Consider the following 57,671-nt stretch of genomic DNA (forward strand, 5'->3'; position numbering starts at 1 on the left):
TTTTAGGATCTACGTAATCGTTAAGTTTTAATAATGCCTGAATTAAGGGAAATGCAGTTCCTTTTTCTAATAACTCATTTTCGTGTTCTAATTGATATTTTCGAAATCCTTCGATATTTTCTTTTTCAAAAATTTCGTTTTCTTTTTCCAGATTAAATAACGCTCTTGAAGAAACACCTACAACAAGTATTTCGGAAAAATCTAATGCCATAATTTTTAATTTGTGATGTTGGTTGGGTGCAATGACGCATAACGGGCCAAGTATTGGCGATAGTGGCGGATTAGAAAGACTAAACTTTCAATTTTGCACTAAGCAAAGCAAAAGCTTTTTTTATTTACTAAAATAAGAAAAAAGGAAATATAAAAAGCTGTTGCGGATAAAAATGCACAAACTTTCTATATTTCCCTTAACCCGCCATTTCGCCAATACGATGTTAGTGGTAGTTTTATTTCATTTTATATTTCTACGAAAATAAGTCGAAAACAACTCAAGTGGCTTATCTTTAATGATTTCATTCACAAAACTTAATCCATCATTAGTAAGCGTGTTAATTTTAGTAAACGGTCCCCATTCTTCTGGCTTCATGAATTTTCCTTTCACGATATATGTATTCTCATAACCAACTTTTTTTTGAAAAAAGGCGGAATCCATTTTCACATTACGAGTGGTATCGTCATAATGCGTCAACATAGCACCAACGAATTCAGAGTCTGAGTATCCACTTATATAGACAATCGGATGATGCCCTTTTCGTAATTCTCGGTGTCTCGCTCTTAAAATGTCGCCTGGTTTGAAATTATTAGAATTCATCTTTATTTTTCCGCTTATTGGGTTATTATTGATTTAATTGATTTTCCGACCGTAAACAGTAATCTTGATGTTAGGAATTACTTCAATAGCAATCCCCTTCCCCAAACTAAAACTAAAGCTTGCTTTCTTTACAATTTTTCCATTCGCATCATAAAATGTTCCTGATGAAGAATATGCAATCTTACCATTGTCATGACAAGCTGTTCCAGATGATGAATAAGCAATTTTCCCGTTGTCGTGATAGGCAGTTCCTGAGTCACTCCATTTTATTTTACCATTGTTATGATATGTTGTAGCCATAGTTATCTTATTATTTGTTTTATATAAATTAATTAATACTGTCCGCAAAAATTACCACTAACATTGTTTTTTCACGAAACCAAACATGGTGTAGCTTCGTAAAACAACACCTATATGCACATTTCGTTAAATTTGCTATCAATATAATTAGTTTTTTGTAAATTAGACACTTAGTAAGTTGTTTTTTGTGGATAGCGAAATAAAATAAGTTGAATTAATTTTATTTAAGTATGGATAGCGAAACAATACTAAAAACCTTACATAACTGATTGCAACTGCAACGATATGCCAATAATACCATTAAGTCATATTGTGGTTATGCCCAATTATTTTTAGAGCATATAAATAAATATCATATACTCCATGAAATACCTCTTGCAGAGATTGAGGCTTTTATTAATGAAAAAGTACTTCAAGACAACATTAGCGCATCTTATCAACGCTCTTTAGTAGGAGCAATCAAGAAAGTTTATGAGTTAGTTAATAATCAACAGATAGAGTTAAACTATTTATATCCTAAACGAAAATCAACTCCAAGTCCTTTAGATTTTTTGTAAAATAAAACACCCAACTTTAGATTTTGGGTGTAAAACTGGGCGCCTATGCTTTAACCGACTGCTATCAGTGTTTATTGCAAGTGTCGAGGAATTCAAACCCTTAAAATTAATCCAAACAGAGTTTCTACAAAAATAAATATTAACAAAAATCACTATATTTATCCAATAGCAATTGCAGCTAAAACGTACATCAAAGCAGTGCGTTATTCGATGATTTTGGAAAAACAAAACTTATAACCAACTGATAAAGAGACTAAAAAAACCAAAGGAGATATTCCCCTACGGGCTACAAAAAAAACAACTCCAATGCGTTGCTTTTTGCTTTATAGTGCCTTTTACGCTGAAATCAGGGACAGTTAACCCAACTCACTAAATAACAATTCAAGACTCAGATAGAGCGATGGCATCAGCTTTTAAATTATCTGCTCATCGTCGGATTGATTTCCATACTGAAGGAGTTTTAAACCAGATCTCTCCGTTCATTTTGAATAAGCACAAAAGATAAAAAACCATTTGAAGATATCGGGATACTTTATACAGCCGAGAGGGATGTAAATACTTTTTTATCCACAGCAGAAAACAGCAAATTACAGGAAATAACAATATCAAGGTAATCAGGCGAATACCTCGAGAATAATAAATTAACCAATCTAATTAAAATTCTGTAATTTAAGATTTTGGCGTTAGCAGTTTATAACAACTTAATTTAAAGATATTTTAAATTAAGAATTAAATGCTAAATTAGCATGCTATCCTACTCACTATTAAATATTTTTAAATTTATAAGAAGATAGACAGGCCAAACCGCAATTTTATTGAGTTTAATGCTAATTGATGAACAAAATATTACCAGTTTAATTTCATTTATTGACACCGAAATTGAACCAAACACAGGTAGAATACTTGATATAGGTGCAATTAAACAAAACGGCGGTCAATTCCATAAAGGATCTTTAGGCGATCTTGTCCAGTTCCTCAAAGGCGATTATTATGTGTGCGGGCATAACATATTAAATCACGATATAAAATATATAGGTAAGGCAATTTACGATGCTGGTATTAACCCATCAAACATAATTGATACCCTTTACTTATCTCCCCTACTATTTCCGACAAAACCTTACCATGCCTTATTGAAGGACGACAAACTTCAAACGGAAGACACAAACAACCCGTTAAACGATTCCATTAAGGCACGGGATTTATTCCATAGTGAGGTTACCGCTTTTTGGCAAATTGATGAAATACTTAAAGAAATCTTCTACCTTCTCTTAAATTTTACAAAGGAATTTGCTACATTCTTTAAGTTTATAAACTACAGAAGTATTAATACTGATACAGAAGCCCTGGTTAGATTAAAGTTCCGTAACGAAATTTGTGAGGGTGCAAATTTAACCAAAATAATAGCTGAACATCCTATTGAACTGGCGTATTGCCTGGCATTGATCAATTCATTTATAACCCATAAAACGGTTCACTCCATTACACCTCCCTGGGTTCTTAAAAACTATCCCGAGGTGGAACGTATCATGCGATTGTTACGGAGTAAACCCTGCATAACCGGTTGTCATTACTGTAATAACACCCTTGATATTTACAAAGGATTAAAAAAATTCTTTGGTTTCGATTCATACCGGACTTATGGTAACGAACCGCTTCAGGAAAAAGCCGTTAAGGCAGCCGTTAATAACAAGTCTTTACTGGCTGTTTTCCCAACAGGTGGAGGAAAATCAATTACATTTCAGGTTCCGGCGCTTATGAGTGCCGAAAATTCAAAAGGATTGACTATCGTAATTTCTCCACTTCAATCGTTAATGAAAGACCAGGTGGACAACCTCGAAAAGAATGGCATAACCGAAGCCGTTACCATCAACGGACTTTTAGACCCTATTGAAAGAGCCAAATCATTTGAAAGGATTGAAGATGGTTCTGCTTCTATTTTGTACATTTCTCCTGAATCACTACGGTCAAGAACGATTGAAAAGCTGATTTTAGGCCGGAAAGTTGCGCGTTTTGTGATTGATGAAGCGCACTGTTTTTCATCATGGGGACAGGACTTCAGGGTCGACTATCTCTATATTGGCGATTTTATAAAACTGATTCAGGAAAAGAAAAACCTTGAGGACGGTATCCCGGTGTCGTGCTTTACTGCAACGGCCAAACAGAAGGTAATTGAGGACATACGCAATTATTTTAACGAAAAGTTATCGCTCAATCTTGAAGTTTTCACCTCAAAAGCGTCAAGAACTAATCTTCAATACAAGGTATTTGAAAAGCAAAATGAAGAAGAAAAATATTTAGCCGTCCGGGATTTAATTGAAGAGAAAAACTGCCCTACTATTATTTATGTATCCCGAACCCGAAAAGCTTATCTGCTTGCTGAAAGATTAGCTAATGACGGCTTTAGCGTAAAACCCTATCACGGGAAAATGGATAAACAGGAAAAGACCGAAAACCAGGACACCTTTTTAAATGGTGAAACGCAAATTATGGTGGCGACTTCGGCCTTTGGTATGGGGGTAGACAAGAAAGATGTGGGCTTGGTCATTCATTACGAAATCTCAGATTCACTTGAAAACTACGTGCAGGAGGCAGGGCGTGCAGGCAGGGATGAAAATATTTCTGCTGATTGCTTTGTACTGTTTAATGAAGAAGATCTCAGTAAACACTTTATCTTGCTTAACCAGACTAAACTTTCGATAAAAGAAATCCAACAGGTATGGAAAGCTATAAAAGATATTACAAGATTCCGCGCTAAAGTATCTAATTCAGCATTGGAAATTGCCCGCAAAGCTGGTTGGGATGATAATGTGGTAGAAATAGAAACACGCGTTACTACTGCAATTGCTGCTCTTGAAGATGCCGGATATCTTAAACGTGGACAGAACATGCCGAGGGTATTTGCTAACAGTATTTTATCTAAAAATGCTCAGGAAGCGATTGATAAAATAAACACTTCCGAAAAATTTGAAGAAAAGCAAAAGGAGCAAGGCGTACGTATCATAAAGAAACTCTTTTCAACTAAAAGCCGCAAGCAGACCAATGACGAAACTGCCGAATCAAGGGTAGATTATATTAGTGATCACCTGGGTATTGTAAAAGAAGAGGTCATTAATGTGATAAACTTGCTGCGTGAGGAGAAGATTCTGGCAGACGCAAAGGATCTGACTGCATTTATAAAGAAAGTAGACCATAAAAATCGATCTCTTTCTATTGTAGAGACGTACAGTAAAATTGAGAATTTTTTACTTCCGGTTTTTAATGAAGAAGAAAGGATTTTTCATTTGAAAGAATTGAACGAGGAGGCTGAAAAAAATGGCTGTGATGGTGTGAATACCAATAAACTGAAAACAGTAATTAACTTTTGGTCTATTAAAAGCTGGATTAAGAGGAAAAACGTAGAACATTCTAAAAATCATATTGCTATACTCTGTCTTCAAAATAAAGAGCAATTAAAAGAGAAACTTGAAAAACGGCATGAACTTGCAAAATTTATCGTTCAATTTTTTTATGATAAAACCAGTATTGAAGCCACAAAAAATCAGCAAGATAAAGATGAGATTTTGGTGGAGTTTTCAGTACATGAGCTAAAAGCCGCTTATGATAATAGCTTCAGTCTTTTTAAAAAAGAAATAACTATTGATGATATTGAAGATACGCTGTTCTATCTTTCACGAATTGAGGCCATAAAGATAGAAGGCGGTTTTCTTGTCGTGTATAATCGCTTAACCATTGAGCGAACCGAACAAAATAATAAAAAGCAGTACACGAAAGATGATTATCAGAAGCTCAGCCAGTTTTACGAAAGTAAAATCCAGCAAATTCATATTGTGGGTGAATATGCGCAAAGAATGATTACCGATTACCGGAATGCACTTCAATTTGTGGAGGATTATTTCCAACTCAATTATAGTTCTTTCTTAAACAAGTATTTTAAAGGAAGCAGGCAAAATGAGATTAGGCGGAATATTACTCCTGCAAAATTTAGACAGCTATTCGGTGAGCTCTCTCCTACACAGCTAAAAATTATTAATGATAACGAAACACAGCATATTGTTGTTGCTGCAGGTCCGGGTAGTGGAAAAACTAAGGTATTGGTGCATAAACTGGCTTCGTTGCTGTTGATGGAAGATGTTAAACATGAACAGCTATTGATGCTGACATTTTCAAGGGCTGCTGCTACCGAATTTAAAAAGCGTTTAATAAAGCTGATTGGCAATGCCGCGAACTTTATTGAGATTAAAACGTTCCATTCGTATTGTTTTGATCTTTTGGGTAAGGTAGGCACCTTAGAAAAATCGACGGATATTTTGAAAACTACCGTCGAAAGAATTAAAAATGGCGATGTTGAGGCCAGCAAAATTACAAAGACCGTCTTAGTTATTGACGAAGCTCAGGATATGAATGCAGATGAGTTTGCTCTTATTAACGCATTAAGGGAGCAGAATGAAGATATGAGAATTATTGCTGTGGGAGATGATGACCAAAATATTTATGAATTTAGGGGCGCGAGTTCTAAATATCTTGAGCAGTTTATTTACGATAACAAGGCTGTAAAACACGAATTGGTTGTAAATTACCGTAGTAAAAGTAATTTGGTTGCATTCTCAAATCAATTTGTCCGACAAATTCCTCACAGGTTAAAAGAAACACCAATTATTGCTAATCAAACTGATAATGGAAAAATCAAGATTGTTAGATATCAAAGTAATAATCTGATTACACCGCTTGTAACTGATGTAACAAACACAGATCTTTTCGGAACTACGTGTGTACTCACTAAAACAAACGAGGAGGCTATCAAAGTTGCCGGCCTGCTTTTAAAGAATGGTATTAATGCAAAACTGATACAATCTAATGACGGTTTTAGTTTGTATAATCTTGTTGAAGTCCGGTTTCTACTGGATAAAGTAAATTTAGGGACTGATATTTACACCATCAGTGATGAGGTTTGGGACAATGCCAAAAGAGAACTAATCCGTGCTTACCGTAACAGTAATAAATTAGAGATATGCCTGAACATTATCAAAGATTTTGAAACCACGAATCCTTACAAAAAGTATAAATCTGATTTAGAAGTTTTGATCCGGGAATCTAAACTAGAGGATTTTTATAATGAAAATGGCGAAACAATTTTTGTGTCAACTATTCATAAAGCTAAGGGTAAAGAGTTTGATAATGTGTTCCTTTTACTTGAAAATTTTAATATAACATCAGATGAAGCTAAGCGTCAATTATATGTAGCAATGACAAGGGCAAAACAGAATCTAAATGTACACCTCAATGCAAGCTATCTCGACTATTTAGCAGCGGAAAATCTTAAACAAATCGACAATTTTGAAACTTACGCCACACCGGATAAAATTGCTGTACATACAACACTGAAGGATATCTGGTTAGACTATTTCATCAAAAAACAGTACCTCATCTCACAGTTGGTAAGTGGCGATAAGTTATTGGTGAAAGGAGATGAATGCTTAAATTCAAATGGACAATCTGTGTTGAAATTTTCAAAGCTACTCATTAAGAAAATTGAGGAAATGGAGTCAAAGCACTATACATTGAAAAGTGTAAATGTGAATTTCATTTTGTACTGGCTTAAGGAAGGAACTTCGCAGGAAATCAAAATAATCTTACCTGAGCTTTACTTTGAAAGTATGGAGTATAAGTAAATTAATAGCGTCCAGGATGAATAATACGCACTATTCCTATTAAAAGATTTAGTTTAACTATTCAAACTAATCAAATTAAAAGCGACGACCCTCAGAAATATCTAATGTTTTTTCCAAATCCTCCAAAAAGTGTTTTGAGACTTGTTCGGGTTGGGCTACAAAAAAAAACTCCAATGAATTTATATTTGCTTTGTTGTGGTTTCTACGCTCAAATAAGGGACAGTTAACCCAACACACTAAATAACAATTCAAGACTTAGCTAGAGCGATCGCAGCAGCTTTTAAATTATCTGCCCATAGTCGGATGTATTTCCATACTGATGGAGTTTTAAACCTCATGTCTCCGTACATATAACAAATAGAACAAAGGATTTTTTAACAGGTTTTTACTCTAATTTCGGCGTAGAACTGCTATCCACCGTCGACTGCCTTCGAGAAAATGAAAACCACGATACGCCGGCACCCGCAAATGCCGACTTCCCAATCTTACAAACGCTATAACCTACAAAAGGCTGAGAGTACTTAAATCCAGCCAACAACCTCAGATCAGCTTCTCCAAGTTTTATCCTCCCTTAGCGCCTGTCTGGCTTCAAGATTTCTATTATTCAAAAAAAATAATATATTTACCTAATATATAGCCGCTTAAGCCCTAGCCTACACCTAGACCTACAGCAATTTTAGCAGACCAACAAAATACTACCCACTTCGTGTAACGTTTCATCTACAAAACAATAAAACCATGGTTTTGCAGGGGTAGATAAACGGGGTTGTGCTATCCGTGGAGACGTTAGCATCTTTTTACAACACAATAAAATATTAATCTTAGCAATTCTATTAACCTAAAATAAATGAACAATGATGCAAATAGAGATAAAAGGGAATAAAATCAAAGCTCCACTAAAAGGCAACGACGTTTGGATAGCTAGAAGTCCGGAGGAGGAAATACGTCAAAATTATATATGCAGACTGGTCAATACGTATGGCTTTACAATTCAGCAAATGACGCAAGATTACGACTACTCGACTTTAACGGACAAAAAGATAAATTTTGATATCCTCGTATGGAAAAATGAAACTAGCCGAATGGATAATGAAAAACCTTTAATATGTATTGAATGTAAATCCGATAGCATCATCATTATACCAGAGGATTATTTCATAGGAATTGATATTTCCAAACAAATTGGAGCGGAGTTTTTTGTGGCTACAAACTCAAAGCAAACTAAAATATATGCTAAAGTTTTCAAAATATCGGAAAAAGGACAGCCCAATGAATTAATAAATATACCGACGAATGAACAAGCGCAGGACGCCAACAGTGTTGCCGTTTTACTGGGGCAAACAAATGAATTTGCTCGCGAGGATTTTAGTAGGACGCTTACCAAATGCCATAATATAATTAGGAACAATGATAAACTATCTCCAGAAGCTGCATTTGATGAAATAAGCAAAATTTTATTTGTTAAAACCTTGTATGAAAGGTCTAATATGGATGGCAATATTTTTAGCGAAAAGATCTATTTAGATTTAAAACAAAATTTTGTAACACTGCCTTTGCATAAGAATTTGCCTTTTTACCAGGAGCTTTTCGAAAAAGTAAAAAGGGAATGGGTAGACGATGACTTATTTGAGAAAAATGAATTAATACGTGTTAGAGAGAATAGCTTTGAAGCTATCGTAAAGGAATTGGAAATGTATAATCTTGCCACTACTTCGGATGATGTTAAGGGTATTGCCTTTGAGAAGTTTTTAGGGAAGACATTTCGTGGGGAATTAGGTCAATTTTTTACGCCTAGATCCATGGTCGATTTTATGGTGGAAGTGCTTGACCCACATGAGGGGGAAACGATTTGCGATCCTTGCTGTGGTTCAGGGGGCTTTTTAATTAAGGCTTTTGAATATGTCAGAGCAAAAATAGAAAACGACATTCACCTAACCAAAGCGGAAATAAAAGCAACCTATTACAATGCCAGGTATGCCGAGCTTTCAGAAAAAAGAAAAGCAGAGATTGATAAAAAAGTTACTAATTTCTTTACGAAGCTTAATACGGAGCTGGATATCAATAACCCCAAAAGTAGAATCCGAGCACTGAGCTTTGACTGTATTTTTGGTACGGATGCCAACCCGAGGATGAGCCGCACGGCAAAAATGAATATGATAATGCACGGGGATGGACATGGCGGTGTACACCATAACGATGGTTTGCTGAATGTAAATGGAATTTTTGAAAATCGATTCGATATCATTCTTACAAACCCTCCTTTTGGAAGTCGTGTCGAGAGATCGCTTAAGATTACCGAAGCGGATAAGTATAAGGACTTGGATCGAATAGCAAAATACCGGGAACGTTACGGTAAGGACTATGATAATGCCTTAAAACAAATCAATGATCATATTGGTAGACCGTTACTGGACTTATATGAAACTGGAAGTATGAGCACCCTAACGGAGGTTTTATTTATTGAGCGTTGTTTGAACTTGCTAAAACCTGGAGGAAGGATGGGGATTGTGCTGCCGGAGGGTGTTTTAAATAATATTAACTTGCAAAGAATCAGAGATTATGTTGAAAGTCGGGCTAAAATTTTACTGATTGTCTCTATTCCGAAGGATGTTTTTATGGCAAGTGGGGCAACGGTGAAACCTAATTTGCTGTTTTTTAAAAAATTTACCGTTGAGGAGTCTTTAGCGTATGAAAAAATAAAGGTAAGGCTGCACCAGGATGTTAACAGGAAGTATGCATCGGACTTACAGCCTATTCTTGATTCCTTGAAATGGAAAGGTAGGGAGGCTATGGATCGTAAGGAAAAAACTAAACTTCGTGCTCAGCTAAAACAGATTGAGGCTAGCATTGCTGCTGAGGTAAAAGCGGGCGTAAAAAAAGAATTTAATTACCAGGTTCCTATTGCTAAAATTGTTAAAGCGGGTATTAGTACAACGGGGGCAAAAATTGAAAATGAATTGCAACCGCTAGCCTTGGAATTTAAGGATTATAACGACCACAATCAGGTATGGAGAAAATCAGATAGATGTATTCAATATCAAATTAGGGCTGATGAGGTATATCGATTAGCGATGCAGAATGGAGTCCTTTCAGACCCAGAGATTTTTTATTCTAAGTCATCGTTATAATGCAGACACTAGCAAAAAAATATTTAACCTTTATCGATGCGTCCAAATTAGCACGTTGGAGTGTGCAAGGTTTATGCGATACGGTGGTCAGCTACTCGCATAGGCTCTCGTTGTGCCGAATCGGAGATTTTTTAATACGCAATAAATGTATGATCACGCTTGATAAGGCTACACTGTATAAACGGGTTACTGTTAGAATCAACAACAATGGGGTGTCTTTACGTGATACCCAAATGGGGATGAACATAGGCACAAAAAAGCAATATCTGGCAAAAACAGGGCAGTTTATTGTTTCTAAAATTGATGCACGTAAGGGTGCTTTTGGCATAATTCCAGAAGAGCTTAATCATGCCATTGTGACGAATGATTTCCCATTGTTTGATGTGGACACCTCCCTAATAAACCCTCGGTTCTTGCTCTTAATAACGACTACAGAACCGTTTATTGGCTTTGTGCAGAGCTGTAGCCGCGGAACAACAAATAGACAACGCATGGACATGGATTTGTTCTTAGCGCAAAAAATTCCCTTACCTTCAATTACGCAACAAGAAATAATTGTATCAAATTATTACAGTAAAATCGAAAAAGCACAATCCTTGAGCCTGCAAGCGGTAGTTTTAGAAAGAGATGTCCAGGAGTTTATACCTGCAATTTTAAGCTGTCGTTCTAACGACTTAACCGCTTATACGAGCACTGGATTATTAAAATTTGTCGATTTTAGTAGCCTTGATGTGTGGGGCGTTGAAAAAAATAGCAGTGCTAGGGTTGTGCTAAACACCGCGTATAAAACACTCCCCATACGTGATTTATGTGATGTGGGTAGTGGTGGAACGCCAAGTAGAAATAAAAAAGAGTTTTATAATGGACGTATTCCTTGGATAAAAACTGCAGAGGTGTTGAATGCTGTAATCTACGACACAGCAGAAAAAATAACGCCTGAGGCGATTGATAATAGTACGGCGAAAATTTTCCCTAAAGGGAGTTTAATTATTGCCATGTATGGCCAAGGCTTGACGAGAGGAAGGACTGCAAAATTAGGAATAGATGCTTCAACAAATCAAGCTTGTGCGGTGCTGTATAATATTAAAACGGATTTAATTTTAACCGATTTTCTTTGGATTTATTTAATAGGCGAATATCATAGACTTCGTGCATTGGCGAGTGGGAATAACCAGCCTAATCTTAATGCCCATATGATAAAAGAATACCGGGTTGTTATTCCTCCCTTTGCTTTGCAGAAGCAAATAATAGAAAACTATAAAAACTTGAAAGAAGAAATTAATCAATTGTTAATCCATGCTGAACAGCTGCGGGCTCAGGCTGTGGATGAGTTTGAAAAGAACATATTTCGATAAACAGCACCGTTGCCTAAGGGCATATTCATACCTTTCGGGATTATTGGATTCTGGCACACGCATAGCCCTTAGCGCTTTAGCTGGTACTTTGAATCCAACAATCCTTACTCCCGCAAAAGATATGCTGTAATTTTATCTTCCGGCACTCTTGCCTCCGCAATAGACTCCTTTTTAACGACTTACAACTTGGCGCCTCCCGCATGGCTTCTTATTTATTGAAAGTGCTAAAGCTGTTCTGCTGCTGCCTTCTTTACCCCTAACATGTTAATGCTAATTGCTATTAGAACCCTAACATAAACATGTTGTTCGGCAGCTAAAACCATTGTATTCACTAGAAAATGATTTTTATTTACAGAATAATCAGAAAAGATTACCCGGAAAGTGCGCGTCACTATTCTTTAACAACAAACTGATTAGCAGCAAACTAGCCGCCTGAAGATTAGGCCTTTTAAAATTACCATAAAATGAAAACAAAAATTTCAAGCTCAAAGAATTGCAGCGGACAACGCCTGTATGTTAAACCCCTTATTTCGGTGCAGGTGGTAGAACTTGAGCAAAGCATAGTAGCAGGGTCTCTGGTACAGTCTATAGACTCGGACGTTAAACATCATTGGGAAGAGGTGGAAGAGCAAACCCATGATGTACGGAATAATTACTGGAACTAAACCTGTTGTATCATCGCATCTATATCAGCATGAAAAATTCAAATTATAAAATCTTATATCTATTATTTTTGACACTCTCGGTCTGCTTGTCTTCGTGTCAGAAAGATAATGACCCGGCAAAACAGGGTAAAGGAAAGACTGTAGTAACGGCTAAAATGAACGGTATAGCCACAGGAAGTTCTACGAATACCTTGGCTCCTGGCTCGCCACAAACAAAAAACTCCGCATTGGCCATACAAAAGGTTACCGTACCTTTTGGTAAGGACTTACGTATTACGGCGACTTTAAGTGAGCGTACTGCGCTCTTGGAAGATGCAGTAGGTGGATCGGCTAAAAAAGCGCAAACAAAAGCCGTTACACCGGGTGTAATTAGCACATTTTATGGCAATTATACTATTTATGTCTATAAACAGGGGGATAGTAATTTATTAGCAACTATACCTTGTGTATTTGGTCAAAACAACAGCTTTGAACTTGACCCTGGCGCTTATAAATTTGTTATTTCTGCTTTTGGTAATCCCGCTGGTACAGGGCCTGATAGGGATCCTTTAGCCCAAGAGATTCATAAAACCATTACCGCAACCGATAATGTTTTAGATATTGTGCTTAAGCATTTGCTGACCGAAATAACGGTTGAATTTAATGCCGGCAATGGACGTACTATTTCTGCTATCGGTGGCGGCACTATTGAACCGAGTTATAATAACTATACGTTTAATGAGGCGACTGGCGTGGTGGCTTTCGCTGGCGTGCCAACAGCGAGAGCGCTGAACTTCTCGGCTATGCAACCGGGCCAAATTTGGCAGAGTGATCCGGTCATAATTGCGGTACCTCAAACCATTAATAATGGCAAGATTAAATTAGACCCTGTCACAATTAATGGTATTACCGGAAACGTGGAGTTGGAGGGCTTGACGTTAAGACAGGGTGTTCAATATCATTTGACCTTGAACCTCGGCGATAGGGAGGGCATTCCGTATGACGGGGAAACATGGTCGATTGGTAACTTAACGTATAATCCAGGGACGCAGCAGTATGGCTTCAGCGGAATCAACGGCATTGGAAACTATTGGTTCGCAGGACGTACGCTGCCAAAAGTTGTGAATGGCAATAATTATGGTGCAAACCATCTAAATGGTGATGTAGGTGACCCTTGTCGACTCGTAAAGCCGCTTAACACTTGGAGGCTGCCGACGGAGGCGGAAGTGAAAAGGTTGATCAGCAGTACAGAGGCTAGACCGCCAAAAAGATATACGGATTATTACGATGGAACTTCTGCCAGCCCTACTGGTGTGTTCTTCGGCACTCCTACAACATTCAATGGTCCGAATCATCCTGGAGCTACCAGGGATAATTATGTCTTTATCGTACTGGCAGGCTATTATTCGAATGACGATTCGAGTGTTACTGGCACAAAAGATAGGGAGGCTTCTTATATGGTAACGGGAAGTACAGAAAACATTTATAAAGAATGGTTCTTTACCGGTACTCGACGAGAAATTGCGTATTCAATTCCAGAGCCACGTTTTCCTAATGTCGGACGGGCTATGCAGATTCGTTGTATAAAAAGGTAAAGAGAAATATAGAATCAATCAAATCATACCTATGATGAAACCTGAATAAGGTTCTTTTAAGAAGAGGGCGTTCAAAAGACGCCTTCTTTTGTCTTTGGCATAAATCTGTGTTTAATAACTTTTCCTTTCGAATATTAAAAACCGACAGGCCTAACAGCTTTCTACTTACTGCAGCAATAGAAAGGTAAAATGCCTTTACACCGTTGTTTCTCCCTGGGTAGAAGTGCCTCCCTACCACTGCACTTCTCATCTAGGCACTTTTCCTTGGATTCTTTGGTGGAAAGATTATACCTATGCTATTCCCAATACTTTTTTTATAGATTGAACAGCAATAGTTTCGTCGTAGAAGTCTAAGCGTATGTTTATAGATATAGTATGTAATCATAGACTAGGCTACGTACCGAAAATACATAACATAAAACATACAAGATAAAATTAAAAAACTCTATGGGCATCATTCCCCAAAAAAGAGTAGCATCATTATATAACTACAGCGTACCAGATTATGAATTTTATGGAAGAAAAGCCTATGGTAAAATTATACATCACCTCAACTTTAAACCTATAAACTAAAAGTTTCTTTATATATGGAAAAGTATATTATAAGGATTAACATACTGAAAGTTCTAAATACTATACCGCTATATGCGTTGATATTTTCAACAGCCCTCCTTTGTTTTTTTACAAATCTGCTTTATGCTTACTTTTATCCCCCCTATTGCAATCTACATACTTTTCTTACCTTAAAAGAGCAATTTATGTTGCTTGTCGTGCTATCGCCACTGGCAGAAACAATTTGTTGCCAAGATATTGTTTATAGAATAACAAAAAACCGATGTCCAAAAAAATATAGTGTACTACTATCGGCACTACTTTTTGGATTTCTACATCTAGGAAGCTACATAAACGGATACGTTCCTGCATTTTTAACCGGTGCATTTTTAATGACCTTATATATTATTGCTTTTAAACGAACGAAGAAACTGTCCATTTTATCTGTTTACTCAGCGCATGCATTACATAATCTAACGAGCCTTATTTTCTACTACTTATGTCCGAATTTTTCACCCTAACATACTGCTGTACATACCTTGTAAACAGCAAAACACGAGAATAGACGGCTTTTAAGGGCTGCAAATTTTCCATATTCCAATGAGGTGTGTAGCCCTACGATGATTTAGCGATTAATTACGTAGACCAGCCTCTAAACTAAGCTTCGCCATTGCATGTAAAATAGTTTTTATTATGTTCCAATATGTATTGCAATTCCTTTTAGTACCTTTGCCGCGATTGGATTTTATATTGTTCGGATCCAAAAAATTAAAAAACCTTAAAAATCTGACAAGTAAAGATTTAACTAAAAAAATATTACATCTAACGCTATGAAGATCCGCGCATTTGCACCGCTACGCTATAACCCAAAGTACCTGTATTATTTTGGTTTATTGGTTACTTTAGTATTGACGTTCTTAGAGTTCTCGAAAGGCCGCCATCAAAATTTTATCGTCTTTGCCGATTCCTCGCGTGATTTTTGGAAGGGTATAAGCCCGTATACCGATGAGTGGGTTACGGCACATGGACGCTTCTTTTTATATACCCCCATATTTTCGGTGTTGTTTAGCCCCTTCGCTTTTCTTCCGGCATGGTTGGGGCCCTTTGCCTGGAATATCTTTAACTACAGTTTATTTTTCCTGGCCATTTTTAAACTCCCGCCAAACTTTAGTGATCGGCAGAAGTGCAATATGTTTTTGTTTACGCTCTTAATATTAGGCCAAAGTTTACTGTCTTTTCAATACAACGTTACCGTGGCTTATATTTTTTTATTTGCATATAGCCTGATGGAACGGAAGCAATTTTTTTGGGCCATAGTATTGATTATGATTTCGGGAACGACTAAGGTATATGGTATTTTTCAATTGGGCTTACTGCTGTGCTACCCGCAGTTGTGGAGAAATATGGGTTATGTGCTCCTTACTGGTGCGCTCTTATTTTTGCTGCCTTTATTAAAACTAACCACCACCGAGTTTCTGCCCTATTATGGCGAGTGGTTGTATAGCCTTTCTAGCCACCATAGCACACAGGTTTTCGACTCTATTTATTATATCACGCCCCTATCGGAGTTTCTATTACCGCACTACCGCACCATACAGCTTGGTGCTTTAGGCATCTTAGCCATATTACTGATCGTAAACCGCAAAAAATATAATAACATGGCCTTCCGTGCGCAGGCACTGGCGGTACTTATGGGCTGGACAATTTTATTTAGCGATGCTGCCGAGCGCCATACGTATGTTATTGCCTTGGCTGGCTACATGTTGTGGTATTGGAGTCGGTCGACTCCCCTGCTTATCGACAAAATTCTCTTTTGGGCAGCATTCTTTTTCCTTTGTATCGTTCCAATTGATATTTTTGTGCCCAAGCCTGTTATGAACATAATATGTTATACGTTATGGCTGAATGTGTGGACTTTTCTAATTATCTGGCTCAGAATGGTTTGGACAACCTTCTTGTCGCCTACTGAAAATCGTCCTCTATTATATTAATTACTATTACACGCATGCAACAATACTACGACATGGATATTGTACTTCCATGTTATAATCCGCAAGCGGATTTTATAGCGGTACTGGACCGTAGGTTTTCTGATTTAAAGGCCGCCTACCCAGACAAAAAATTAAGACTTATTGTTTCCAACGATGGCTCGACGTGCAATTTTGACCCTCAAGTGCAGAAAAAGCTGCAACAAACAATTCCGGGAACACTTATTGTAGACAATAAGAAAAATGGCGGCAAGGGGGTAGCCGTACGTGCTGGTATTGCCGCATCGACTGCGCCTTATACCCTCTATACGGATATAGATATGCCTTACTCCTTGGAATCTATGTGTCAGGTTATCGATAAAACTTTTGCAGATACGGATATTGTTATTGCCGTGCGCAACAGCAGTTATTACTCTAAACTAAAGCCTTTACGCAAATTAATGTCGCATGGTTCACAGCTGATGAACCGTTTATTTTTAGGGATAAAATTTACCGATACACAGGGCGGATTGAAGGGGCTTTCGCCCAAGGCCCGAAAAATAATGCTACAGACACGTATTAAAGATTTTTTATTTGACACCGAATTTATCGTATTGGCAGCGCGTCAAAAAGATATCCATATTGTCAATATTGAAACGAACCTTCGCGAAGAGGTCGTAATGTCTAAAATGTCGTTGGCCGTACTAGTTCGTGAGTCATTAAACTTTTTTAAAATAGCAACCCGAAGATGATCGTAAACCTTACTTTTGACGTTGAAGAGTTTGATTTCCCTACCGAGCGTGGGCTAGAAATAGCATTCGAAAAGCAGCTTTCCGTTTCTACGGAAGGATTGGAGGGGCTATTAAGGATGTTGGAAAAACATCAGGCTAAGGCGACCTTTTATGTTACGGCAAACTATGCACAGCATAAGGTCAGCATCGTCAGACGTATTTTAAGTTTAGGCCATGAAATTGCTTCGCACGATTTCTATCATGCTCCTGGCAGCAAATTGATGCCGGCGAAATCAAAAATAGCCTTGGAAGCGATTACCGGAACACCGGTTATCGGCTATCGGTCGCCACGTTTGGCAAAAATTTCTGCCGATGAGCTTGCTGCTGCCGGATATTTGTATAACTCGTCGATGAACCCAACCTGTGTGCCTTTTCGGTATAATAACCTGCTAAAACCACGCAGCATATTTAAAGAGGGCAGCATCTTGCAGTACCCGACCTCCGTATCCTGGCCTTTGCGCATACCCTTATTCTGGATTTCTTTTCATGTCATGGGCTTTCACTTCTACAAAAAGCTGGCTTATACGGCACTGAAAAAAGATGGGCACCTCAACTTGTATTTCCATCCATGGGAATTTTCAGACAGGCTTGCGGATAGCGAGTTTGGGGTGCCTGGTTTTATTGCCAACTGCTCGGGAACGACGTTGTTAAACAAACTGGAACGTCTGATTGTTGACTTAAAAAACAGAGGATGCGACTTTCAAACGACTAAAAAATACCTTGGATTTGATGTATAAACTAAAACAGCTGTTCGCGAAGATCTTCAGCTATTCTATTGTCCGTTTTATATGTGTCGGTGGTATAGCGACAGTAATAAACTATGTCATATACCTCACACTGGTGAGCGCAACGTTTAACCCGAATATTGCCTACCTCCTGGCCTTTTCGGTAAGTATTGTATGTAATTATTTTTTATCGTCGTATTTTACCTTTCAGGTTAAACCGTCGGTAAAAAGAGCGCTGCAATTTTTAGCGGGACACTTGATAAACCTCTGTAACGAACTTATCTTGCTGAATATATTTTTACATGTTGGCGTTAACAAGTTTTTTGCGCCTATATTTGTGGTTCTAATCGCCTTTCCACTTAATTTTATTATTGTTCGTTATGCCTTAAAAGGAAATCCTGTGGAAACGGTGTTACGATGGTTCAAAAGCTTGAAAAGCGGTTAATAAGATTGGAAAATGTAGGTTTACCGATGTTATATTTTGACATTCCCCGCAAAATGGGTTACCTTTGGACAGGAAATGAAAGGGTTTATCGTAACTATACTCGCGTTATGTTTACTGGCACAAAGCTTCGGTATTGCTTGGGTTGTGGCGGGTTTTTACCATAATCAGGATTACTATTCTCACAACGAGTGTATTTTAAAATATGAAATCGTAAATACCTGTAAGGGGACTTGTATTTTAATAAAGAAAATCCATATACAGCAAGAGCAAGAGCAGAAAAACCCGGACCTTAAATTAAAAGAAACGTTGGTATTGTCGTTACCGGTAGAACATCCGCGGTGGGATTACAGCCTGCCACAGCTGGAAAACCGCCTGCCACAGCCGTCGGCAAAATATATTAACCATTATGCTTTTGCACACTCGGCGCGCATATTCCATCCTCCAGTAGTTTAGTACGTTTACATGCATATCGCTGCTTTTGCAGCCTTTCGTATTGCACCATCTTTCATCAGGAATAGGGCAATATTTGCTAGTACATTACATATTAAACTTCAACATTTATGTTTACCAACATACGAAAAATTGCACTGCAATGTTTAGTTGCGGGCTTTATGCTATCGGCTATGGTAGCCTGCAACAGTAGTACCTCCTCAAAAAATGAACTCCCGATATTGGGAGAGCGAGAAACACAAACGATAATTAGGGATGGTAAAGAATACCAAGATACCATTTACCATGTTATTCCAAAATTCCGTTTTGTGGATCAAGACAGTAACTGGATCAGCAACCAGGAAGTCGACAACAAAATTTATTTGGCAGACTTCTTTTTTACAAGATGCCCTACGATTTGCCCTCTATTATCCAAAAATGTATTGGCCATAGCACAGCACTTTAAAGATGAGCCCAATTTTATTATTCTATCCCACAGCATAGACCCCAAATACGATACCCCACAGGTGTTAAAAGATTATGCGGAAAAGCTTGGCGCACCTCAGAATTGGCGCTTTTTAAATGGCCCGCAGGAGGAGATTTACCCTATTGCCGGCAAGGATGGTTATTTTTCTTTTGCTACCGAAAACCCGGATTTACCCGGCGGTTTCGACCATAGTGGTGCCTTAACCTTGGTCGACAGACAGGGGCATGTTCGCGCGGTGTACGATGGCACAGATGTCGAATCGGTGGATAAGGCTATACAGGATATTAACAAGCTTTTACAGCAGAAATAAATACGCTTAATAAAAAATAAAATCATGAAAATAAATGTAGTACCTCAACTTCTGGCTGCAGCATTACTTATGCTGGCTGCAGCTTGTGGAACGCCAACATCGCCAACATCATCAACGTCTTCAGCTGGCCATACTACGGCAGAGGCTATGGACTTTGCAGATTATACGAAGATTCAGGATACGGTCTTTCAAGATAAAAATATCAGCCTTTGGGCCAAGGATAGTTTGACCAGTAAATTTGAAAGCATTTTTATTCGCTTAACCGATAAAGAGGGTAACCCTGCAGCACTTACCTCCTTGAATTACGATGTTAAAATGGATATGGGAATGATGGCGCATGGAGCCCCTTTCTATCCCCTAAAATCTTTAGGCAATGGCATTTATCAAGCGGATATTGTTTTTATAATGCCTAATATCCGTGATATGGGAAAGGGCTGGTTGTTACAACTGGCAAACAGCGGGCTTAAGGACAGTAACGATACGCTATCGATAGCCTTGCCTGTGAAAGAGGCTTCTGTAGATCGTACCCTCGCGACAAATACACAGGCTGATGGACGTGTTTTTGTAAGCTGCCTACTGCCCGATCAGGCCAGTGTAGGTGAGCAGCCTATTCATTTTGTATTGCATAAAATCGAAAAGGATGCTTTCCCAATTGTGGATGGCTATAGCATAGAAGTGGAGCCTTTCATGCCGGATATGGGCCATGGATCTGACAAGAATATAGCAGCCAAAAGTACTGGTGATGGCCATTATGAGGGCAGGGTAAACTTTAGTATGAAGGGGCACTGGGATATAAAAGTGCGCTTGTTAAAAGATGGTAAGCCTGCTAGCGAGGAGCTGTTGACCTTCCCTGTTCAGGTAAAATAAAGACCTATAGCTCGAAAACATCATAATTTCACAGGTCGCTAATGATAATTTTTTGATAATCTTGCCTTTCTAAACAAGATTGTAATTAAATTAGCGTTACATTAATAAAAAAAACTTACTATGGCAGATAGAAGACAATTCTTAAAGAATAGCCTTGGGTTAGCGGCAGGTGTGGCCTTGGCAAATTCGAGCAGTGCTTTCGAACATATTAACTTGGGTAAAAATGCGGCTTTACGTTTTGAGGTAGAGCCTCTCCCGTATGCATATGATGCCTTGGTCGATGTGATCGATGCTAAAACCATGCAGATTCACCACGACTTGCACTACGGTGCCTATGTAAAAAATGCTAACGAGGCTTTGGAGCAGGAAAAGGTGCAGGTAAAAAATGTAAACGAGCTTTTTGCACAAATCGATAAATATTCGGCTAAGCTTCGTAATAATGCCGGCGGTGCATACAACCATGCATTATTCTGGAAGGTAATGCGCAAGCCACAGGCAAACAACGCTCCGACAGGGGCTTTAGCTAAGGCTATAGACCGCGACTTTGGGGGCTTTGAGCAGTTTAAAGAGCAGTTTGCAAAAGCCGCAGCTTCGCAGTTTGGATCGGGCTGGGCTTGGTTAATTGTACAGAATGGTAAGCTTAAAATTACTGCTACCGCCAATCAGGATAACCCTTTAATGGGCAACCAAGTTGAAAAAGGAAAACCTATTTTAGGTCTTGATGTTTGGGAGCATGCTTACTACTTACAATACCAAAATAAACGACCAGATTACATTAAAAACTGGTGGTCGGTTGTAAATTGGGATGTCGTAGCTAAAAGCCTTAACGCTTAATCGCTAATCGCCTATTCGCCTAAGTAAAGGCTTTTATATTGTACCGGATATATGGAAAACAAGTTTTCCATATATCCGTTTTTTATAGCGCCCAGCCTCCATTGTCTCCTCGATCATTTGAATCTAACCTACAATGGCCTCAGCCGCTCCAAGTAATTTCCAAAAAAACAAATTAAAATATCCTTTCTTTAGGAAAAACAAATGCAGTGTAGTATATTTGAAGTCGTCAGATGATATGATGAATTAAAGCATGAAACCAATCAAAAGAAAATCATTAGCAGAAGAGGTCGCTGAGCATCTGCGTCATAATATTGAGCGTGGTGTGTATAAATTGAACGATAAACTACCCACCGAACCTGAATTGATGACAACGTTTGAAGTCGGCCGCTCTACAATCCGCGAGGCGATAAAATACTTAACCCAACAGGGCTTTGTTAGTGTACAACAGGGGCTTGGAACGTTTGTTATCAGCCATGTGAGCAATAGGGATCTCGATGCTAAAATTGAACGTGCTGATTTTGCGGATATACATGAGGTGCGACAGCTATTGGAGCTTAAAATTGTCGAAAAAGCAGCACACAACAGAAAGGATGAACACCTGAAGGAGATGGCCAAAAGTCTGCAGGAGCGTAAGCACTATGCGCATCTTGGTAATATTGAGGAATCTATCCATGCCGATATTAGATTCCATACGATGTTAGCAGAAAGTTCGGGCAATACAATTCTATTTGCCTTATACAAAACCCTATCGGACCATATCGCTAAATTCTTTAATCATATCTACAAGGATACAGCTAGCTTCACCGATAGTCAAGACCTGCATGAAAGCCTTTTGCAGGCCATTAAAGCTAAAAAATCGGCTGAAGCCTTACATATCTTAAAGGAAATTATTGGAAACTAAAAAAAAATTAACTCAAAACATCAGATGACCTGATGACTTAAAACTATGAAAAATCAATCCCCAGCAGCCAGCTTATCGACGAACCAGACGGTATACTCCATCCTTTTCGCGATAAGTTTTTCGCATTTATTAAACGACCTTATACAGTCGGTTATACCAGCAGTATATCCCCTATTAAAAACAAACTATGCCCTATCGTTTACGCAAATCGGAATAATTACCCTGGTATTCCAGTTAACGGCATCTATACTGCAACCCTTCGTTGGCTTATATACCGACAAAAATCCGAACCCGAAATCTTTAGCATTGGGCATGTTATTCTCCTTATTAGGGCTGTTATGCATCGCCTTTGCCTCCAATTTTTATTATATCTTGGCATCCGTTAGTTTAATTGGTATGGGCTCTTCTATATTTCACCCGGAAGCCTCCCGCGTTGCGCATTTAGCATCGGGCGGAAAAAAAGGATTGGCACAATCTATATTTCAGGTTGGGGGCAATGCCGGAGGTGCTATAGGCCCATTGCTGGCGGCGTTAATTGTTATTCCACATGGGCAAAACTACATCAGCTGGTTTGGTATTTTGGCCGTTCTGGCCCTATTTATTTTAACGATTGTCGGGAAATGGTATGGCGCTAATATAATCCCCAAGCCGATAAAAGCACCCCTATCAAATTCGTCCAAAGCATTGGATCAATCGGCACAGCCTACGCATAAAGCATTACCGAAAAAGACGATCGCCTTTGCCATTGGAATATTATTGGTATTAATCTTCTCGAAGTATTTTTACATGGCGTCGATGACAAGTTATTTCACCTTTTATTTAATAGATAAGTTTGGGGTTTCTGTGCAAGAGTCGCAGATTTATTTGTTTGCTTTCCTGGCTTCAGTAGCTGCCGGAACCATTCTTGGAGGCCCCTTGGGCGATAGATATGGTAGAAAAGTAATTATATGGATTTCTATTTTAGGGGCAGCACCGTTTACCCTATTACTGCCGCATGTAGGGCTCGAGTTTACCATCATACTGGCCATTATAATCGGTCTGATTATCTCGTCGGCATTTTCGGCAATCCTCGTTTATGCCACCGATCTTATCCCCGGTAAGGTGGGCATGATTGCCGGACTATTTTTTGGTTTCGCCTTTGGTATGGGTGGAATAGGATCGGCAGTATTAGGGTATCTCGCCGACCATACCAGCATTGAATATGTCTTTAAAATCTGCGCTTACCTCCCGTTGATTGGTGTGGTAGCCAGTTTTCTGCCTAAAATGGAAAAATAGAACATTAGAACGCAACAACTTAAAAAAAAGCCGCTCATTGCTATACCCAGCAGCGAGCGGCTTTCTTACAATTATCAGGTTAAATGCGAAAAACTTAACCCTTAAAAGAGGTGTTTATAGTTAGATTTTATCGTATCAAATACCTCCTCCATCTTTCCACCCAACATCAATTTTGTCATAGCCTTTGTCATGCCGACCACCTGCTTAAATTCAATCTTTGGCGGCAAGGCTAAAGCATTTGGGTTGGTAAAAACATTTAACAGGTAGGGCCCATTGTGCGCTAAGGCGCGCTGAACGGCATGTTCTACTTCCTCCGGCAAGACAATGTTTTCACTCGTTATGCCCATGGCTTCACCAATTTTAGCAAAATCGGGGTTTATCATATCCGTCTGGTTGTCGGGCAGCCCTGCAACCTGCATTTCCAACCGCACCATCCCTAAAGTTCGGTTATTAAATACAATAATCTTCACCGGCAGATTGTACTGATGTATAGTCGCCAAATCGCCCATCAGCATGGATAGACCACCGTCGCCACATAACGCAATAACCTGTCTTTCAGGATGCGCCAGTGCCGCCCCTATCGCCATAGGCATCGCATTGGCCATTGAGCCATGATTGAAAGACCCCAACATACGCCGTTTACCTGTAGCACGGATAAAACGGGCACCCCAAACACAAGACATCCCTGTATCTACCGTGAATATAGCATCGTCAGTAGCCTGCCTGCAGAGGGTGTCGGTTAAAAACTCAGGCTGTATATTCTTTTCTTTTCCACTATCCTTCACATACACATTCAGGTTTTCCTTAACCTTCTCGTACAGCTTTAACTGGCTTTGTAAAAAGCTATCATCCGTTTTCGGGCGCAAAAGTGGAATTAAGGCCTGAAGAGTATCGCGCACATCACCACAAAGCCCCAACTCCAGCTGCGACCGCCTTCCTAAGCGCTCCGAGGCAGTATCGATTTGCACAATTTTATTTTTTGTCGGCATAAATGCCTGATATGGAAAGTCGGTTCCCAATAGCAGCACCAAATCAGACTCGTGCATACTATGGTAGGCCGATGGCAACCCCAATAAGCCTGTCATCCCAATTTCATTGGGGTTATTATACTGTATACCCATCTTTCCGCGGAACGTATACCCCACCGGGGCGTGTAGGTATTTGGATAACTGCACAACTTCGCTATGCGCCTTCTCGGCACCTATACCACAAAAAAGTGTAATCTTTGTGCTGGTATTAATCAGATCCGCCAGCTGTTGCAGCTCCTCGTCATTCGGCCGTATCACAGGATTGGTAAAAAAAAACTGACTTGACGTTAAATTTTCTTCCGCCGGAAGCTCCGATACATCCCCGGGAAGTCCAATAACAGCAGCCCCCTTTTTACTAATGGCATGCTGAATGGCATTCTGCAACATCCGTGGTGCCTGCTGAGGCGTCATAATCATTTGATTATATACACTACAATCGTCGAAAAGTTTAAGGGTATTGGTTTCCTGGAAGTAATCGGTTCCAAATTCGGGTGTATTGATCGTCGACGCGATAACCAACAATGGGGTATGTGCACGATGCGCATCATAAACACCATTTATAAGGTGCACATGGCCAGGGCCACAGCTGCCGGCACAACATGCCAGGCCATCCAACTCGGCTTCCGCTGCGGCAGCATAGGCGCCGACCTCTTCATGGCGCACATGTATCCATTCAATTTTTCCATTCCGGCGTACCGCATCATTCAAATGATTGAGACTATCTCCCGTAACGGCATAGATACGCTTGATGCCCGCATCGACCAACATATCCACCATCTGTTCTGAAACATTCTTACTCATAAGCTTTTTATTTGTTATAACAACCTAAACCCTAAATTGTTGGCAACCCGCCGATCGATAATCCTAAAAAATAAGTTGTATTTACTACATTTGGAATTATTTAAAGAGTATACATGCGTGTAAATAAACAGACCGGCGAAAAAAAGCCCTTTCCTAGTGAGCATATTATTCTGGAAGCTGAAAATATGGCTACAACAGAAATATGTAGGCAGGAACACCCGGAACCCTTCCATAAATTCAAAATGCTGAAAGACCACTTTCTGCTTTTTGTTATCGAGGGCACACATATCGTACAGATTGGTGAAAACCGTTATACCGTACAAGCGGGCGAAATGATGCTGATAAAAAAGGGTACTTATACCGAATTTATTAAAACCGGAAACCCCAATAACAGACATATTTACGAGAGCGTATCCTTCTCGCTGAAAAAAGATATCTTAATAGATTTTGTAAAACTTCTTGAAATTGAAGGCAACAAATTGCCGCAAAATAAAGTGCAGGATGTCATCGTATACCCCTATGGTTTACGTTTGCAGTCGTTCTTGACTTCGTTAAAACCTTACTTCGACGACAATGAGGAGGTGAAGTTAGGCCTTTTTAAGTTAAAGATTCTAGAATTGTTATACGATTTATCGCAAAGCAACCCACAGTTTATGCAGCAGCTCATGGCTTTGAACCAGCATGAGCCTTCCGACCTGCTTACCACCATGGAAGCGCATTACCTGCAACCGCATTCGATCAGCGATTTGGCTTTTATTTCGGGGCGCAGCCTGTCAAGCTTCCGACGCGAGTTTGAAGCTATATTCCATACCACACCGGCCAAATGGATACAGGAAAAACGTCTCCAAAAAGCCCGTGAATTATTTGTTACGACACAGTTGTCTATTGCTGAAGTTTGTTATACGCTGGGTTATGCAAATGTTTCCCATTTCTCCCGATTGTACAAAAGCCACTTCGGAGAAAACCCCAGTGAAACAAAAAGTCATAAAAATTGAATCCCATAGAAAAGCGAAGTTTTTATTTTTATTAGAACTTTGTTTGTATACAATACGTTATAAATTAAGGGTATAATAAAGATACGATACTATGGAATACAAAAGACTAGGAAATTCAGGGTTATATGTTTCAGAGCTTTGTTTTGGAACGGGAACCTTTGGTGGCGTACATGGGTTTGAAGCCTGGGGAAGCACTCAGGTGGCGGATGCAAAACGCATAATCGATGCTTGTATGGATGCGGGTGTCAATTTTTTTGATACGGCGGATATATACTCACAGGGCGTTTCTGAGGAAATTTTAGGACAGGCAATTCGCGGCAAGAAAAGAGACGATTTAATTATCTCCACGAAAGCAACATTCCCCTTTGGACAGGGGCCTAACAACCAAGGTTCATCGCGCCATCGTATTCTTCAGCAGGTGGAAGGCAGCCTAAAGCGCATGGAAACGGACTATATCGATGTCTACCATATGCATGGCTTTGATGCGTTGACACCAGTGGAAGAAACCTTGCGTGTATTGGATGACTTAATACAGTCTGGAAAAATTCGGTATATCGCCTGCTCTAATTTCTCGGGCTGGCATTTAATGAAATCTTTAGCTGTTTCAGCGCGTTACGGCTGGAACAAATACATCGCCCATCAGGTATATTACGCCTTAACCAATAGGGATTACGAATGGGAATTAATGCCGCTTGCTGATGATCAACAGGTGGGCGCCATTGTTTGGTCGCCCTTGGCTGGCGGTCGCTTGGGTGGTAAATTCGGCCGCAATAAACCTTGGCCTACGGCCGGAAGGGTTGCCGAAGGTGGAAGTCCGGTTCATGAAGACAGCATCGAAAAGGAAAAGCTTTTCCGCATTACCGACACCTTGGAGGCTATAGCCGCAGAAACGGGAAAAAGTATACCACAGATTGCACTAAACTGGCTGCTACAACGCCCTACCGTATCTTCTTTGATTATTGGTGCACGCGATGAAGCCCAGCTACAGGACAACTTGGGGGCGGCTGGCTGGAGGCTGACGGCGGAGCAGATGCAACGTTTAAACGAGGCCAGCAAAACGAAAGCTCCTTACCCGTATTGGCACCAAACAGAACGGCCGGAAATAAACCCTGCCGTTAATATATTCAAGTAGAATTTACACAAAAAAGGACCGGTTTAATTTCCGGTCCTTTGTGCTAATCTATGGCTTTTCCAAAAACCTTTTCATAAGCTTTTCTTGGCTTACCACGAAAATATACCTCCCCACGGTAGTTGTATCCAGACTTTTCCAAGATTCGCAACATCCCTTTATTATCAAAATTAGTGTCTATACGCATGCTAGGAACCTGCTGCTCCTGCGCCCATAGCTCCACAAATTCCAACAGGCGCTGCGCAAGCCCCTTTCCCAGGTATGCTGTAGCGATAGCTACTCGATGCACCACCACAAAACCCTCTGAACACTGCCAGGTACCTTCAATATTCGCGTAGGCGGGTTCATCGTCGATAAGTACAGCGGCATAACCGATTACCGATCCTTGATCGGTTAGGACATAACCTATACCTCTTTCGACATCGGCCTGTATAACCGTTGGGTTGGGATATCCATCCTGCCACTGGTTGCTACCATCTTCCTTACGCCGCTGTATTGCCCCTTGTAAAATTTGCCATATTGCAGCTTCATCGGCAACTTCGGCCATTCTAAATGCTAAATCCATACTGAAAAATTACTTTTTTATTTACTTCTTTTAAATATGTGCTGTATTTTCCATACTACCCACGCATTACCCAATGCTAAGGCTAAGGCGCAGTACAGCAACAAGGGTATCCCAAAATACTGGACGACATAACCGCCCACCAATGGTGTAATGCCTTGCATTATCAAAGGCCATCGCCCTAACTTTCCGATCCATAAGGCGTAATTTGTCCGGCCGAAAATCGCATAGGGTAAGGTACCCCGCAAAATCGACCGTTGCCCATTTCCTATTCCGAACAATAGCACTGCGACAAGCGCAAATGCGGGCCCCAACGCTAACAAACCTACAGCTACGACTAATAAAGCTGCCGACACCTGCGATAGGTGGAACGGCGATATCCGTCGCCAACAGAGTTCTATTAAACGCGCCCCCGATTGACTGGGTCCCAAAATTGCAGCTATCCCAATTACTGCCGACATCGTGATACCTTGATGCGTTAAAATTTCAATTAAATATACCACAATCAAAGTGCTTAACATCGACCCTAATACAAAATGGCTGGTAAGTAAGCGTTGCAAATGCGAGGGTTTCACCGCAGCTGGGGCTTGTGGCGTATCGCCTTCATCTGGCGGCGCGTTACTTACCCTATCGCCAGCAAAACGAAAGGCCAAGGCATGTATGGGCGTTACCAGTAACAGCAGTAATACGGCGTATAATTGGCAGGTCTCACGCCAGCTAAAATAGGCTAAAAATTGAGATAACAAATACCACGATATTGTAGGTGCCAAACTGGATAGCAGGGTAATAAATACTATAGCCTTGGTCGTTAGCGCGCCATAGCGCTGCGCTACCGAAGCAAATAGGGTATCGTATAAACCCATTCCCATGGCTATACCTATTATGAGCCAGCTACATAAAAATCCAAAAGCATGGGTTGCATACGATAGCATAAACAAGCCCACGGCCATTACCCAGCCGGCAAAAAGGAGGAAGCCCTCGCCGGAAACACCTTGCTGAATGATACGTCCTATGCGGGGCAATATAAAACCAGATACCATCAACGCTACTGACAACGCTCCATAAACGAATTGGTAACTCCAGCCCATTTCTAATCGTATAGGAGCCGATAGCACCGATAATAAAAAGTAAGACCCTCCCCATAACAAGATCTGCCCAGCGGCAAATAGTATACTGCTGCACCATTGTCCCAATCGCATGCCCGATATATTTTCTACATTTCCCATTTTATACCAACAAAACTGCGCAGTATTGTTAAATTTACAAAACGCTATTTTTCGATATCATTAATAGATAAAAACGATTTACAAATGGAACTCAGGCAACTTAAATATTTCCTCAAAGCAAAGGAACTGAACAACTTTACCGAAGCAGCAAAGGCACTATACATCAGCCAGAGCACCTTATCACAGCAGATTAAACAGCTGGAAACCGAGCTCGACACCTTATTATTCAACCGTATTGGAAAAAGAATAAGCCTGACGGAAGCAGGTGAGCGTTTTGCGGTTTTTGCACAGCAGAGCATTAAAAAAGCAGAAGAAGGAAAAGCCATGCTGATGGACCTGCATAACCTACAAACAGGCACGCTCACCATAGGCGTAACCTTAGGTCTACAGCATATCTTCACGAAGGCCTTGTTAATTTTCGCCGAGCGCTACCCGAATATACGTATCCAAGCCATCTTCGGAGCCTCCCACCGGTTGGTGCAAAACTTAGAAAACCTGGAAATGGATATGGTACTGGTATTCAATGAAGTACAAGACAACCCTATCTATGCCTACCAGCCGCTGTTCGAGTCGCCCCTAGCCATGGTAAGCAGCATACATTCGCCCTATGCAAATAAGAAAACAATAACACTAAAAGAGATGGAAAAATTGCCACTATTGGTGGCAACAAAAGGTTACAGTACCGACCATGTGATAAGTAAGGCTTTTCTCCAAAAAGCCTTAAACCCAGTTTTTAGCATGGAAATTAACGATATCCCTACGGCATTAACGCTCGTAAAAACAGGAAACTGGCATAGTATACTGGTGCAAACTTCAGTATCAGATAAAGACCTTGTTACCATACCCATCGCCGATATCACACAGAAAAGAATGGCCATGCTTATCCAAATTAAAGACGCCTACGAAAAAAAAGCGATGCAATTGTTTAAAGCCACCCTTGAAGCCTGTATAGCAGAGTAAATGCCGCTAAATCTCCTAAACCTCCTAAACCTCCTAAACCTCCTGGTGGTAAAAAACGAAAAAGCATCCCCAGCTATAACAACGGAAATAAGACACCAAATTGAAATTGATTGATTTTAACGGTTTTATCCACAGCCGTATTATCGTATTTATTATTCCAATTATAGCGGCCAAAAACACGTTTTCCACGCTGTTTAGACCCCAGCTCAAAACCTATAACATACGATACCTGATGCCGAACCTGAATATGCTGATTATTCAACTCCCGATTTCTTTCCGAAGTAACATTACGGCGTATCTGCGGCCCCGCCTGTAGCGTGAAAAAATCGGCAACAGAATACCGTAATAATAGAGGGAAATCCCAGCTTTTAACACCAATTTTAGACTGCGCCCCCTCATTCCCGTTGTCAACCCACACCCTATTACGGCTATACAAAACCTCCGCCTGCAAGCCTAAATTCTCGGTAAAATCTAAAGATGCATACGGCCCAACCAGCCATCCCCATAAACGTTCATTTCCACGTTCATTCCCGGTGGCACGAGCCAATGTTGCACCCCCCATAACCCCCAAATGGAACACGGGCCCCCGCCGCTGACCATAACCACCACCCCAATGCTGTGCCTGTACTGCAAAAGGCAGTACCAAAATGCCAAATAAAAAACTAAGAACCTTAACATTACCCCTAAACCTGTTCAGCATGTACAATTAAATTTTAGTAAACGAATAAATCAAATAGATAGTAAGCACAGCCCCTGCTACCCGTAGCAATTAAAACTAAAGGAGCCTTACCAACGTGATTTTTATATCGGCAGTGCAGTTGCCTGTGCAGCAATAAGCTTCGTATGATTAAACCTAGCCGCATAGGCATAGCCCATAATCAACTGCATAATTAACGTTGCAATCAAGAGGATTATTTTAGTTAAGAGGCGCATGATGTATATTTAATTAATTCAGAACAATATACAGGAACAAAACAACAGCAGATATTCTTTTGTACAAACCCCCTATCTTTTTATACCAAACCCCACGATCAAGAGCTACACACATATAAGCCCGGTACCCCTACCTGTTGCTATTCAGGTACTCGGCCAAAAATTCCTCCTTAAACATAACCCCCAGAGGAAGCTCCATATCATTGACGAAAACAATATGGTTGGAAACCGCCGTAACCTGACCTAAATTAACCGCAAAAGACTTGCTGGTACGTTTAAATAATAAGGATGGCAATTTTGAAAGTGCCGTTTTTAAATTCATAGCCGTAACCAGCTTAGTACCCGACTGCAGGTAGAGGACCACATAATCTTTCATCCCTTCAAGGTATAATATATCCCGAAAAAGCACCTTATGTAACTTCCTGTCCGCTCGTATAAAAATACACTCTTCAGCCACACTATCGTACTCACTTTTTTTATATGTATCCATCAGAAAAGCATGGTATTGCAATGCCTTATCCACGGCTTTACGGAAACGCTCCTCCCGAATAGGCTTCACCAAATAGTCTACAGCATCCACCTCATAACTGCCCAATGCATATTGCGCATAAGCCGTTGTAAAAATAACCAATGCCTGCTGTGGCAGAGACCGGGCAAAATCTAACCCGTTCATTCCCGGCAATTCGATGTCCAGAAAAATTAAATCCACCACATTATCCGACAAAAATAATTGCGCTTCAACGGTATTTTTAAAAGCCCCCTTTATCTCTAGTTCGGGAACCGTATGAATTAAGTTGACCATGCCCTGCCGGGCAATAGGTTCATCGTCTACAATTATGCAATTCATAAATACAGTTCTAATTTTACGTAAAATGTTTGTCCGCGATCCTCAATTTGCAAGTCATATTTATTCGGATAAAGCAGGTCAAGGCGTCTCGATATATTGGCAAGACCTATGCCACTATCTTTTTTAGGCTTCATTTCTATACCATCCAGCTTTTTGGAGTTTAAGCACACAAAAGTCAGCACAGCATTTTTAACCTCAAAACTCACCCATACAAAAGTTGGTTTCATATTATCCGTATTATGTTTTACCGCATTTTCCACAAAGGGTATAAACAACATCGGAGCCACCATTACATCACTAAAAGTCGACATGCGTACAATATTAAACGTAAAATCATCCCTACGTGTAGACTCCAACTGCAGAAAATCAGCAATAAATGCGATATCTGAAGCCAAGAAAACCTTATCCGAGCTACATTCATACAACTGATAGCGTAATAAATCCGAAAGGTTTAAAATCATTGAAGAAGCCTTTGTAGGCTCCGACTGTATCAGTATGTGCGCATTATTTAACGTGTTAAACAGGAAATGCGGATTTATTTGACTCTTCAGCAACGACAACTCCTGCTGGTAGTTTACCTTTTGGATACGGTTAAAATATTCCAGATTACGTATCCAATGCTGAAACAATTTATATGCCGTCGATGAAGCCAACAAAATATTATAAGCTATTAAAAACTCCAATAAAGTAGATAATAAGTTTTCCGGTCTTTCACGTTGCGCTACATACCTATAGGCGTCCAATACGTCATCTACAACCACAATAATAACAAAGGTTAACACCCCCAACCCCAACATAGTTAATAGGTAAACATAAAACCTCCCCTGCAACAAAAACCGTGGCACCAACCAATAAATATTTATATAAATCTGAATTATAAGGTAGGTTGTTAAAGCGATTTTCACCATCCAATCGATATGTATAGGGTACTCCCGCTGCCCATCTCCAGGGTTTAATACCAGCAATACAAACATAATAAGCAGGATAAGATGGCGTGTCCAACGGTACTGCGGTGATATTAAAAACGCATACCACACCTGTCCTGAAATATTTTCTTCCGCAACGCGAATCCCCTTATCAAACGGCATAATTAATCATTCTATTTTTCGTGTGTAGCGCAACAGATATATAGCCTAAAAAGAATGGGTTATTCCTGTTTTACAAAGGCCAAATATTAATGCAGCTGCGCGCTATACAAAGTCCATCTCCAAAAATAAGAGCCTAAACCATATCGGCATTTATTTTTAGACCAAAGGTCTCCCTTTTTATACGTAGCTGACACTATCAGCTTCTTGGCTTCGTATAAATTAATACCTTGTTGGTATAAATTAAAAAGAAGTAAGCCCTGCCAAAGCCTATTTTAGGGAAATTTCAAAATCCAGAATAGCATGTATGTAAACTGTATTATCATCGTTTTATTTGCCTTGGCCATATCCCGGGTATTATATGCCTTACACCTAAAACGTCAATGTGAGCATCGATACCTAAAACTTCGCGTGGAAAGATGGAAAAATGGTAGAGGATGCATTAAACCATAGTCGATGCACGGCGCACCACCATGGCGTCCATCACTTCCGTACGTAAGGGTGCCTTAGGATCTTTTATCTGTTCCAGTAAAAGGTTTGCTGCAACATGGCCCATATCCGATAGCGGCTGCTCTACCGTGGTAAGCTGCGGGTGTACCATTGTCGATAACACCGTTCCTGAAAAGCTACCTACCGCCACTTCAGCAGGAATATTAACGCCTTGCTGCAATAAATAATTCATAGCTCCTATTGCTAAAGTATCGGTAAAAGCAAATATAGCATCAAAGCTAATCCCCTGTTCATACAGTTTTTGAACAGCCTCCTTTCCGGCATCTACGGTCAGCGATTCCAGCTTTACAAGTAGTTCCGGAGCATACATATTATATTTTTTAAGAATTCTTTCGTATCCGATGCCACGCTCCACGGTATTTCGGATCGACACGGGTCCCATCAGATAAACAATTCTTTTTTTTCCGGTTTCTATCAAATGCTCCACCATCAGCGACGCTTTTATCGCATCATTGACCCCAACTTGCGACACCGTTAAAGTTGGATTTGGCCTACGATCAAAAAAAACTAATGGCATTCCCCGATCCATAATATCTTTATACAGGTCCAGATTATGGCTTTCATGGCATGCATTTATAAGAATACCATCCACCTTCATGCCCTCCAAAAACAGCAGATGCTGTCTTTCCATTTCAGGGTCCTCATCACTAACATTTATTAGAATACGATAACCCAGCGGGCGCAAAACACGTTCTATTCCCTGCAATACCGTTGCCGTAAACGGTGTTACCATCTCGGGCACAATTAAACCTATAGTTTTCGTTACGCCATAACGCAAATTTAAGGCTATAGGATCTGGTTTATAGCCCAACTTCGCTGCGGCCTGCACTATTTTTTCTTTCGTATCCGGATGGATTCTACTGTTAGGAATAAAGGCGCGCGATATTGTCGATGTAGATAGCGACAAGTATTTCGCAAGATCTTTTATTGTTGTCCGTTTCATCGTAAGCGCTAACTAAAGTAACCGTATACCGTATTATGAAAAACAAAAGTAATAAAAACATTTAGCACCCAAATACCCGTGGGAACGTCAACATAACAATGGGAACGTTCCCATTGTTAATTTGACGTATATCAGTAGGTTATATTGAAAATATTGCAGTACCTTACGCTTCTTTTACCGTCTTTATATAGAGAAAAAAAATAGTTATGGTATCATACAATTATAAGCCAGAAGAAGTAACAGCTGGTATCGTGCACATTGGTGTGGGAAATTTTCACCGTGCACATCAACAATTTTATATCAATAGCCTTTTAACGCATACCGATCAGTTAAATTGGGGAATCTGTGGTATTAGTATGCTACCTACAGACAAACCTATTGTCGATAGCCTCCGGGCACAAGATTTGCAGTATAGCCTCACCATCTGTGGGCGCGATGGCAACAATGAGGTGCACAAAATCAGCGCCTTAAAAGAACTGATATCTGCCGTGGAAGAGCCCGCAGCTGTGGTGCAGAAAATTGCCGAAAAAGCAATTAAAATTATTACCCTAACGATTACCGAAGGGGGATATAACTTAGATAAGACGACAAACGAATTTAATCTGGCAGACGAAAAAGTAAAACAGGATATCGCTAATCCATCTGCACCACAAACGGTCTTTGGTTTTATCGCCGAAGGCCTTCGTCTGCGGAGAAAGTATAATCATGGTGGCCTAACCATTTTGTCCTGCGATAACCTGCAGCATAACGGTAATACCGCAAAAAAAGCATTTCTAACATTTCTTGCAGCGCAGGATCCTGCCTTAGCAGCCTGGGCAGAAACGTTTATTACCTTCCCAAACAGCATGGTAGACCGCATTACGCCCGCGACTACAGCGGCAGATATCACCCGACTTAATGCAGCTTCAGGCTGGGATGATAAGGCTCCAGTATATTGCGAGGATTTCCACCAATGGGTTATTGAGGATAATTTCGCTGCCGGACGGCCTGCCTTAGAACGCGTTGGAGTACAGTTTACCAACGATGTTACCGCCTTTGAAAACATGAAATTAAGTCTTTTAAACGCATCCCATACCCTACTGTCGTATCCTTCATTTTTAAAAGGGTATCGCAAAGTGGATGAAGCGATGCAAGACAGGAGCATGAGGACCTTTATCCGTAACTTCATGGATATTGATATCACTCCCTACGTTCCTGCTCCTGCAGATACAGACTTAGAAGTATACAAACAAACGTTAATAGAAAGATTCGCCAACCATTCGGTAAGCGATCAAGTGAGCCGTTTATGTTTCGATGGCATATCCAAGTTCCCGGTATACATTATCCCTAACCTTATAAAAATGCTGCGTGATGGTAAAGACCTTACCCGTATGGCATTCCTATTTGCATCGTATCGGCATTACTTGGTAGCAGCGAAAGACGATTTGGGCCAGCAATACAGCATTGCCGAACCTTGGTTACATGGCGATGATGCCTCCATTCTTGCTTCGAAAGACCCCCTAGACTTTCTCCAGTTTTCGCCTTTTAAAAGCGTTAACCTAAGCGAGAGTGCAGCATTTGTTAATCTATACGGCTATTTCGTAATTCAGCTGCAGCAGTATGGTATGGCGAAGACATTACAGACAATAGTGGGATAATTGAAACAGGTATGCAGGTTAATAGTAACATAAAGCAACCCTCGACAGGGCAGCAGAAGCGTATCACGCCCCTTGTAATCGTGACGTTCATTTACTTTATTGTGGGTTTTCTAACGACAGTAAATGAACAATTGCAGGCGCCGCTGCAATTTACTTTTTTGCATAATGCAGGCAGTCTTAAAAATACTTTTACCACCCTGGTGTCGTTCTTCTTCTTTTTAGGGTACCTTATAAATGGCACCTTAGGAAGTAAGTGGGTGAATAAATTTGGCTACCAAAAAACCATCTTGCGTGGACTTATTTTTATGATTTTTGGTCTGGCCATGTACCTGTTGTCTGCCTGGATGGGCAGCGCTGCCGCCGACTTGCAGGTAAAAATAGCCGACGCACATATTCCTTATGCTTTTTTGGTATTTCTTTCGGGCTCTTATCTCATGGGTACAGCCGCAGCGATAATCCAAGTGGTCGTAAACCCCTATGTCGCCTCGTACGACCTGGCGGGCACACAGCCTGTGCAGCGTTTAAATATTACAACGGCCATAAATTCTTTGGGAACAACATCGGCACCTTTTTTTGTTACGGCCGTTGTATTTCATGGGTTAAGCATAGAAAATATACATATCAGCCAGCTTATTCTACCCTTCTTTGCAATTATGGGAAGCGTAGTGCTGGTATGGCTCCTTACCCGACGGTTGCAGCTGCCTGATATTGCACATACACGTACCGAAAATGGTGAAAAATTACCCCGCAGCATTTGGTCGTTTCGACACTTCGCTTTGGGTGTGCTCGCTATATTTTTCTACGTGGGTACCGAGGTTGCTATCGGCGCCAATATTAACCTGTATGCTTTTGAATTAATGGAGAAAGGACATCCTATTACCTTCTTTGGCAAAACAGATATTATTGTTGGCAACATGGATTTGGGTATACATGCCTTACTATCTACCCTCTATTGGGGGGGCTTTTTAGTTGGCCGTTTTGTATCCAGCTTTTTTAGCCATATATCGGCAAGGACGCAACTTGCCGTCACCACAATTATGGCTACCATATTGGCTGTAATCACTATAATAACACAGAACCTATGGTTTCTGGTGGCTATTGGACTGTTACATTCATCGATGTGGAGCTGTATTTATTCGTTATCGATTAAAGGGCTCAACAAATATACGTCTAAAGCTTCGGGGGTATTTATCTCCGCCGTATTCGGGGGCGCTGTTTTTACCCTTATACAAGGTGGGTTAGCGGATATCATGGGAACATGGCGCTGGACTTGGATCTTAACCGTTGTTTGCGAACTGTTAATGTTGTACTATGCACTCTATGGCTCTAGAATAAGAGAAAAAGATATTGTAAATTAAGCCTATTAAAATTTTTATTACCTATAAATCGCGTATAATTTGTCGCTATGACTGCTAAAGATAATTCAATAGCCTGCTTTGGGGAGGTACTATGGGATATATTCCCGCCAAATAATAAACAAGCCGGTGGGGCGCCCTTTAATGTGGCCTACCACCTTAATAAAATGCATACGCAAGCAACCATGATCAGTAGCGTGGGCAAGGATGGCTTGGGACATGAAATATTAGAAAAGATTAAAAATTGGGGTATATCTACCCAACATATCCAAGTCGATAGCCTACACCCAACGAGTACTGTTATTGCACATATCGACGAAAATAATGAGGCGCATTACGATATTTTGGAGCAGGTGGCCTGGGATTTTATTGAGCTAAAAGACACGGATAAGGCACTATTGCAACAGACGAAGGCATTTGTTTTTGGGTCGCTAGCTGCACGTGCGGCGGCGTCCAAAAATACATTATTCGAACTGGTGGAAGCCAGTTCTTTTAATGTTTTTGATGTGAATTTACGCCCCCCTCATTCGGATATTAAAACCATTAAGGAGCTGTTGCACAAAACACAGCTTGCTAAATTTAATAAGGCCGAACTTAAGCTTGTCCTTTCGTATACCGGAAAAGAGTATACTACGGAAAAGGATGCGCTACGCTATTTACAGGATATTTTTGACCTTCAAGAGATTATTGTCTCTAAAGGGAGCAAGGGTGCTTTGTATGCGAAAGGGGATGCGGTGTACCGCTATCCTGCTGTTCCGGTTACCGTTGCCGATACCGTCGGCTCTGGCGACTCGTTCTTGGCTGGATTTTTATCGAAAAGATTTCAGACCGAAGATGTACATGAAACCATGTTGCAGGCCATCTGCCTGGGGGCATTTATAACTTCCAAATTCGGCGCATGCCCAGACTATACTTACGCTGATTTTGAAGACTTTAAAACCTTACACAAGGCTATTCAGCCGTTACCATTTTAGTGGCGCGCTGCTAGGTTATATGGTATAGTTCATGGTTGGCTATATCAAAAAAAACAGCCTTTCTTGCTTAACTAAACATCGTCAAAAGTGGCCCTCTTATCGTGTGGCCACTTTTTTTGTACTGCAATCCCTGCTCCTGCCTCTGCCCCTGTGCATCGACATCTACGCTCCCCGGTAGTCTACCTTAAGCAAAACCTGTTATTCTAATAGATAGAAAAAACCAAGGTTTAACGATGGTGCCTTATTTACGTTGATTATAGAAAAGACACCCGCCTGACAAAGTAGCTGTAGCTGAAACAAAAAGTCATAAAAATTGAAGCTTTTAGAAAAATCCAAGCCAACAATTTTGACGTTTTTTGTGTTATTAATTAAACATTAAAAACGATGGAATTTAGAAAATTAGGAAATACAGATTTAGACGTTTCAGTAATTACCTTTGGCGCTTGGGCTGCCGGCGGATGGATGTGGGGCTCAACAGACCGTAAAGATGCGGTAGATGCCATTATAGCTTCGTATCATGAAGGTGTTACCTCAATTGATACGGCCCCTATTTATGGTCAAGGGACCAGCGAGGAGATCGTTGGTGAAGCGATTAAAGGTCTACAGCGTGATAAGGTGCAGATCTTAACAAAATTTGGTATGCGCTGGGATTTGGAAAGCCCTAGAGGGGATTTCGCCATGAAGAGCAAAGATAACAGCGGCAAGGATATCGATATCTACAAATATGCAGGTAAAGAGTCGGTTATTAAGGAGGTGGAAGACAGCTTAAAACGCTTGGGAACAGATTATATCGACTTAATGCAGATTCACTGGCCGGATACTACGACGCCGATAAGCGAAACTATGGAGGCCTTGGAAACGTTAATACAGCAAGGAAAAATCCGCACTGCGGGGGTAAGTAATTACAGCACATCACAGGTTAAAGAAGCACGGGAAACTTTAAATATTGTAAGTAACCAAGTTCCTTATAGCATGTTAAACCGTGATATTGAAAAAGAATTGGTGCCTTATGCTGTGGAAAATGATTTAAGTATTATTGCTTACAGCCCAATGGAAAGGGGTTTATTAACGGGCAAGTACTTTAAAGATGTAAAACTGCAGGACGGTGACCACCGTAGTGGATACTTCCAGAAATTCGATGCCCAGCGCATACAGGCATTTTTACAGGCAATTGAGCCCTTGGCAAAGGAGAAAAATGCAACCCTATCGCAGTTGGTATTACGATGGACTAGTTTACAACCTGCTATCACCGTAGTATTAGCCGGTGCCAGAAACGCTACCCAGGCCGTTGAAAATGCCAGAGCAATAGATGTGAATTTAAGTAGTGATGAGCTTGCTTTTATTAATAAGGCTTTAGAAACAAATAACCTATAGTCGGAGCCAGGTATTTTGCAGCTGCAGTAACACAATAAAAAGCCGTACGCTGTCGGTCAAATTGACCTCAGCTGTACGGCTTTTGTATGGAAAAATATGTTTTCCTTATTTTTTAACGATTGCCTTTACGGTTTTCATTTCTCCATTTATTTTCACCTTTACAGTTTTCGCTACCGGCGAATAAATACGGTATGCCGTTACTTGACCATCTTTCCAGCTGAAGTCTAAGGTATAGTTGCCCCGGGCACGTATCCCCTGTACCTGACCGGCTTTGCGCCATGCATCCGGAAGTGCGGGTAAAAAGTCCAAAAATCCTTCTTGGCTCTGCAATAACATTTCCGTAACTCCGGCAACATAACCCAAGTTACCATCGATTTGGAATGGCGGGTGTGCACATAGCAAGTTTTCGTAGATACCGCCGCCATTATTATAATCAATACCCTCGCCACCGACTAAAGAGATAAAATTATTTACAATACGGTGTGCACGATTGCCATCCTGCAACCTCGCCCAGAAGTTCATTTTCCATGCCATCGACCATCCTGTAGACTCATCGCCACGGGCCTCCAAGCTAATGCGTGCCGCCTTTGCCAATTCCGGCGTAGTATTTACACCGATCTCACGTCCTGGATGTAACGCAAACAAATGCGAAACGTGACGGTGGGTATCCTTAGGATCATCTCTATCCGTTTCCCACTCTTGTAGCTGCCCCCATTTACCAATTTTTGCTTTTAGCAGCCTCTCGCGCATATCAAATACACGGTCACGGTAGCTTTTATCAATACCCAAAGAATCCGCCGCCTCGACATAGTTGGTAAACAAATCATAGATAATCTGCTGATCGTAGGTTACGCCGTCCTCTGTAGGGCCATGCTCTGGCGACCAACCGTTTGGCGCTACCAGGGTACCATCTTCACGGCGTTTTAAATGGTCGTCCCAAAACTCTACAATCTCCTTCAAAATCGGATATGCGAAGTCTTTTAAGTATTTTTTATCTTGGTTAAAAGCGTAATGCTCCCATAATGCCTGTGCATACCATGCCGACCCCGGCGTATTCCAGGAGAACGATTCTCCACCGAAAATATTATTCTCGGTACGTACCGTCCATCCACGAACACCTGGAAACTCCTTTTGGGTATTTTCCTTTTTAATCTCGCGCAATGCATTAATATAATCCAAGTACGGCACATGACTATCTACTAAATTTGCAGGCTCTGCCGGCCAATAGTTCATCTGCACATTAATATTCGAGTGATAGTCTGATCGCCATGGCGGTGTATTACTGTTGTTCCATAACCCTTGAAGGTTTGCGGGAAGACCGCCCTTGCGGGACGAGCTGATTAGCAAGTACCTGCCATATTGCGCTAATAGCACTTCTAAGGCTGGATCCTGTGTTTTTTTATAATCGATGATCTGCTCCTTGGTGCTGGCAAAGACCTTCTTTGCTGTTGCCGATTGGATATTTAATTTAAAAGTATTGTACAAACGTTGGTAATCTTGCACATGACGTTGTTGAAGTTGCGCCACTGTTTTAGTGCCTATATTGGCTAAAGTGGTTTTATTTTTCAGCGCAGGAGCGTCACCTTTCCATTTATTGGCACGGATCGGTGCATAATCTGTCGCTGCCACTAGAAATAATGTAAAAGCATCTACCCCTTTAAATTCTAAGGCTGCAGCACCCTGACTATCTTTTCCAAGTTTTACCTCTCCACCTTTATTTACAATCTTTAAGGTTGCACCGTATAACATACCATTTTCCAGACTAGCGTCTATAGTAAGCGTATTGCCATCGCCTTTAACTGCAGCACCATGGGCATCCACCAAACGGATATTTCCAGTGAAAGCTCCTTTTTTCGATGCTTTATAATCGAAAACTAATACCTGATCCGGAAAACTGGCGAAGTAGTTGCGTGTAAACTGTACGCCATTTTGGTTATATTGAACCTGATGGATGGATTTTTCAATATCCAGCTGTCGGGTATAGCCATGAATATTTCCTTTTCCTTCAAAGGTTACAAAAACATCAGCAAAAGCCTGGTAAGCACCAGTTTCCTGCTCGTCGCCGGTCCATAATGAGTTTTCATTAAACTGAATATGCTCTTGGTCGGTGCCGCCAAAGATCATTGCCCCCAAACGCCCATTCCCAATCGGGTAAGCCTGCGTCATCCAGTCTTTTGCCGCCTGATTGTCGCGTAAGCCCAGCACTGCATGCTGCTTTGGTTGGGCAAAACTTACAATAGGCGCTAACAAGACTGCTAAAATTACTACTGCCTTAAATTTCATATTACTGTTCTATTTTGTTGCTTTTGGATGGCCATAAATCGATTTTTTCTGCTATGCCTAAACAATGCATACACATAGGTTATCGGCTTTATTTTGCTTTTTATACGATTGGTGGCCCTTTCAGCCTGCAAAATAGATATAAAATACGACCCTTCAAATAGTATAGAATAGAATTGATGGGCGAGCGGTTACCTTGCTCCCGCAATCGCCGATAAGGATAAGCGCTCAAAAATGGTATAAAACAGGTTGAAAAATGCATAACCCCAGGAAAACATCGGTAAAAAAGCATTATTTTTCACAAGGTAGAAGCACTGTAACAATTTTAATAAACAGCAAATGGCTAGGACTAATCGATGCATACATCAAAACCATCGAATAGCAGACTTACCTCCCAACCTGGCCTTCCGGCCTTAGATAGGGTGAAATTCCCGAAGTGAACAATGAGGTATTAACCAGCCACATGGCGAATTTCCTAAAAAAGGTGCTCGACGACCTACAAAGGTCAAATACTCCAACGGAGAGCAGTCTATTTCTGTATTAAAAAATCGGCATAAAAATCAGGAATTGGCGACGCACGAATAGCGTCAGCAACCTCGGCAATAGGGTAATCCAACTGCACAATATGGGCATCTATCCGCTGCTCATGCAAGTGAAGAATAACATAAGAAGCCAAACGATTGTCCTCTCTAGAACGGCCTACAGAACCACCATTCACAACCCATCGATGACCAATTTGTTTTACAAAAGAAAGATGGGTATGCCCTATCGCCAGTACATCGGCATCGGCCATATTAAGCTGTTTCTCAAAAACAGCATCCCCTTCAGTTGGATACAAATAGGCATCGTTACTTTCTACCGTAGCATGTACCAAAACAATAGTCCAAACCCGCTTGCCTACGGTATACTGTAACCGACGCTCAAATGGAAGGTTCGCTAAATATGTTTTATGCGCCTCGGAGATGGTATCCTTCGAGTAATTTATCGCCTGTATACGGGCCGCCGTTTCTGTCGCATTATGCTTTTGTAATGGGATAATAGGTAGATTCCTGCCGATCCGCTCATCATGGTTGCCCAAAATGCAAGGTATATTTTCCTGCTGCAAGCGATCTATCACCGCATTGCCCCAAGGCGCAAAATCTACCAGATCGCCCAAACAATACCGTTCTTGTATACCCCGAGATTCTATATCCTTCAATACCACCTCCAAGGCAGGCAGGTTAGCATGTATATCGCTAATAAGCGCTATTTGTACCATATGCAAACAATTAAAAATTGAAACAAAGGTACAAGGACATACACGAATCGCATGGTATTTTTCAAAGATTAAATGTCTATTATTTTAGAATATACACATTAATGCGCACCCATTTTGGAGAATAGATTGATAACCAATACCCCAGCAATAATTAAAATCAAACCCAAAACAGCGGGCAAATCGGGCGTTTGCTTAAACAAAAATATGCCAATCAGTGTAATTAATACAATCCCTACGCCCGACCATATGGCATAGGCCACGCCGACAGGAATCGTACGTAGCGTAAGACTAAGAAAATAGAAGGCACATAAATAGCCACCAATTGTTATAACGGAGGGCCATAACTTAGAAAATTCTTCAGACTTCTTTAAAAATGTAGTACCTACAATTTCAAAGGCAATAGCAAGTAATAGATATAGACTTCCTTTCATTGCACTAAAATACAAAAGTGAAACTAAAAGTTTCGATATTTAGTACGCACAAAATGGTAAACACCTGTAAATAGGCACCTAAGGGCGAATGCCGTTTTAGTATGGTTAGTTTACAAGGATATACTGGTATTCGGAAGAATGTTTGAGCGCGGAAATAAGAAAAATAATACCCCTGCGGATAGCGTAGGTATCGATTGGGTGATTCACTGATTTACGGATCCCTTATAAGCAGCACCCGTTATAGGCAATAAGATTACTGCAAGTATAAATTTGCCGATGGTTCAACGTATCAGGGATTCCTTCGCCACAGGCCTTAACAATGGAGTTTTGCGGCATACCTTACCCCAGTTGGGAGCACTAACTACAGGCCTTAAAGGTGTAAAAGAATACCACCAACCAAACTATACCTTTGGCTAGAAAGAATAAAAACGCGCCAATACCGGCGCGTTTTAACCATAGTTTTTTATTACTTTTCTTTTCTTCGTTCATGCACAGTAAAAGCTTATTTTATACCATTGAAGATACTAAGAATATTGAAATAATGAAACTGCTTTGCTTATTTACTCCGCTACAGCAGTAGCAAAAACATTACCAAAACGCGAGAATGTTTCATTCGCTACCTCCACGGCACGCGCATGTGTCGCTTCATCTGCCCCATAATGGTTCAATACAGCCGTAAAAGCCGCCCACATTTTACCCGTATTTTCACCGTATCCCGAGAAAAAGGACGTTCCTTGCGTGATACCATACTTATTCAGCATTTGAACAATATATGGCCCCCCCATAATGGATCCTTCCAACACATACAAAGCCGATAATGCCTCTAGTGTACTGTTAATGGCTGGTACCTCCACAGCCGGAAGGTCTGCGACAGACCCACCTAATTCCTCAATATCTGCTTTGATATACGAAGAATCACGGCGTTCCGCTTTATCGGCTAAAACATCCAGTCCGGTAAATGGCGCTACAGCTTTCTCTACTGCACTGAAATAGGCATAAAAATTCTTCAATACCTCTGCATAATCTGCATTAGAGCGGATAGCTTTTAATTGACGAACAACGGTGCCCTCCAACTTTTGGTGAGCTGCCGTAGTATTTTCTTTAATATTTTGACTTAACATTATTCTTATTTTTAATTAAAACGATTCTATACAAATATTCGTATTTATTCGCTGACTTGTATGCTGATTTTTGATTTATCATGTATGAAAATTGGCATACCGCATAGTTGATAAGCAGGCGAAGTTGCAAACGCGTAGTTACGATTTTATAGTGAACTTTTTACTCCCTGCTGGCACCACGAGGTAATCAAAGGTAAAATAGGATTTCGGCGACGTTTTAACCCAGGTAATGGGGTCTAATAAGTCCTTATATAAACTCAACATTCTAATTTTTGCATAATCGCCATTGGCCAACCGCAGCACCAGCGTTCTTGGCGACACAGTACCAGCAGCCACTGTTTTCAGCCCATTTGGCAAGGCGTAGGCCACATGTTCCTTCTCCTTGCTACCATCGCCAATAATGGTGCCACTGTAATCATAAATATACCAGCCAATGCCATCACCGAAATCACCCAGTTTATCCGCACCAATTATATCCGTAGCCGTTCTAAAAAGATTGTCGTCAGGGATATCTACAACGTCATCGAAAGCTTTTTCTAAAATCAATATGCCCCCCTTACCTGCAGAGCCATTTGAAATATTATGGCTATCCTTTCCGTTATTCCCTCCTACAAAACTATGCAAAGTTTTACCAAAAGAAATATCCCAATGTATGCTTTTGCTTCTGTCGTTGGCAATTATCTTTTGTGTCCGTAAACTATACAAAAAAGGCTGGGTTTCGTCGGTAGGATTTTCCGTAACGGAACCGGCTGACAGGTTTGAGATACGGTGTACTTTGTAATACAAATCTGCAATCGGGGTTTCCGGCACTTGGGGCACTTCCGGAATTGTATTGTTCGGACTATCGCCTTTGCTACAGCCCGTTATGGCCAATAATGCGACTAACATAGTCAATAATCCTAATGGTATTTTATTGTTTCTGATAATAGCGTTCATAAGCTTAAAATTAAAAATTTATACATCTACGGGGAGAAGATGCACCTAAATATACAGCACAATACCTGTAATCCTGGGTATTGTGCTGTACTCTATAATAGGAACAACCTATTTAAACTCTTGGTAATCGATAGAGTAAAAGTAATAGTTTGTTGGTTGCACCTCTTTCTCCGGTTTTTCGTTGGAATATGTACTATTGACAACAAATTTAAATTGAGGTTTATTATCTTTTAAAATAATAAAAGTACGGTTGGCAACCGGAATCAGTTGATGGTTTGGATTCCCGGAATAAGTTATCCAACCCGCTGTTGTCGCACTATTTAACCCTAGTTTACCTTCTGCTGCCTCCGTAAACGAATCTGTAGCTGTAACCTGATCAAAACTTTTATCGATAAAAGCCAATTTGTAACCTTTGCTTAGGTTCGCTTGCATAATATAATTTCTACCTGCTCCTGCCAAGCTTAATGCCCCATCATTAGTGGTACCGTCATTTTCTTTGAAATCATAATAAAAAGATGCATTTGGTGTACCTACAGCTGTTTTATTATCGTTTAATACGCCCTGTCTAAATTCGCGCAATTTATAACGGTTACCGATACGTGTTAGGGTACCTTGCACATCTTTGCTCACCGAAACCTTAATTAAATCTACCGTTTCGCCATCTTTAACTTTCACCTTCGCATTGTATTCTGGAACTACGACCTCTTGATTATCATTGTCTTTATCTTTACTGCAAGATAGTGTCCCGAAGGATATTGTTAAAGCTAACGCTACGGCCGCTAATGTGTTAATTTTCATGGTTTATTAATTTTTAATTTATGTGTGATTATTAATTTGTTTTTAAATCTTTACTGCCATCCTGCTGCACAAAATAGCGGAATGTAAAATATGGGGCTGGCCAATTCATATTTGTTACCGCCGGAGGGTTGCCTTTATAGGCATTTATTAATTGCAATTTTGCGTATTTGCCATCTGGCAGTCGGATGATATAGCTGCGGTTCGGCAAGGCCTGCATAATATGAGTATTCATGCTGTATTGAAACCATCCGGTAGATAATTCCGTTGCTGCCCATCCGATTTTATTTAAATCCGAGTTTGCAAACTCCGTATCAGCAGGCGCAGATTGCACATTTTGATAGGCTTGCTTCAACAGTACTACCCCTGTATTTTTTGCGGCACCACCAAAACCAGGGTTACCCGTTTTTTGGGCGTTATTGACAAATATCTCGGAGTTATACGGACCGGTAAAGGCGATATCCCAATCTGCCGATTTCAGCCACTGTGCCGAATCGCTTGCATTACGTATCCATATCTGTTTTCTATCCTTAAAACGGAATAAGAAAATGTGAGCAGCGCGCTTTTCCTTGCCCTCCACATCCGACCCCATAGAGGCTTCCGTATCGCCCGCCAGGTCGTATATAACCGTACTTTTACCATCTTCTAAGCTTACCTTAGTATCTGTATCATCTTTTCCGCAGGCTACTAGGCTTGCACAAAGTAAACCGGCCATCATACAGCCGCCGAATCGCCGTAAGGGAAGGAAGGCTTTAAATTCGTTGATTATCATTTTTATTGTCGTCATCGTTTATAATATTATGCAGACCTAAATTTTGAAAGTCTGCGGTTTAATTTTTTATCCATCTATAACTTAAACCACCCAAAATAACACGCCCTGGTTGTCCCAGCATATACATATGTGTAAAATTCAGTAGATTATCCGCAATAAGTCTAACGGTCAATTTACGGTTCCAAAAAGCCTTTTCAACCGTTAAATTCAACAGGGTATGTGCCGGCACAAAGGCGTCGTACTTATCGATAAATTGATTTCCTGAAGTCTCTTGAAATGCATATTTACCTCGAATATTTGCCCGTAAATTAATATTCATATCCAAGGGGCGATAGGTATACAATACCTTAAGGTTCAACATATGCCTGGAGCGATCCTCGATACCCCAATAATCTGAAGGCTTAGGGGGGCGCGATTCCCCTGTTATGGGGTTATTAATAGTTTGGTTGTAGGGGTATTTTCCCGAACGAATACTATCCAATACACTTAAATCTTTTGCAATGAGGTACTGGTATCCTGCAGAAACTTCAATATCTCTAGTTACTTGATAGCTCGTCGAAACCTCAAAGCCTGTATTCATCGCCTTAGGAAGATTCCGATAGGTATAAATTTGATTGATGCTGGTGCCATTACCTACCGAAACATTATTGATTTGGTTGTTTATACGATGATAGAAAACGGAAAATTCCGTTCTAGATTTCCGTGTAGGCTCCCAAATAAAGCCGATATTATTGGACCAGCTTTTTTCGGCTTTCAGGTTATTGGCGGCGAGATTAAGCATATACCTATTCACATAACTAAGTTCTCCCTGTTGGTCTAAGGCATTTATAACCTCACGTACACGGTCGCTGCCTACAACCATATAATTGGCCGCAGCATTATAAAACACCTGATAGCGCATTTTATAATCCGGCGCTTTAAAGCCCATACCCGACCCCGCTTTTAAGGTAAGCGTTGGAAGCAGCGCATACTGCAAGCCTACACTCGGGCTCAAGCGCCCAGCATAGACATTGGTATAGTCATAGCGTAACCCCAAGGTAGTATTAAGCTGCTCGCTTGCTTTCCATTCGGTCTGCAAATACGCAAATGCAGACTGTAATGATTTTGTACCATCCAGCTGCTTATCATCCATCTGTTCGATGCTTCCCCCCAAGCCACCGACAAACTTAAGGGTCGGCAGTGCTGTATAGGCCAACTGTTGCTCCACACGATGTACCTGCTGCCCGAATTGATCTGCCCCCGCCAGTGCTCCTTGTTTTACCCATTGGGCATCCATAGTATTCTGAAAACGGGTAAAATAATAGCGGCTCATGCTGCGAACATTCGCATTAAACTGATGGTCATAACTGGCCGACAGATTTAAATCCTGATCGCGTTGTGTATTCTTAATAAGTAAATCTTGAGACCAGCCATTGAGCATGGTAGAGTTTCGCTCAGCATACCGGAACGTTGCGCCTAAAGTACCGTTTTTACTGGTACGGTAGCGCAGCCTTCCCTGAAAACTGTAATTGTCGTACGGTGCAACTGTGGTTCCTAAGGTCATGTACTTCTTATCCGTATTAAAACCGTCTGTGCGATAATAATTCCCCGATACCACCATCGACCCACGTTGGTTAGCGAAGGGTGTTTCTGCCTCTACTGTGGCATCCACAATATTCAGATTGCCATACAATACAGAGGCCATTGCCTGAGGTACTACAGCGCCATGCCGGGTAATAATATTAATAGCGCCTCCTAAGGCATCCGAACCATATAAACAGGAGGATGCGCCTTTAATAATTTCTATACGCTCGATATTCGTTACCGAAATACGAGAGAGGTCGAAATTTCCGTTATTGCGCCCTAACATGGGTTGCCCATCGACCAAAACCATAACATAATTACTACTGAACCCCTGTATCTGAACGCCAATTGCGCGCGATCCGCCAGCAATATCATTTACCACAGCCACCCCTGTCTGCTCTTTCATTACCTCATCCAAACGCCGACTGCCCATCAGTTCTATTTCCCTACGGGTAATAACTTTTACGGGCATAGCAGCCTGCTCGGCCTGCAATAGGTTGTCTACAGCACGTATCTTCGCTGTAACACCGACGGCTTCAATCTGATTGTTTTCCTTAATTAAGGTGATATCTTTTCTTATATTTTTACCCTCCAGGGTAACATCCTGCTCCTGTTTGTAATAACCTACCGCCGAAACAACAAGCTGGTAGGTGCCCTCGTATAAATTTTGAAAAGAGAATACCCCATTTTTATCGGTTTTAAAAACCTTATTGTCCGGATAAAGTGTTACCGTAGCGTCAGGTATGGGTCTTCGCAGACTATCTAGAATGCCGCCAGAAAGCTGTCGCCTTTGTTGCGCATATACGCCACTGCCAAAAAGCATAAGCAGGAGAACCAAGCTGTACGAAATTTTATCAAGTCCCTTATCCAATGTTATTTTATTTTTATTCAGTCTAAATAGTAGTACAAAAAACGGAAATACCTTCCATAAAAACTATATGAAAAATGTCAAAAGTTCTATTCAAAGTGATATGCATTTAATGATAAACAACATAAAATACAAAACAAAGCGCTGAATTACAATATATTAATTAAAATTATAGCGCTGCCGTATAGTATATTAAAATGTTATATTATTTGTATTTAGACTCATTATTGATTTGCTTTGTAATTTAAAACGCAGGCCGTTGCGACGTCAAACTTTAGTATTACGTTCCTAAATCGGCAACAAATAAAGGATACAGGACACATGAAAAAGAAGATAATAAATTCGCTAATGCTGCTGATGGCTACCCTATTTACGACAATCAGCCATGCACAGGAACAACGTATTATAAGCTTAGGTAGCGCAATTACAGAGACAATTTATGGCTTAGGTCTTGGCGACCACATGCTGGCTACAGATGTGACCTCTGTGTCTCCGAAAGCTGCTGCCAACCTTCCGCGTGTCAGCAAAAACAGATCGGTATCTGCCGAAGGCATACTAACCTTTAAACCCACCATCGTGTTGGCGCCACAAGGTGATGTGCCCCATGCGGTTATTCAACAAATACGCCAGTCGGGTGTAAAGTTTTACGCGATTAAGCAAGACTATTCAGAAAAAGGGGCCTTAAAATTTATACAGGATATAGCCGATGCCTTGGAAGTTTCAGCCCTGGGAAAAACGGTCGTAAACCGCACGAAGCTAAGTTTAGCGAATGTCTCCACAGTCGTTAAAGAGGAATTGAAAAACAAAAAAACACCGAAGGTATTGTTTATTTATGCGCGGGGTACCGGCACCATGAGTGTGGCCGGTAAAGGAAGTAGCTTAGATGCCATGATAACTCTTGCCGGAGGCAAAAATGCAATCCAGGAGTTTTCAGAATTCAAACCCTACACTACGGAAGCTCTGGTGCAGGCCAATCCGGATATTATTCTGATGTTCGATTTTGGTGCCAGCAGTTTAGGCGGCTTAGAGGCTATATTAAAAATGCCGGGTGTAAGGCTTACCGAAGCCGGAAAAAATAAACGTATAGTTACTATGAACCCTTCTCTGCTCGTGAATTTTAGTACCCGCTTACCAGAAGCTATTATAGAATTACAGAAGGCTTTTTTTGAATAGTTTTCTATATACCGTACTGCATTTTCCTATTGATTAAAACTTTAACGTGGATAAAAAACAGAAAATCGTAATTATAGCCCTTTTACTGGCCTTAATTTTAGTTATACTCTTTGCTTTAGGTTTAGGAGCGTTCTATATTCCTGTGGGTAATGTTGCTAAACTGTTGTTGTACAAAGTTGGTTTTATTACGGTACATCCAGACTTAGCCCTCCAGGAGGATGTTCTCTTTATAATCCGCATGCCTAGGGTATTGTTGGGTTTATTGGTGGGTGCTGCTTTAGGGATATCTGGAGCGGCCATACAGGGGATCTTTAGAAATCCATTGGCCGAACCGGGCCTTATCGGTATATCCTCAGGAGCATCTTTATTTGCCGTATTGATTATTGCCTTTGAAAGCTTACTTTTTGTGGGTATAGGCCAATGGTTAGGGTATTATCTCCTTGCATTTGGGGCTTTCTTTGGTGCCGGACTGACGGCTTTTTTGGTGTACCAAATTGCTAAAAAAGATGGCCGTACGTCGGTTACGACAATGCTGCTCGCCGGAATCGCAATCAATGCCTTTGCCGCGGCTTTAACAGGATTGATGACTTATATGGCGACCGAACAGCAACTGCGTACCATTACTTTCTGGATGTTGGGCAGCTTGGGCGGAGCAACCTGGGAGAATACTATTGCCGTAGCACCTTTTATCCTTCTCCCCCTTATCGCGCTGCCGTTTTTTGGTAAATCTCTCAATGCCTTTGCATTGGGCGAAATGCAAGCCGACTTGTTGGGCACGCGTACGGATGTAGTAAAGCGCTCCGTGGTAATATTATCTACATTGGCGGTGGGCGCGTCGGTTTCCGTTTCGGGTATTATAGGCTTTGTAGGGCTGCTGGTCCCCCATATTGTGCGCTTATTGGCGGGTGTCGAGCACCGTTATGTATTACTGGCTTCCTTACTCATGGGGGCTTTGGTGCTTACCTTGGCTGATGTTATTGCGCGTACTGCGGTGGCGCCCATTGAACTGCCTATTGGTGTGATTACAGCATTACTCGGAACACCGGTATTTTTATATATTTTAATAAAAGACAAATAGATGCTGCGTATTGAAAAAATAACCTACGAAGTAAAGGGGCGCAAATTGCTGCGCGACGTTTCCTTTCAGGTGCGTAAAGGCGAGATTTTGGCTTTACTGGGCGCCAATGGTGCCGGCAAATCTACCTTAATGAGCCTACTCTGTGGCGAAAAGAAGCCTACGTCTGGCGCTATTACGCTAAAGGGGAAGCCTTTGGAGGAATACGACCTTCGGGAGCTTTCGAAATCTAGAGCCATGTTGTGTCAGCAGCAGCAGATGACTTTAGCCTTTACTGTAAAGGAAATTGTGCTGATGGGCCGATATCCGCATTACAAAGCGTCGCCTACAGCAAACGATTATGCCATCGTTGCGGAGGTTATGGAGGTTTGCGGAGTACATACTTTTCAGGATCGTAATATTTTAAGCCTTTCCGGAGGCGAGCAACAACGTGTACAATTGGCACGGGTATTGGCTCAGATATGGGATAATCCGGATAGCCTTTTATTATTGGATGAACCTATTTCTGCCTTAGACTTATATTACCAACAGAAAGTTATGGCGATAGCCAAAGCGCTTGCCAGAAAGGGGTTTATGGTGGTTTTGGTTATTCATGATGTAAATTTTGCCGCAACGTATGCCGACCGTATTCTGATGCTTAAAAATGGGAGAAAGCTTTTCGATGGTACTCCGATTGAGGTATTAAACACCCGGGATTTATATGCCGTATTTACGGTGGAAACGGCAGTGGAAATAAATGCCAAAACCTTAAGACCTTATGTACGCTTAGAGGAAATGCCCATGGATATTACTTCAGCACAGCATTCCTACGCAGCATCGGAAATAGAGCATAGCCTCCTTCAGCGGTACAAAAGTTTGAAGCATAACCTCCCGCATTTAAAGATCCATGATATCGCTTTAGCGCTGGAAATTTCAGAAGCCGAAACTTGGTTGTTGGATACCGAAAAACTAGTAACACCCATGGCTATAGATTTCGAACGCTTGTTCCCCTTCCTGCCGCTATTGGGAACGGTAAGGGTAAGAACAAAGAATAAAAGCTGCATACACACAAAATATGGTATTTTTCCTGAGGTTAAAGGGCACGAAAATGTGCATCTGTTTTTAGGTGATCGTATCGATTTACGATTTTTTACGAAACAGTGGCATGTGGCTTTCCTGGTGGAAGAGAAAACCGAAAGATCGATTCTTATTTTTGACAAATTCGGACAGGAGATCCATGCCATAGAATTGCTGATGCAGGGTAGTGACTTTGAAGTTTTTGAGCAGCTAAAAAAAGAATTCGGATCGGTAGAGAAAGGGACCTTTAGTTTTGCTAAAGAAGAGGCGAAAACGCCTAGGGCCCCTACCTTTGATTCGGAAACGCAGCAAAAAGTATTTCAGCAGGATTGGGAGGCCTTGCACGATACGCATGCTTTTCAAGCGTTAATTAATAGCTATAATTTGAGCAGAATTCAGGCTTTACATGCGGCTGACATCCGTCGCGCACAAAAATGCGATCTTTTTGCTTTCAAAGATATTCTTCGTAATTGTGTAAACCAAAAATTGCCGATAATGATATTTGTGTACAACAGCGGGGCCATACAGATTCATACGGGAGTTATTGAGAATATTATAGATCAGGGTCACAAATATATAATTAAGGATGAGGACTTTACCTTCGAACTTAGTGCAGAGTGTATATCTTCGGTATGGGTGGTTTCAAAACCCACAACTGATGGGGATGTGCATAGCATAGAGCTCTTTGATAGGGACAATAACTTGGTTGTACAGCTTTTTGGGAAACGAAAACCTGGGGAGCCTGAATTGCAACAGTGGGAGGCTTTGGTAAGGCCTAAACTTACCCTTATTTAGAGACATTTTAAATAGATGGGTTTTGTGCCATAAAAAACACTACCTTTAGTGTACTGCGGTACGCTTAAAGAATTATTATGCGGATAAAAAGTAAAATACAAGAATTAGACGAATGGCTTTTTATTGAGGATATTCCGGATAGTTATATCCCTGAAAAACCTTTGGTAGAGAACCGCTTGGAAATAAACCGTACGCCAATAAAGATGGTTAATTTTCAATTATCTACCTCGGGTTTGTTTATCTTACATAGCAAAATGTCTTTTGATCGGCCGGTACATATACATACCGAGGTCGAGGGGGAAGCCATTACCAGCCAATTTATATTTTTTAAAGCGGTAGACAGCAAGCTTCCCTATGGTATGAGTCGCCATAACATCCGTTATATCCCTTCCGTAAAATCCATACATGAGGTAAAACCGGGGATTGAATATACATACTTTATTGCCGTAATATCTAAAGATTACTACCTAAATCTTATTAAGAGAGATTCGGTATTACATAAGCATTTTGTGGAGGAGATTGAGAAAGGGGAATATGTATCTTTTTCGCAGGAGGAGCAAATGGCAACTTACGAAATGCAGCATACCATTTCCGAATTAATTGAGTCTAAAAAGACCGGGGAAATTCGCCGGCTACATACAGAGTCTCGCGTGGTGGAGTTATTGATGTATCAGTTTGAACAGTACAACGATAGGCATTTGAATAACCATACGTTATTTAACGATGAGGATATAGAAAAACTGGAATTATCACGGCAGATTTTAGAACAACGTATCGCGAACCCTCCAACACAAAAGGAACTCGCTGCCGAGGTGTTAATGAGTGAGAGTAAATTACGTAAGGATTTTAAGGAGTATTTTTCGGTGACCATACATGATTACCTGACGCGCGTGCGGATGGAAAAAGCCCGTACGTATTTATTGGAAGATAAGTTATCTGTATACGAAGTGGCCTTACTGACGGGTTTTGGCCATCAAAATAACTTCTCTTCTGCATTTAAAAAATACTATGGCATCTCGCCCGGCGAATTAAAGGCTTAAGGCCATATATACCTGTGGCATAGGGGCGGCTTGTAGGCGTCTTTGTTGACCTCTAAAATTTCACCCTGCTAGCGTAACGACGTTACCCTGAATTCTAAAATAAATTCCCGTAATTTGTAATACTTAAACAGCTGTAGCATAGAATAATGATAATATTGGTAGTAGAAGATGATACCAGGGTTTCCGAATTAATTCAGCGCGGGCTGGAAGAGCAGGGCTTTACCGTTGTTTTAGCCTATGATGGCTTGTCGGCAAAAAAACTCAGCCTTCAGCAGGACTTTGATCTTATGATTACCGATATTATTTTGCCTAAGATCGATGGTATTGATTTGTGTAGAGAGGTTAGGTTAACCAAGCCAGATTTACCTATAATTATGCTGACGGCATTGGGTACCACCGACGACAAGGTGGATGGCTTCGATGCTGGAGCGGATGATTATATGGTTAAACCCTTTGAAATGCGCGAGTTGTTAGTGCGCATTCGGGCGCTATTAAAACGCAATGCCAAGGGGGCACATACGACAGGTTTTATCCTGCGTTATGCAGACTTGGAGATGAACTTGCATACAAAAATTGTAAAAAGAGGTGCGCAGGAGATTAATTTAACCCCGAAAGAATTTAAGCTTTTAGAATATTTGATGTTAAATCCGGAACGTGTATTATCGCGTGTAGAAATAGCCGAGAAGGTCTGGGATACGCATTTTGATACCGGAACAAACTTTATGAATGTGTATATCAACTATTTACGCAATAAAGTTGATAAAAACTTCGATACAAAACTTATCCATACCAAATCGGGCATGGGTTTTATATTAAAAGCAGAAAAGACGGAATAGGCAGGATGAAAATCAGAACTCGTTTAACGCTATTATTCACTTTAATTACAGCGCTTATTTTGCTGTTATTCGCCTCTATAATTTATTTTTCAGCAAGGAAGGATCGGGAGAACGAGTTTTATGAACTGCTAAAACGCGAAGCTTTTACCAAAGCCAAGGTATTTCTAAACGGCAAGGTGGATGAGAAAACATTACAGGATATTTATCACTCCAACCGACAGATATTAAATGAGGTCGAGGTAGCCATTTATAACACCAATTTTGAGCTTCTTTACCACGATGCCGTAGACATCGATATGGTCAAAGAAAACCGCAGTATGATTCAGGATATCTTTAAAAATAAAGAGATACATTTTTATCTGAAGGATTGGCAGGTTGTCGGTACGCTTTATACGTACGACAATAGTACTTATATACTTACGGCAGCAGCATATGACCAGTATGGTTATACGAAACTGAATAACCTGCTACGCAACTGTATTTTGGTATTTTTTGGCGCTGTATTGTTTATCTTTTTTATGGGTAGGTTTTTTGCACAAAAAGCGTTATCTCCTGTGAGTGATATGATTGATCGGGCCAAAGAAATTTCCGCCAATCAATTACACTTACGCTTAAAAAGTAAAGATAGCCAAGACGAGCTGTCCCAATTGGCGAATACCTTTAATGATATGCTAGTCCGCCTGGAAGATTCTTTTGAGGCGCAGAAACATTTCGTCTCCAATATTTCCCATGAACTGCGTACTCCCCTTGCCGCAATAATTACAGAACTTGAATTAACAGGTAGCAAGGAGCGAAATATTATGGAGTACAAATCGGCCATTCATCATGCCTTGCAGGATGCGCAACGCATTGTAAAGCTTATCAATAGCTTATTGGATATGGCCAAAGCAAATTATGATGCCTCGGAAATTGTTTTTAAGCCTCTGCGCATTGATGAGGTATTGCTCGATGCACGCCAACAGGTACTGTATGCTAATGCAAGCTACAATATTAGACTTCACGTTGACGAAAACATCGAAGATGAAAATGATATGATGGTGCATGGCAATGCTTATCTGCTAAAAGTGGCTTTTGTAAATCTCTTTGAAAATGGTTGTAAATTTTCGGCTAACCACCAGTCTGAGCTCTTTGTCTCTAAAGCTGATCGGAACCTGATCCTTCGGTTTGAAGATCGTGGCATCGGCATTCCTGCGGCTGATATTCCTTATATTTTCACCCCTTTTTACCGTGGCGAAAACAAAAACTTTGCCGACGGCAATGGTATTGGCCTCTCGCTTACCAAACGTATTATAGAGCTGCATCAGGGTGCAATATCCCTGGAATCGGGTGCCGGGCTTACCGCTTTCCTGTTACGCTTACCGCATCTATAATGGTGCTCTAACGTTTTTCTAATATTTTTCTACCTGCGCTCTAACGCCCTTTACATCTTTTAAAGAAGACCTTTGTATATCATTTTAACGGATATACAACAATGACGACTTTAGACTTCACTCTCCGCCTGCTTGTCGCCCTGCTTTTGGGAGGCTGTGTTGGCTTTGAACGGCAGTGGCGCCAAAAAAGTGCCGGCCTACGAACCAATACTTTGGTGTGCATTGGCTCGGCAGCATTTATGCTATTGTCTATACGTATCGCTGGAGATGCCACCGGCCGCATTGCTTCCTATATTGT

Annotated in this window: 50 protein-coding genes (1 of these 50 running past the window's edge); 31 read left to right on the forward strand and 19 right to left on the reverse strand. The window is 40.8% G+C overall.

What is annotated here, in order from left to right; translation table 11 throughout:
- The 3 genes from ACL9RF_RS13940 to ACL9RF_RS13950 form a co-directional block, all read right to left on the reverse strand.
- The coding region (locus ACL9RF_RS13940; RefSeq protein WP_422801244.1) for a 5'-nucleotidase at positions 1–211 on the reverse strand (211 nt) is incomplete at its 3' end.
- A 240-nt stretch (positions 212–451) separates the two neighbouring features.
- Complete coding sequence (locus tag ACL9RF_RS13945; protein WP_422801245.1) at positions 452–811, reverse strand: hypothetical protein; 360 nt, start codon at positions 809–811, stop codon at positions 452–454.
- Between the two features lie 33 nt (positions 812–844).
- The gene (locus tag ACL9RF_RS13950) at positions 845–1,111 is read right to left on the reverse strand and encodes a hypothetical protein (RefSeq protein ID WP_422801246.1); all 267 of its coding nucleotides are present in this window, start codon (positions 1,109–1,111) and stop codon (positions 845–847) included.
- 269 nt (positions 1,112–1,380) lie between these two features.
- Here ACL9RF_RS13950 and ACL9RF_RS13955 point away from each other — a divergent pair, with 269 nt between their 5' ends.
- From ACL9RF_RS13955 to ACL9RF_RS14035, 17 genes are all read left to right on the forward strand, one after another.
- Positions 1,381–1,668: a phage integrase N-terminal SAM-like domain-containing protein gene (locus ACL9RF_RS13955; RefSeq protein ID WP_422801247.1), complete on the forward strand. Its 288-nt coding sequence runs from the start codon at positions 1,381–1,383 to the stop codon at positions 1,666–1,668.
- 824 nt (positions 1,669–2,492) lie between these two features.
- Positions 2,493–7,340, forward strand: coding sequence for a RecQ family ATP-dependent DNA helicase (locus tag ACL9RF_RS13960; protein ID WP_422801248.1), 4,848 nt, complete (start codon positions 2,493–2,495; stop codon positions 7,338–7,340).
- 854 nt (positions 7,341–8,194) lie between these two features.
- On the forward strand, positions 8,195–10,468 hold the full coding sequence (locus ACL9RF_RS13965) for a restriction endonuclease subunit M (RefSeq protein WP_422801249.1): 2,274 nt from the start codon (positions 8,195–8,197) through the stop codon (positions 10,466–10,468).
- Positions 10,468–11,823 (forward strand): restriction endonuclease subunit S, encoded by a 1,356-nt coding sequence (locus ACL9RF_RS13970; protein ID WP_422801250.1) that lies wholly within the window; start codon positions 10,468–10,470, stop codon positions 11,821–11,823. The genes ACL9RF_RS13965 and ACL9RF_RS13970 overlap by 1 nt, the downstream gene beginning before the upstream one ends.
- A gap of 464 nt (positions 11,824–12,287) precedes the next feature.
- The gene (locus ACL9RF_RS13975; protein WP_422801251.1) at positions 12,288–12,488 is read left to right on the forward strand and encodes a hypothetical protein; all 201 of its coding nucleotides are present in this window, start codon (positions 12,288–12,290) and stop codon (positions 12,486–12,488) included.
- A gap of 29 nt (positions 12,489–12,517) precedes the next feature.
- Positions 12,518–14,062, forward strand: a complete 1,545-nt coding sequence (locus tag ACL9RF_RS13980) for a fimbrillin family protein (protein WP_422801252.1) — start codon at positions 12,518–12,520, stop codon at positions 14,060–14,062.
- 758 nt (positions 14,063–14,820) lie between these two features.
- Positions 14,821–15,135 (forward strand): lysostaphin resistance A-like protein, encoded by a 315-nt coding sequence (locus ACL9RF_RS13985; RefSeq protein WP_422801431.1) that lies wholly within the window; start codon positions 14,821–14,823, stop codon positions 15,133–15,135.
- A 309-nt stretch (positions 15,136–15,444) separates the two neighbouring features.
- A complete protein-coding gene (locus ACL9RF_RS13990; RefSeq protein WP_422801253.1) occupies positions 15,445–16,605 on the forward strand; it encodes a glycosyltransferase family 87 protein in 1,161 nt (386 codons plus the stop codon).
- 14 nt (positions 16,606–16,619) lie between these two features.
- The gene (locus tag ACL9RF_RS13995; protein ID WP_422801254.1) at positions 16,620–17,333 is read left to right on the forward strand and encodes a glycosyltransferase family 2 protein; all 714 of its coding nucleotides are present in this window, start codon (positions 16,620–16,622) and stop codon (positions 17,331–17,333) included.
- Complete coding sequence (locus ACL9RF_RS14000; RefSeq protein WP_422801255.1) at positions 17,330–18,109, forward strand: polysaccharide deacetylase family protein; 780 nt, start codon at positions 17,330–17,332, stop codon at positions 18,107–18,109. The genes ACL9RF_RS13995 and ACL9RF_RS14000 overlap by 4 nt, the downstream gene beginning before the upstream one ends.
- The gene (locus tag ACL9RF_RS14005; RefSeq protein ID WP_422801256.1) at positions 18,102–18,542 is read left to right on the forward strand and encodes a GtrA family protein; all 441 of its coding nucleotides are present in this window, start codon (positions 18,102–18,104) and stop codon (positions 18,540–18,542) included. Before ACL9RF_RS14000 ends, ACL9RF_RS14005 begins: the two co-directional genes overlap by 8 nt.
- 36 nt (positions 18,543–18,578) lie before the next feature.
- The gene (locus tag ACL9RF_RS14010; protein ID WP_422801257.1) at positions 18,579–18,995 is read left to right on the forward strand and encodes a hypothetical protein; all 417 of its coding nucleotides are present in this window, start codon (positions 18,579–18,581) and stop codon (positions 18,993–18,995) included.
- A 107-nt stretch (positions 18,996–19,102) separates the two neighbouring features.
- Positions 19,103–19,768: an SCO family protein gene (locus ACL9RF_RS14015; protein ID WP_422801258.1), complete on the forward strand. Its 666-nt coding sequence runs from the start codon at positions 19,103–19,105 to the stop codon at positions 19,766–19,768.
- Positions 19,769–19,792: 24 nt separating this feature from the next.
- Complete coding sequence (locus ACL9RF_RS14020; protein ID WP_422801259.1) at positions 19,793–20,635, forward strand: FixH family protein; 843 nt, start codon at positions 19,793–19,795, stop codon at positions 20,633–20,635.
- 120 nt (positions 20,636–20,755) lie between these two features.
- Positions 20,756–21,469 carry a superoxide dismutase gene (locus ACL9RF_RS14025; RefSeq protein ID WP_422801260.1) on the forward strand — a complete coding sequence of 238 codons (714 nt, stop codon included), beginning with the start codon at positions 20,756–20,758 and terminating at the stop codon, positions 21,467–21,469.
- Positions 21,470–21,719: 250 nt separating this feature from the next.
- Positions 21,720–22,370, forward strand: coding sequence for a FadR/GntR family transcriptional regulator (locus ACL9RF_RS14030; RefSeq protein ID WP_422801261.1), 651 nt, complete (start codon positions 21,720–21,722; stop codon positions 22,368–22,370).
- A gap of 45 nt (positions 22,371–22,415) precedes the next feature.
- Positions 22,416–23,645 carry an MFS transporter gene (locus ACL9RF_RS14035; protein ID WP_422801262.1) on the forward strand — a complete coding sequence of 410 codons (1,230 nt, stop codon included), beginning with the start codon at positions 22,416–22,418 and terminating at the stop codon, positions 23,643–23,645.
- 101 nt (positions 23,646–23,746) lie between these two features.
- Here ACL9RF_RS14035 and ACL9RF_RS14040 read toward each other — a convergent pair whose 3' ends face one another.
- The gene (locus ACL9RF_RS14040; protein WP_422801263.1) at positions 23,747–25,474 is read right to left on the reverse strand and encodes a thiamine pyrophosphate-dependent enzyme; all 1,728 of its coding nucleotides are present in this window, start codon (positions 25,472–25,474) and stop codon (positions 23,747–23,749) included.
- Between the two features lie 113 nt (positions 25,475–25,587).
- Between ACL9RF_RS14040 and ACL9RF_RS14045 the strand changes: the two genes are divergently transcribed.
- Entirely contained in the window at positions 25,588–26,469 is an 882-nt protein-coding gene (locus tag ACL9RF_RS14045; RefSeq protein ID WP_422801264.1) for a helix-turn-helix domain-containing protein, read from the forward strand.
- Between the two features lie 91 nt (positions 26,470–26,560).
- Entirely contained in the window at positions 26,561–27,601 is a 1,041-nt protein-coding gene (locus ACL9RF_RS14050; RefSeq protein WP_422801265.1) for an aldo/keto reductase, read from the forward strand.
- Positions 27,602–27,644: 43 nt separating this feature from the next.
- Here the strand turns inward: ACL9RF_RS14050 and ACL9RF_RS14055 are convergent, their stop codons facing one another.
- Entirely contained in the window at positions 27,645–28,163 is a 519-nt protein-coding gene (locus ACL9RF_RS14055; RefSeq protein ID WP_422801266.1) for a GNAT family N-acetyltransferase, read from the reverse strand.
- Positions 28,164–28,180: 17 nt separating this feature from the next.
- The gene (locus ACL9RF_RS14060) at positions 28,181–29,386 is read right to left on the reverse strand and encodes a hypothetical protein (RefSeq protein WP_422801267.1); all 1,206 of its coding nucleotides are present in this window, start codon (positions 29,384–29,386) and stop codon (positions 28,181–28,183) included.
- 84 nt (positions 29,387–29,470) lie between these two features.
- Here ACL9RF_RS14060 and ACL9RF_RS14065 point away from each other — a divergent pair, with 84 nt between their 5' ends.
- A complete protein-coding gene (locus tag ACL9RF_RS14065) occupies positions 29,471–30,346 on the forward strand; it encodes a LysR substrate-binding domain-containing protein (protein ID WP_422801268.1) in 876 nt (291 codons plus the stop codon).
- Positions 30,347–30,419: 73 nt separating this feature from the next.
- On the opposite strand, the gene ACL9RF_RS14070 is transcribed toward ACL9RF_RS14065, so the two are convergent.
- The 5 genes from ACL9RF_RS14070 to ACL9RF_RS14090 all read right to left on the reverse strand — a co-directional run bounded on the left by ACL9RF_RS14070 (position 30,420) and on the right by ACL9RF_RS14090 (position 34,664).
- A complete protein-coding gene (locus ACL9RF_RS14070; RefSeq protein WP_422801269.1) occupies positions 30,420–31,046 on the reverse strand; it encodes an outer membrane beta-barrel protein in 627 nt (208 codons plus the stop codon).
- Positions 31,047–31,147: 101 nt separating this feature from the next.
- The gene (locus tag ACL9RF_RS14075; protein WP_422801270.1) at positions 31,148–31,279 is read right to left on the reverse strand and encodes a hypothetical protein; all 132 of its coding nucleotides are present in this window, start codon (positions 31,277–31,279) and stop codon (positions 31,148–31,150) included.
- A 130-nt stretch (positions 31,280–31,409) separates the two neighbouring features.
- On the reverse strand, positions 31,410–32,126 hold the full coding sequence (locus ACL9RF_RS14080; protein WP_422801271.1) for a LytR/AlgR family response regulator transcription factor: 717 nt from the start codon (positions 32,124–32,126) through the stop codon (positions 31,410–31,412).
- On the reverse strand, positions 32,123–33,214 hold the full coding sequence (locus ACL9RF_RS14085; protein WP_422801272.1) for a sensor histidine kinase: 1,092 nt from the start codon (positions 33,212–33,214) through the stop codon (positions 32,123–32,125). Before ACL9RF_RS14085 ends, ACL9RF_RS14080 begins: the two co-directional genes overlap by 4 nt.
- Positions 33,215–33,653: 439 nt before the next feature.
- The gene (locus ACL9RF_RS14090; RefSeq protein ID WP_422801273.1) at positions 33,654–34,664 is read right to left on the reverse strand and encodes a LacI family DNA-binding transcriptional regulator; all 1,011 of its coding nucleotides are present in this window, start codon (positions 34,662–34,664) and stop codon (positions 33,654–33,656) included.
- Positions 34,665–34,870: 206 nt separating this feature from the next.
- Here ACL9RF_RS14090 and ACL9RF_RS14095 point away from each other — a divergent pair, with 206 nt between their 5' ends.
- The 4 genes from ACL9RF_RS14095 to ACL9RF_RS14110 all read left to right on the forward strand — a co-directional run bounded on the left by ACL9RF_RS14095 (position 34,871) and on the right by ACL9RF_RS14110 (position 40,004).
- Positions 34,871–36,301: a mannitol dehydrogenase family protein gene (locus ACL9RF_RS14095; RefSeq protein ID WP_422801274.1), complete on the forward strand. Its 1,431-nt coding sequence runs from the start codon at positions 34,871–34,873 to the stop codon at positions 36,299–36,301.
- An 11-nt stretch (positions 36,302–36,312) separates the two neighbouring features.
- Positions 36,313–37,659, forward strand: coding sequence for an MFS transporter (locus tag ACL9RF_RS14100; RefSeq protein ID WP_422801275.1), 1,347 nt, complete (start codon positions 36,313–36,315; stop codon positions 37,657–37,659).
- Between the two features lie 47 nt (positions 37,660–37,706).
- Complete coding sequence (locus ACL9RF_RS14105; RefSeq protein WP_422801276.1) at positions 37,707–38,630, forward strand: carbohydrate kinase family protein; 924 nt, start codon at positions 37,707–37,709, stop codon at positions 38,628–38,630.
- A gap of 384 nt (positions 38,631–39,014) precedes the next feature.
- On the forward strand, positions 39,015–40,004 hold the full coding sequence (locus tag ACL9RF_RS14110) for an aldo/keto reductase (protein WP_422801277.1): 990 nt from the start codon (positions 39,015–39,017) through the stop codon (positions 40,002–40,004).
- Positions 40,005–40,109: 105 nt separating this feature from the next.
- On the opposite strand, the gene ACL9RF_RS14115 is transcribed toward ACL9RF_RS14110, so the two are convergent.
- The 8 genes from ACL9RF_RS14115 to ACL9RF_RS14150 all read right to left on the reverse strand — a co-directional run bounded on the left by ACL9RF_RS14115 (position 40,110) and on the right by ACL9RF_RS14150 (position 50,031).
- Complete coding sequence (locus ACL9RF_RS14115) at positions 40,110–42,287, reverse strand: glycosyl hydrolase family 95 catalytic domain-containing protein (protein WP_422801278.1); 2,178 nt, start codon at positions 42,285–42,287, stop codon at positions 40,110–40,112.
- A 526-nt stretch (positions 42,288–42,813) separates the two neighbouring features.
- Positions 42,814–43,542 (reverse strand): metallophosphoesterase family protein, encoded by a 729-nt coding sequence (locus ACL9RF_RS14120; RefSeq protein ID WP_422801279.1) that lies wholly within the window; start codon positions 43,540–43,542, stop codon positions 42,814–42,816.
- A 98-nt stretch (positions 43,543–43,640) separates the two neighbouring features.
- Complete coding sequence (locus ACL9RF_RS14125) at positions 43,641–43,973, reverse strand: DMT family transporter (protein WP_422801280.1); 333 nt, start codon at positions 43,971–43,973, stop codon at positions 43,641–43,643.
- Between the two features lie 560 nt (positions 43,974–44,533).
- Positions 44,534–45,094 (reverse strand): biliverdin-producing heme oxygenase, encoded by a 561-nt coding sequence (locus tag ACL9RF_RS14130; protein WP_422801281.1) that lies wholly within the window; start codon positions 45,092–45,094, stop codon positions 44,534–44,536.
- A gap of 138 nt (positions 45,095–45,232) precedes the next feature.
- On the reverse strand, positions 45,233–46,030 hold the full coding sequence (locus ACL9RF_RS14135; RefSeq protein ID WP_422801282.1) for a hypothetical protein: 798 nt from the start codon (positions 46,028–46,030) through the stop codon (positions 45,233–45,235).
- Positions 46,031–46,138: 108 nt separating this feature from the next.
- Positions 46,139–46,828 carry a hypothetical protein gene (locus tag ACL9RF_RS14140; protein ID WP_422801283.1) on the reverse strand — a complete coding sequence of 230 codons (690 nt, stop codon included), beginning with the start codon at positions 46,826–46,828 and terminating at the stop codon, positions 46,139–46,141.
- A gap of 31 nt (positions 46,829–46,859) precedes the next feature.
- Positions 46,860–47,612 carry an HmuY family protein gene (locus ACL9RF_RS14145; protein ID WP_422801284.1) on the reverse strand — a complete coding sequence of 251 codons (753 nt, stop codon included), beginning with the start codon at positions 47,610–47,612 and terminating at the stop codon, positions 46,860–46,862.
- Positions 47,613–47,655: 43 nt separating this feature from the next.
- Complete coding sequence (locus ACL9RF_RS14150; RefSeq protein WP_422801285.1) at positions 47,656–50,031, reverse strand: TonB-dependent receptor; 2,376 nt, start codon at positions 50,029–50,031, stop codon at positions 47,656–47,658.
- A 318-nt stretch (positions 50,032–50,349) separates the two neighbouring features.
- Between ACL9RF_RS14150 and ACL9RF_RS14155 the strand changes: the two genes are divergently transcribed.
- The 7 genes from ACL9RF_RS14155 to ACL9RF_RS14185 form a co-directional block, all read left to right on the forward strand.
- The gene (locus tag ACL9RF_RS14155) at positions 50,350–51,201 is read left to right on the forward strand and encodes a heme/hemin ABC transporter substrate-binding protein (protein WP_422801286.1); all 852 of its coding nucleotides are present in this window, start codon (positions 50,350–50,352) and stop codon (positions 51,199–51,201) included.
- Positions 51,202–51,247: 46 nt separating this feature from the next.
- Positions 51,248–52,279, forward strand: coding sequence for a FecCD family ABC transporter permease (locus tag ACL9RF_RS14160; protein WP_422801287.1), 1,032 nt, complete (start codon positions 51,248–51,250; stop codon positions 52,277–52,279).
- Complete coding sequence (locus tag ACL9RF_RS14165; RefSeq protein WP_422801288.1) at positions 52,280–54,127, forward strand: heme ABC transporter ATP-binding protein; 1,848 nt, start codon at positions 52,280–52,282, stop codon at positions 54,125–54,127. It begins immediately after the preceding gene.
- 77 nt (positions 54,128–54,204) lie between these two features.
- Entirely contained in the window at positions 54,205–55,167 is a 963-nt protein-coding gene (locus tag ACL9RF_RS14170) for a helix-turn-helix transcriptional regulator (protein ID WP_422801289.1), read from the forward strand.
- Between the two features lie 146 nt (positions 55,168–55,313).
- Complete coding sequence (locus ACL9RF_RS14175; RefSeq protein ID WP_422801290.1) at positions 55,314–56,003, forward strand: response regulator transcription factor; 690 nt, start codon at positions 55,314–55,316, stop codon at positions 56,001–56,003.
- Between the two features lie 5 nt (positions 56,004–56,008).
- A complete protein-coding gene (locus ACL9RF_RS14180; protein WP_422801291.1) occupies positions 56,009–57,373 on the forward strand; it encodes an ATP-binding protein in 1,365 nt (454 codons plus the stop codon).
- Positions 57,374–57,474: 101 nt separating this feature from the next.
- Positions 57,475–57,671, forward strand: the beginning of a protein-coding gene (locus ACL9RF_RS14185) for an MgtC/SapB family protein (RefSeq protein ID WP_422801292.1). It continues 505 nt past the right edge of the window; the window shows 197 of its 702 coding nt (coding positions 1–197); it begins with the start codon at positions 57,475–57,477; its stop codon lies beyond the right edge, outside the window.

Source organism: Sphingobacterium sp. Mn56C (assembly GCF_049319645.1).
In the GTDB taxonomy this organism is placed as follows: Bacteria; Bacteroidota; Bacteroidia; order Sphingobacteriales; family Sphingobacteriaceae; genus Sphingobacterium.

What these genes read in the sequence shown, in the direction of transcription:
- ACL9RF_RS13945 (WP_422801245.1), bottom strand. Translation starts at nt 811, where the DNA reads ATGAATTCTAATAATTTCAAACCAGGCGACATTTTAAGAGCGAGACAC.
- ACL9RF_RS13950 (WP_422801246.1), bottom strand. Translation starts at nt 1,111, where the DNA reads ATGGCTACAACATATCATAACAATGGTAAAATAAAATGGAGTGACTCA.
- ACL9RF_RS13960 (WP_422801248.1), top strand. Translation starts at nt 2,493, where the DNA reads ATGCTAATTGATGAACAAAATATTACCAGTTTAATTTCATTTATTGAC.
- ACL9RF_RS13965 (WP_422801249.1), top strand. Translation starts at nt 8,195, where the DNA reads ATGATGCAAATAGAGATAAAAGGGAATAAAATCAAAGCTCCACTAAAA.
- ACL9RF_RS13970 (WP_422801250.1), top strand. Translation starts at nt 10,468, where the DNA reads ATGCAGACACTAGCAAAAAAATATTTAACCTTTATCGATGCGTCCAAA.
- ACL9RF_RS13975 (WP_422801251.1), top strand. Translation starts at nt 12,288, where the DNA reads ATGAAAACAAAAATTTCAAGCTCAAAGAATTGCAGCGGACAACGCCTG.
- ACL9RF_RS13980 (WP_422801252.1), top strand. Translation starts at nt 12,518, where the DNA reads ATGAAAAATTCAAATTATAAAATCTTATATCTATTATTTTTGACACTC.
- ACL9RF_RS13985 (WP_422801431.1), top strand. Translation starts at nt 14,821, where the DNA reads ATGTTGCTTGTCGTGCTATCGCCACTGGCAGAAACAATTTGTTGCCAA.
- ACL9RF_RS13990 (WP_422801253.1), top strand. Translation starts at nt 15,445, where the DNA reads ATGAAGATCCGCGCATTTGCACCGCTACGCTATAACCCAAAGTACCTG.
- ACL9RF_RS13995 (WP_422801254.1), top strand. Translation starts at nt 16,620, where the DNA reads ATGCAACAATACTACGACATGGATATTGTACTTCCATGTTATAATCCG.
- ACL9RF_RS14000 (WP_422801255.1), top strand. Translation starts at nt 17,330, where the DNA reads ATGATCGTAAACCTTACTTTTGACGTTGAAGAGTTTGATTTCCCTACC.
- ACL9RF_RS14005 (WP_422801256.1), top strand. Translation starts at nt 18,102, where the DNA reads ATGTATAAACTAAAACAGCTGTTCGCGAAGATCTTCAGCTATTCTATT.
- ACL9RF_RS14015 (WP_422801258.1), top strand. Translation starts at nt 19,103, where the DNA reads ATGTTTACCAACATACGAAAAATTGCACTGCAATGTTTAGTTGCGGGC.
- ACL9RF_RS14020 (WP_422801259.1), top strand. Translation starts at nt 19,793, where the DNA reads ATGAAAATAAATGTAGTACCTCAACTTCTGGCTGCAGCATTACTTATG.
- ACL9RF_RS14025 (WP_422801260.1), top strand. Translation starts at nt 20,756, where the DNA reads ATGGCAGATAGAAGACAATTCTTAAAGAATAGCCTTGGGTTAGCGGCA.
- ACL9RF_RS14030 (WP_422801261.1), top strand. Translation starts at nt 21,720, where the DNA reads ATGAAACCAATCAAAAGAAAATCATTAGCAGAAGAGGTCGCTGAGCAT.
- ACL9RF_RS14035 (WP_422801262.1), top strand. Translation starts at nt 22,416, where the DNA reads ATGAAAAATCAATCCCCAGCAGCCAGCTTATCGACGAACCAGACGGTA.
- ACL9RF_RS14040 (WP_422801263.1), bottom strand. Translation starts at nt 25,474, where the DNA reads ATGAGTAAGAATGTTTCAGAACAGATGGTGGATATGTTGGTCGATGCG.
- ACL9RF_RS14045 (WP_422801264.1), top strand. Translation starts at nt 25,588, where the DNA reads ATGCGTGTAAATAAACAGACCGGCGAAAAAAAGCCCTTTCCTAGTGAG.
- ACL9RF_RS14050 (WP_422801265.1), top strand. Translation starts at nt 26,561, where the DNA reads ATGGAATACAAAAGACTAGGAAATTCAGGGTTATATGTTTCAGAGCTT.
- ACL9RF_RS14055 (WP_422801266.1), bottom strand. Translation starts at nt 28,163, where the DNA reads ATGGATTTAGCATTTAGAATGGCCGAAGTTGCCGATGAAGCTGCAATA.
- ACL9RF_RS14060 (WP_422801267.1), bottom strand. Translation starts at nt 29,386, where the DNA reads ATGGGAAATGTAGAAAATATATCGGGCATGCGATTGGGACAATGGTGC.
- ACL9RF_RS14065 (WP_422801268.1), top strand. Translation starts at nt 29,471, where the DNA reads ATGGAACTCAGGCAACTTAAATATTTCCTCAAAGCAAAGGAACTGAAC.
- ACL9RF_RS14070 (WP_422801269.1), bottom strand. Translation starts at nt 31,046, where the DNA reads ATGCTGAACAGGTTTAGGGGTAATGTTAAGGTTCTTAGTTTTTTATTT.
- ACL9RF_RS14075 (WP_422801270.1), bottom strand. Translation starts at nt 31,279, where the DNA reads ATGCGCCTCTTAACTAAAATAATCCTCTTGATTGCAACGTTAATTATG.
- ACL9RF_RS14080 (WP_422801271.1), bottom strand. Translation starts at nt 32,126, where the DNA reads ATGAATTGCATAATTGTAGACGATGAACCTATTGCCCGGCAGGGCATG.
- ACL9RF_RS14085 (WP_422801272.1), bottom strand. Translation starts at nt 33,214, where the DNA reads ATGCCGTTTGATAAGGGGATTCGCGTTGCGGAAGAAAATATTTCAGGA.
- ACL9RF_RS14090 (WP_422801273.1), bottom strand. Translation starts at nt 34,664, where the DNA reads ATGAAACGGACAACAATAAAAGATCTTGCGAAATACTTGTCGCTATCT.
- ACL9RF_RS14095 (WP_422801274.1), top strand. Translation starts at nt 34,871, where the DNA reads ATGGTATCATACAATTATAAGCCAGAAGAAGTAACAGCTGGTATCGTG.
- ACL9RF_RS14100 (WP_422801275.1), top strand. Translation starts at nt 36,313, where the DNA reads ATGCAGGTTAATAGTAACATAAAGCAACCCTCGACAGGGCAGCAGAAG.
- ACL9RF_RS14105 (WP_422801276.1), top strand. Translation starts at nt 37,707, where the DNA reads ATGACTGCTAAAGATAATTCAATAGCCTGCTTTGGGGAGGTACTATGG.
- ACL9RF_RS14110 (WP_422801277.1), top strand. Translation starts at nt 39,015, where the DNA reads ATGGAATTTAGAAAATTAGGAAATACAGATTTAGACGTTTCAGTAATT.
- ACL9RF_RS14115 (WP_422801278.1), bottom strand. Translation starts at nt 42,287, where the DNA reads ATGAAATTTAAGGCAGTAGTAATTTTAGCAGTCTTGTTAGCGCCTATT.
- ACL9RF_RS14120 (WP_422801279.1), bottom strand. Translation starts at nt 43,542, where the DNA reads ATGGTACAAATAGCGCTTATTAGCGATATACATGCTAACCTGCCTGCC.
- ACL9RF_RS14125 (WP_422801280.1), bottom strand. Translation starts at nt 43,973, where the DNA reads ATGAAAGGAAGTCTATATCTATTACTTGCTATTGCCTTTGAAATTGTA.
- ACL9RF_RS14130 (WP_422801281.1), bottom strand. Translation starts at nt 45,094, where the DNA reads ATGTTAAGTCAAAATATTAAAGAAAATACTACGGCAGCTCACCAAAAG.
- ACL9RF_RS14135 (WP_422801282.1), bottom strand. Translation starts at nt 46,030, where the DNA reads ATGAACGCTATTATCAGAAACAATAAAATACCATTAGGATTATTGACT.
- ACL9RF_RS14140 (WP_422801283.1), bottom strand. Translation starts at nt 46,828, where the DNA reads ATGAAAATTAACACATTAGCGGCCGTAGCGTTAGCTTTAACAATATCC.
- ACL9RF_RS14145 (WP_422801284.1), bottom strand. Translation starts at nt 47,612, where the DNA reads ATGACGACAATAAAAATGATAATCAACGAATTTAAAGCCTTCCTTCCC.
- ACL9RF_RS14155 (WP_422801286.1), top strand. Translation starts at nt 50,350, where the DNA reads ATGAAAAAGAAGATAATAAATTCGCTAATGCTGCTGATGGCTACCCTA.
- ACL9RF_RS14165 (WP_422801288.1), top strand. Translation starts at nt 52,280, where the DNA reads ATGCTGCGTATTGAAAAAATAACCTACGAAGTAAAGGGGCGCAAATTG.
- ACL9RF_RS14170 (WP_422801289.1), top strand. Translation starts at nt 54,205, where the DNA reads ATGCGGATAAAAAGTAAAATACAAGAATTAGACGAATGGCTTTTTATT.
- ACL9RF_RS14175 (WP_422801290.1), top strand. Translation starts at nt 55,314, where the DNA reads ATGATAATATTGGTAGTAGAAGATGATACCAGGGTTTCCGAATTAATT.
- ACL9RF_RS14180 (WP_422801291.1), top strand. Translation starts at nt 56,009, where the DNA reads ATGAAAATCAGAACTCGTTTAACGCTATTATTCACTTTAATTACAGCG.